Genomic DNA, 48,865 nt, shown 5'->3' on the forward strand with positions numbered 1-48,865 from the left:
TATTCTCCTATACAAATAATTAGTATATAGTTCTTAAATTAACTACTTTGTTGCTTTTTATTTTGATATGTTGGAGTATAGAATTAGGATAAAGAAGTTGTTGTTTAACTATGTATGTAACTGAGCTTCCCGCGTAAACATGCGACTCAAAACAACTTATTTTGTTAACTACAAAAAATCTCACATTTACTAAGTAAATACGAGATTTCTTTGGGTTAAACTTGTTTAGTCGACGGATTTCAAAGCACCAAGCATGTCAACATTTCTTATTTTCCTCGCCATAAACATCATTACAATAATTGAGAAGGCAATAGTCATTGATACTGATAGGGCAAAGTTTGACCAGAACAATGTCATATCTGCCATTGCGGTTTCGGGTGGGAGTGTTTGCATGATGTAGTTATGAAGCTGCGTTCCACCGATATACCCTAGAATGATGCCAATTAACGTTAGAATGAACGTCTCACGATAGATGTACATTACTACTTCCATTGGATAGAATCCTAGGACTTTAATTGTAGATAATTCACGAATTCTTTCGGATACATTGATATTAGTTAGTGTGAATAAAACAACGAAGGCAAGTAATGAAGCGGCGATAATGATAATTAACACCAAATTATTAAGTCCATTTAAAATATTATTGATGGTTTGTTTGGCATCGTCAGATTGTATAACAGTAGTTGAAGCATGTTGTTTGGTTAGTTGTCTTGAGACAGCGTCAATATTTGACGCTGAACGATTCTTTAACCTAATCATAATTGAATTGTATACAACAGATTTACCAAAAACTTTTGAATAATAGTTAGAGTTCATATATATATCATGTCCAGCGTACATTTCCGTAATAGCAGATACTTTTATACGATATTTGTTTCCAACTGAATCTTTAATGGTCATCTTGTCACCAACTGAGACGTTCATTATTTTGGCAAGCTTTTGAGTGATGACAGAGCCGTTGTTTGATAATACTATCTTCTTATGAGTATTTGGCTTTTTCAAAGTTACATATTTTGAAAAAGTATTCTCTGATTTTGGTACAATCATGGATATCTGTTGGTTATTGATCATTGTTGTATTTCTAGAAGTAACATTTTCATAATGGATTGTGGTTTTACCCTCTAGTCCGTTTATACTTTTAGCTTTGTTCTTGTATTTCTTAATATTATTGGAATTATCAGAAGTGTTGTACATTCCAATAATGTCGTAATGAACAATGTCTTTGTACTGTGTCGATACGATTCCACTCAGTGAATCTTTAATACCAAATCCAGTAATAAGTAAGGCCGTACAACCTAATACACCAACGATAGTCATTAGTGATTTGAATTTATATCTGAACAAATTACGCAATGTAACTTTATAGTTAAATGATAGCTTCTTCCAAATAAATGGAATATTCTCTAAGATTATTTTAGAGCCTTTTTTTGGTGGCTTAGGTAACATCAAGGTTGCTGGGACTTCTTTAAGCGATATTCCAGCAATATATACAGCAGGTAATACGGTACAAGCTATGGTGATTACAAAAGAAATCCCGATCCATGACCATGAAGGTGATGTTTGGAAGTTTGGAATAACAAAGTTTGCGGCGTATGCTTCAAAGATTCGCTTAGGTAAAAATGTTGTCCCAAGCCATGCACCAATTGAGGTACCAATGATGCTTGAAGTGATGCCATATAGTAAGAATACTTTCATGGCATCGAATTTTGTATATCCCAGAGCTCTAAGTGTGCCGAGTTCAAGACGTTTTTCTTCACCCATCCTAGACATAGTAATCAACACAACGAGAATTGCTACAGCAAAGAAAATCAATGGGAATGTGTTAGATAGAATGTCGATTCTTTTGGCATCTTCTCCGAATTGATTATATCCGGAGTTGTAATCATTTCTTGATTTAATTGTGTAGGTTAGGCCGTTGGCCATATTTGATACTGAATTCTTTTCTTTTGAAATGATGGATGCAGCTTGATTACCATATAAGGCGGTGAGGGGAGCAGCCTTGGCGTCTATCTTTTTATAAGAAGACTGTATGATTCTTTTTTTCGATCCTGAACCATTCTTTTAATAGTGGGTTCTGATTGAGAAATATTTTTTTCGACCTGCTTTTCGTAACTATCAGAATAACTTGAGCCTTTTAGGTTGTTATAACTAATTAATGCAACTGTTGGATTGTTTGACTTAAAGGCAGATTTTGAGACGACACCGTATGTATCTATTTGACCGGTTCCAACGGTAGTTGTTCCTAAGTTTTGCTTTAGCAAATAGTCAGATGATGTGATGAAACCGACTACTTTATATTTATTATTTTTTAATTCAGATGTGGCGTCTCCAGACTTATTTTTCAAAGTGATATATGAACCAATTTCATATTTGCCTTTATCACGGTTATTTAAGGTGATCTCATGATTATTTTTTGGTAAATGTCCAGATATGAGTTGATTCGTAGATAACTTAGTTGTTTCAGCTTGAATTCTAATGCTGGTGTTTGACCCCGAAATAAGACCATCAGTACTGTTGGTAAACTCGATTGCTTTTAAGTGATCGAGTTTTTTTAGTTTTTTCTGATCAACTTCAGATATATTGGCATTACTTCTTATTTCAGCATCGGCCATATTATGTATTGAATAGTAATCATTAGCGGTTTGTCGCATGTCGTTACCAGTAACCTTGAGTCCAATCAAGATGAATACACCTAAGGCTAGTAATATCGAAATGGATATGAATCGTGCAATTGAGAATTTAAACTCTCTTAAAATATTTTTGTTTAGTATTTTCATATTATTCACCTACCACTCGATCTTTTCTACGGGAGTAGGGGAGACGTTCAATGTGTCGAGCTTTACCTTGCCATCACTTAATTCAATTACATGATCAGCCATTGGTTTGATCATTCCATTATGAGTAACGATGATGACATTCTTTTGTGAATTATGACAAAAGTCTTGAAGCATTTTTAAAATATTTTTGCCTGTCTTGTAGTCTAAGGCACCTGTAGGTTCGTCACACAACAGTAAGTCGGGATTCTTGGCAATAGCTCGTGCAATTGAGACTCTCTGTTGTTCACCTCCAGATAATTCAGCTGGGAAACTGTCGACACGGTCGCTTAATCCAACATCGTTCATAACTTTGATTGGATCCAGTGCATCGGGAACGATTTGAGAAGCTAACTCAACATTTTCCAATGAAGTCAGATTAGGGATAAGGTTATAAAATTGAAAAACAAAACCGACTGATTTACGACGATAGGTTGTCATTTGTCTGGTTGAGTAATCAGATATATCTGTATTGTCGATTATTAGTTGGCCACTAGTACTAGAGTCCATTCCACCTAAGATATTGAGTAGGGTAGATTTACCGGCACCAGATTCACCGACGATAATGGTAAGCTCTCCCTTATCTAAGTTAAAGTTAATATCGTTGTTCGCATAAAAGTCGTGACCATTAATTTTATATATTTTAGAACTATGTTTTACTTCGATGTATGACATGTTATAATCTCCTTATATAAACAATGTGTTGCTTTAATAAAAGACTAAACTATAGATTGTTTCACAGCAACCATCAATAAATGACAATGTGTTGGATTAAGGAGGCAAAATGTTGGAAAGACAAACAAAAACTGGTGATAAAATAAAAAAAGCCTTCATCAATTTGATGAAGACTAAAGGATTTGAACATTTGACTATCAGTGATATTACTTCACAAGCTCAGATCAATCGCAGTACATTTTATGCTCACTATGAGGATAAGTATGCATTAGAGAAACATTTTGAAGACAGCATTTTGAATGAATTAAGTGAGACGCTCAATAAGAATTTGAGTTCTACAATGAAGTATCAAAATGTTAATGATGGCGTTGAAGCATATCCGGTGATCAATACGATAATGGACTACGTTAATTCTGAGTTCGATTTGGTAAAGGCTCTGATGCTAAGTACCGGAACTACTTTTGAAATGCGCGTAAAAAACGTTCTACGACAGGTCATTGATCAAGGATTGTATTTGAAAAAAGGAAATGACAAGATGGTTAATCAAATTCCAAATGATTATGCATATGAAATAATTGTTTCTGGATTGCTTGATACTATCAAATATTGGCTATCTAAGGACGAGCCGGAAGATGTTGATACAATCGTAGATATCATTATGAAAACACGTTACCTAAGCCCGTATGACTTATTAGGCGTTGATAATCAATTTGGTAACGCCATTAAGGTTTGATCTTTAACTCATTTATATTGTGGGACTCCATTACCTGTTTAACTTTGTCCAGTAGAGGCTGATTATTATTGTATTCAGCAAAGGCAATGGCAGTTGTTAACGAATGACTCAGCTTATTGTAGTCTATAGGATCAATGTTGAGAGTGTTAATGGCGCTTAAGTAGAATAAGGTGTCCGTGAATTCAGCAGTAAAGTATTTGGGAAATTTATGCAATCCAGCATTAATTAGAATGTTGCTGCGACCGTATTGCTTATTTTTCGTGTACCAGTCGGATATCTCGACTATGATTCGGCGATAGTAATAATATTCACTACTTGAATTGATCACCAAGTTATCGATACTTGAATATGCCAAATCAAAATAATAGTCGGTTTTAACGGATTGATTATTACTGTGATAGATTATGCCTAGTTCAGCGTAAAGAATCGTACCCCAAAATGTTTTCCGATTACTGAGCAATTCTAGTGAATAGCTTAATTGAAATATAGCTTCTTCTGAGTCATTATTTGATTCAGAAATTAAAGCTAATAAGAAATGTAAATGTGCCTTTTCCGAAGAGGGGAGGGCACTTTCTTTTATTTCAGGGATTGTATCGTGAATGAATTCAGTTCTGTGATCCTGGAACGCTTCGTCCATGTCCTTGAATTTATCTAAGTAAAGATTGCTTGAGGGCAGTGAAGAAAATTCTGAGAAGACTTCATTTAATGTTAATTGTAACTTTTGGCAGATCGATATTAGGACACTGATCGATGGCGAAATATTCTGGTTTTCTATCTTGCTTATTATAGCTTGTGTGCAGATTCCGTCAGCTAGTTCTGTTTGATTTAGATTCAATGATTTACGTTTATCTTGAATAACTTGTCCTAAAAGCATGTTTGAACCTCCGTAATATTACTAATAGTAATAAATATAACTTTTATAAAATCGATATATTACATATAGTAATATTAATTCACTAGTAATTCCAGAATTAAGCGTTATGAATCTTTATACTAATTTTCTCAACGAATATAACGGTGTGGTAATGATATTTACTAAAACTGTTTAAAACTAGTTTTGTGCCACAATCTGACTATGCAATATTTGTAATGTTGTAACTCTATAAATCTCAAGAGATATGAATTTAAGGACAAAAAAATAGTGAGTCCAAAGACTCACTATGATCAAAATCAGTTGTAATTTTATTGATGCAATTTGATGTATTCCAAGATAATTTTCTTCTCATCAGCAGTTGGTTCGTAATCACCTGATTTTAGGTTATGAATTCTCTCAACTGAAAGGTGACTTTCAAATGCAAATTGAGTATCATTCATATTCTTATCACGTTCAAATTGAATAATTGTTTCAGCTATACTTGGTTTCTCCATAAATAATAACCTCCGATAAGTCCATCATATCATTTAAGACTTAATTAATTGAGTATTTTTTAAAAAGTTGACCATCTTGTAAGTGGCCAGTAACGCCATTTAACTTCACCAACAATTGCTTTCTTACTAATGAAGCCAATAATACGACTATCCTTTGAAACTGTTCTGTGATCTCCCATAACGAAGTAGGAACCAGCAGGAACTTTGTTTGTGTCTTGAATCTTGTTCAAAGTTGAACTGCTGTATCGCTGCTGCCATTCAGGTGCGGTTTTGGCAAGTTGGCTTAGCGTGAAGTCATATGTATAACTGTAAGCTTTGCCAGCATAGATGCTTGTGTCAGGTTCCTTTTTCTTAGAACCAGCATCCAAGAAGCTCTCATCAAATTTCTTGCCATTTACGTACATTTTGTTGTTCTTTGAAACAACAGTATCGCCAGGTAATCCGATGATTCTCTTAATATAAAAGGAACCAGGTTCATCAGGTGCTTTTAGAACAACGACATCACCACGTGTTAAGTTGGTATGTCGGACGGCAATTAACTTCTCACCGTTTTCAAACGTGGGCTGCATGGACGGTCCTGAAACCTTATCGTTTGAAAATACAAACTGCATAAGCAGAAAGAACACGGCATAGATTGCTGCCGTTAAAGCAATGGTTTGCAGCCAAAACTTCCAGCCGCTTTCTTCTTTTTCCGGCGGTCGTCTTGTATTATTTCTATTCATATTTCACCTCATACATGTACTACTTAGAATATTACACTTTTTCGGAATTATTGGAAATAAATGTGTAGTTTTCAATTAAATTTTTGCCAAAACGTAAACAAAATTTATTGTATAATGAAAAAAAGTTATACATTAGGGGGGATGAGGGTGCGAAGTAGGGTAGTATACTGGGATTTAATTAGAATCGTAGCGATGCTCGGTGTCATAATGAACCATGCAACCGCCAATGCACTGGCCAAAATGTCATATATTGAAAACTGGAATTTTGCTAGTGTCATGATTTGCATCGTGACTCCTGCGGTCCCATTATTTTTTATGATCAGTGGCGCTGCAATACTTAATAGTCCGCGAACTTACAACATTGGGCGTATTTTTAGAAGAAGATTATTTAGGATCATTGTTCCATATGTAATGTGGTCATTTATTTCATTGGTCACATTTGAATTTATGGATCACCAACATTTTTCATGGACACCAATTTGGAACACAATGATGATGATTTTTCATAAGCCCACATTTGAGGCATTTTGGTTTTTATATCCATTAATAGGCTTCTATTTATTATCACCGCTGCTTAAAGCGATGGTTGACCACGCTGATACAAAACTATTGGATTATGCAATTATTATTTGGTTTGTTACCAATTTCTTGCTACCGGTGTTATCGCAATCACTTCCCAAACCATGGCCTAAGATATTAGATGTCTATAGTATGGGTAGTTTGATGTTCTTAGCCAAGTCGTTAGGATACTTTATTCTGGGTTATCGTTTGACTTTGGTCAAGAAGATCAGATTGAAACCAATAGTTAATATTTTATTGAGCTTCATAGTCCTGGTAGTGATGATATTTGTAAATTATCTTAACTATAAATACAAAAATATCAATATTCCTATTATTGGATATGCTCCAGCAATTTTGACGCCACTTTTAGCAAGTTTAAACTTTTTATTCTTTAAGCAGATTGGTAGTACACTATCCGCAAAAGAAGCCAGAATTGTAGAATATATTGCACCACTAACGTATGGCGTCTATTTGATACATGGCATCGGAATTAGAATTGCACAAAACTTTACTAAGGATTTGAATTTCACGTTAATATTTTTGATTGCAGCAGGATTTTCTTTAGCTGTGATCTGGATAGTTTATCGGATTCCATTTATAAATAAGCTTTTGTCGTAAAATATTGGAGGAATCGTATGACTTACATTGAGAATTTAAGAGCGGATACCAAAAAATTACCTAATGGCAAAGTATTTAATGCTCGAATTAATTTTATGGAACACGCCTGTGAAGCACTCAGTAACAATGAACTTCCCAAGTACCATTTCCCACAGTTCCAATTGTCAGAAAAAGAAATAACTTCTTATTTAGAGAACAATATCAGTTTAGATGAGATTGAATTTCAGGCCATGTCAGCGGATTTGAATACTTTCGATCATGATTTGGGTGAGTTCAGAACTTATCTCCAGACACGTTTTGGATACTGGGCAACTATTACCAAGGATTTTATGAAGGAATGGGCAGATGACTTTGGGGATGCTAAGTATCTTGAAGTTATGGCTGGCAATGGTTATATATCTAAGGAATTACAAGCTCTAGGTAGAAGTTCAATTTGTACTGATAATAAGAGCTGGGCTAAGCAAAGTAAGACTGGTCACGATACTCTGGTTGATATTGAAGGACTCGATGCACTTTCAGCGATAGACAAATACCACGAACAAGTAGATTATGTGATTCTTGCTTGGAGTCCTGATCGAGACGTTGTTGATTATGATATACTTCAAAAGATTCGTGAGTACGGGTTAATGCTGATAGTTATTGGTGAAAAATACGGTGCTACCAACAGCAAGAAGTTTTGGGATAACTCTGAGTTTGTTGATTATGGACCAATTGATAAGTTGAATTCCATTTATTCAAGCTATGATTTGGTTCATGATAAAGTTTATCTGGTTAAATAAAATAATTATTAGTGGTTTGAAACACTCTGTTCGTGATGGACCGAGTGTTTTTGTTGTTAATAGTGTAAAATAAGATATCAGATACAGATCGTTAAATATAGGTGATTATTAAAAATGAAAAAAATTATTTCCAGTGTCATTATATTGATCGTAGTTCTTTTAACGGGAGTTTCTATTTCCAAAAGTGATTCGATCAAATATAACAATACGATGAATCGACTTGGTATGAGTGATAATGCGGTTGTCTTGCATACTAAGTCTAAAAAAAGCTTAACTTCAGCTGTAAAAGAACTAGATAAAAAGAAGTTATCGAGTTATCAAATTATCTTTTTTGAGAAGGATAATAGCGATATGGGGTTCATATACAGTCATAAGAAAGCTAATAAACTACCGGTTACTGCTGGAAGATATTTTTCACAGAGTGATTTTTCGTCGAAAATTCCTTTTGCTGTTCAGGGAAAAGACTCAAATATCGAGAATTATAAGCCCCAGAGTCAGCAGTATATTAAGTTTGGTAAACGTTATATTTCGGTAATTGGTAATATTGGATTCAACGGTGCGGAGACGCTTAATAGCCAAACGTTGATCTCTTTATCACCGAACCAGCCGACAAACAAGCTGAAACTAAATAATGTAATCACGGTTCTTGATGGTAGAGCAGCATCCTCCAAAGAAAGCTATGCAAAAATCAAAAAGGTTCTACATGTAACCAGTTCACATAAGTACAGTCCTCAAAGTGATGACTTTAATAATGTAAGCTCGGACAATAACGGTGAATTGTATATGGTTGGAATTGTATTATTGTTTATTCTCGCAATTGGAATGGAATTCTATATCCTTGTGCCGTTGAAATTTGATTTGACCAGATCACATTTGACGGGTGATTTGAAGAATAATTATCGTAATGGATTGTTATTAAGATATTTAATTTATACATTGGTGCCTTATATTATTGGATTTGCATTTGCAAATTGGAGAATCGTTATTATAAGTCATCAAACATTTAACATGTTTATGGCAAGCTCGATGATTATTGCGGTGTTAATAGGTATTTACCAAATATTCTTTGTTAAAAAGGTGGATTAGTAGTTTTATGAACGTTGATTTAAGTAATGACTTTAAAGAGAAGTATCGTAACTTAATGGGTGATAGGGCAGATAAATTATTCGCTGCTATTGAGACAGATAGTCGAAATGCTTTCCGTATCAATCCGTTAAAACCTAATTATAAAAATGTTAACGTCGATTTAAGCGAACCAATTCCGTATAGTGATGTTGGCTACTTTGGTGATATTGATGGTAATTCAATTGACCATATGGCGGGATATTTGTATAGTCAAGAACCAAGTGCCATGTATGTTGCAGAGGTCCTTGATCCTAAGTCCACAGATAAGGTCTTAGACTTGTGTGCTGCTCCAGGTAGTAAATCAACTTATATTGCTACCAAAATGGGCGGACAAGGCTTACTAGTAACTAATGAGATAAACAACAAACGTGCACGTGTTCTTTCATCGAATGTTGAGCGAATGGGAATTGTTAATGCTGTTGTAACTAATAATTCTCCTAAAGATTTTGAGAAGAAGTTTGAAGGCTATTTTGACCGAATATTAGTTGATGCACCATGTTCTGGTGAAGGGATGTTCCGTAAAGACCCAGAGTCAGTTAAATACTGGTCACTAGAATATGTTGAACAATGTGCCAATCGTCAGCGCCACATACTTGATTCTGCCTTCAAACTTCTCAAACCAGGTGGGACTTTAGTATATTCAACCTGTACCTTTTCTCCGGAAGAAAATGAAGAGAATATTGATTATTTCTTGAACCAATATCCAGATATGCAGATGGATGAGATTAAAAAATATGACGGTATGGAAGATGGTAAGCCAGAATGGGGTCACGGTAATGCAGAGCTCACAAAAGCTCTCAGAATGTTCCCTGATCAGTTTGAGGGTGAAGGTCACTTTATTTGTAAGATGACTAAGTCTGGTGAACCGGATAAGTCACGTGAGAAAGATATCTCAAATGGTATCGGCAAAGATGAATTCAAGTTTGTTGAAAAATTTGCTAAGACTAATTTGAATGGTTTGACACAAAATAACTGGTTCAAGGTCAGTGATTTCTTATATCAAGCTGCTAGCCTAGATAATCGTTTCAAATCACTGCACGTCTTGCGTAATGGCTTGAAACTAGGAGAATTCAAAAAAAATAGGTTCGAGCCTGATATCGCATGGATATTGGCAATCGAACCTACTGTTTTGAAATCTGTATTTGAATTAGATGATGATCAGTTTGAAACATATATGCACGGCGAATCAGTTATCTTGAGTAATGATCCCGGTTTTGATAATAAATGGATCGGTTTAAGCTATCAAGGTAAGCTGTTCAGCTGGGGCAGATATAGTAATAAACAAATCAAGAATGTTTATCCCAAAGGATTAAGAAGGTAATTCAATCTTTCTCTGTTTGGCATAATTTACTAAGTTCTCATCGAAAATGATGGGAGCTTTTTTGATATCTTCGATATTTTTAGCACCGATAACGGCCATAATGATTTGAATTTGTTTGGCAAAACTTTCGAAAAACAAGGTTGCTTCCTCAAACGAATACTTTTGCAGGTGGTGTAAGACAAGTCCTGACATCCCAACGGCACCTGCACCCATTCTAATTGCCTTAACAACATCCATTGGTGTACGAACACCGCCGGAAGCAAAAATCGTTGCTTTGGGTAATTCTGGTTGTGCTTCGATCAATGATTCAACAGTGGAAAGTGAGAATTGATCCAAATATGTCAAGTCAATTTCATGGTTTCTAGCACTTTCTATTTGAGCAAAGTCAGTTCCACCGAATCCGGCAACGTCGATATATTTAACTCCGACATTTATCAGCTTTTCCATAGTATCTTTGGACATCCCGAATCCGACTTCTTTGACTACTACAGGAATTTTAATTTTATCGACGATTTCTTGAATGTTATCTAACCAGAAGAATTCTTTGTCACCTTCAGGCATGGCCATTTCTTGAATCACATTTAGATGGACTTGTAATGCATCTGCATGGATCAAGTCGATGGCTTCTTGTGCCTGGGCGGCATTTGCTTTAGCAGACACATTTGCGATTATGAAGCCCTCAGAGTCGTTTTCTCTAAGTGGGGTAAAAGTATCCGCGGTTTCTGGTAGACGCAAATACACGCCCATTGAGCCACTAGAAACGGGAATGTTCAGCTTGGAGGCTAATGAAGCTAATTCCATATTAAAACGGGCGGATTGTTTAGATCCGCCTGTGATTGCATTGAAATAAAATGGAAGACTTGATTTGAATCCGAGAATATCTGTACTCAAATCAATATCGCGATAATTTAATTCTGGTACTGCATCGTGTAATAAACGAATACTGTCGAAATCTGCAAAAGATTCGTCAGTAAAATATTTTTCAGCTAGAAATAAATGTTCAACTTTACGTTGAATTTGTTCATCCTGTTTAGGCATGTGCGATTATTTCTCCAATTTTTAGGGTCAGGGGAGTGATACCCACCTTTTCCCATTCTTGTTTAAGTTTTTCGACTTGCATATCACGGTCACTGATGACGATTCCACAATCTCCACCACCGGCACCGGAAGTTTTGGCTGCTCCACCGAGTTTTTCAGCTATATCACACAATTGAGCCAACATTTCTGTTTCGATGTGAACATCACTGAAGTCGGCTAGGTCGGCTAGAAGTGTACGATACTTGCTGATCATATCTTTGATCAGTTCGGAATTGTTATTTCTAAATCCCTCGATCAGGTTCTCAACGTTTTGACGACTTGATTTAAGGAAACTTTGGTATTTTTCAACCTTTTGAGCTTTTGATAGAGCAATACGGTCGACTAGAATTGAGGTTGAGGCTGGACTACCCGTCCAACCGACGGTTAATTCTAGGTCTTCTGGTAATTTTAAAGTTTCAATTTTAAGCTCAGGCCAATTAAGTTCAAGAATCTTAGTAAGACTGTGATTCTTGACCATATTAAAGACCCAGTTACGATCGGGTGATTTATAAGCAACGATTCCACCGAAGGCACTGGCAGCAATATCACCCAAACTACCATTTCCTTGAACGGAAAGGTGGGAGATGGCGGATAGTTTGTAAACGTCCATAGCTGTTAAGTTCAAGTGATAGAAATCACCTAGTGTCTTAACAACGGCAACGGTTACAGCCGCAGATGAACCCAAGCCATATTTTTTACCATCTTTAGAATCGAGTTCACTAGTTACTAGTAAGTCATAGTAGTCTAGTTTGACATTCTTTTCTAGAGCGTACTTTTCGACAAAATTAATGGCCGACAGGATGTATTGAAGTTGACTTTCAGTATCGTCAAAAACAAGCTCCGTTCCTTGCCGGTCCCAGTGAATAAGTTCTTTGTTTAGATTTTTGGATTGAATGGTACCACCATTCTTTGATTTGGTTATGTGAGCAGTCACATATTGGTTTACTGATGCGATCACAGCAGGGAAGCCTGTTTCAACAACGGCGTATTCTCCTGCTAAATATAATTTTCCAGGTGCTTTTCCCGTAGACAAAATATCATACCTTTCAATATAAATATCAGATGTATTGTATACCATTACCGATGTTTGCGACAACTGTGGTGACAGTAGGCAGGTTATCTTTAATGTACTTTTGGACAACTGGCGTTGATTCTTTTGTACAAATAACTTTTACATTCGGACCAGCATCAATTGTTACGTAGGCAAAAATGCCCTTTGCACGTAATTCCTTAACTAGTTGTATTACCATTAAGGTCTCAGGCACAAAGTACGTAAATGAGGGGCTGGCTGAAAGTGTCAATGCATGCATACTCATTGCATTGTGTTCCGATAACTCACCAATCTTTTCTACATCTTTTTTAGCAATTGCTTGCTTAATTTCGTTTATCTCTGAAGACACAAGTGTAACCCAATTTTCATAAAAAGGGGAGGTTTTTACACTACTTTCCATTCCGGAAGTCGAAGAAACCTTTTTTGTGTCTTGACTTATGACAACAGATAATAATGATAAATCAATATCGGGGTGTTCATCAATAGGAACTGCAAAAGAAGTATCATTGCTATCACCAGATACCCATTCAACGAAACCACCATAAATGGAGCGTGTGGCTGATCCAGAGCCCTTTCTAGCTAAGATAGATAATTCTTTATTATCAAGATTTAAATTCATAGTTTGATTGATCGATGCTGCCAAAGCGGCGAATCCTGAAGCACTTGATGCAAATCCTGCCGAAGTTGGTACATGATTAACGGAATTTATTGATAAGTGTTCTGAGAAGTTATAATTTTTTCTAACGACATCAAGATAATTCCTGATTCGCATACTTTGTTGGTCGTTCAAAAACTTTCCATTTAAGTGAATCTCGTCTTGATTACTATCAGTTATTTCTGACTTAGTGTCGGTATAGAATCGATCAAGTGTTAATGAAAGACTATTTGTATAGGGAAGTTTAAGCTGTTTATCTTTTTTACCCCAGTATTTTATCAATGCAATATTAGTGTAAGCACGAGCTGTTTTAGTCAACGTCAGATTCCTCCGCATAAATTGAAAGTGGTTGGAGCCACGTTTGTTCTGCACCGGCCTTGACCAGTGCACGTTGGATCATTTCAGCGTTAGTCAAATTTCTAGCCAGACAAATAATGCATCCGCCACGGCCACCGCCGGTGATTTTACTTCCAAGAGCACCAGCACTGTTAGCTGATTCAATCATCTTGTCAGTTTTGGGAATTGCCAGGTTTAATTGTGACAATAAGTCGTTAGCTTGGTTGAATGTTTTACCCAAAGTCTTCAGATGGTTTCCATTTAATGCTAGTTTAGTTTGTTTAGCACACTGACCAAGCTGCTTCAAAATATCTCCAGTTGCATGTGGATCTTGATCGTACATTTTTTTAACATCAGAAACGGTTTCTTTGGTCTTTCCTTTGACACCTGAGTCAGCGATAACTAAGAAGCCATCAGACTCAAAGTTGAAGTAATTAACTGGTTCTTTTTTGCTATAGTTAACAGGAGAATTAGAAATAACTGTTAAAGCGTCTAAGCCACTTGCCTTACCATGTGTAACAGTTTCAGATTTGTTTACGTAATGTAATAATGTGTCGTTATCAAGTGGTATCTTAAAGAAGTCGAAAAATGCTCTAGTTATTGCAGTACCAATTGCGGCTGATGAACCCAATCCACGTTCGATTGGCAAGCTGCTATCTATATTAATAGCGTATTTAACGTGTTCAGTATTGAGTCGATCATCTAAGAGGTTGATCAAATATTTAACACCAGATAGCGAATCTGGGAGTTCAGATATCTTTCCAACAAAATATTTTGACGACAAAGTGTTCTCTGGATGTTCTTTAATACGAACTATCACAGGTATACTGACGAGCGGAAATGCTATGGAAGGGTAGCCGTAAACTACTGCGTGCTCTCCCATAATAATTGTTTTCCCGTGACTCTTTCCGATTCCTTTAAGCATTATATTCCACCTATCTTTCTCTAAACTTATATTTTATACATCTCGCGGTCTGATTTCCACTTTCATTAAATAACTTATGATAGAATTTTTTCATCAGGAGGATAAATCACTTATGACTTTAAATTTTGTACTTGGTAAAAATCAACTTGATCATCAGAAGAAAATGATGGACTTGTTCCAAAAGGACTACCAAAATGATCCGAACGGAAAGTTCTTCTTTCTTGTTCCTAATCATATTAAATTTGAATCTGAAATTAATATTTTGAAATATCTCGGCAATGATTCGGATGAATTGATTGCGACAAGTAATGTCCAGATATTTTCATTCTCTCGTTTGGCCTGGTATTTTTTACGTGGTCAGAGTATTTATAACACTGAATCCTTAACGGAAACTAAATCGGCTATGTTATTGCGCAATATTATTTTACAACATAAGTCCGAATTAAAGATATTCTCAGGTATGGTCGGAAAGCCAGGATTCATAGACCAGTTGTCTAGTCAATTTACTGAGCTGTTAAACGGTAAAGTTGAACCTGATGACTTGGATGCGGTCTTGAGCCAGGATAATCCTGATTTGTTCACTGATAAAATTGCTGAAATGAATATTATCTATAACGACTATTACAAACAGATCGAAGGGTTAGCTACCAATACTTTTGAATTGGACGCATTAAGCCAATTCCTAGATGAAGATCTTCATTCAAAAGACTATCATTTTTACATTTCTGGATTCTCATCATTTACCGCTGAAGAATTGAATCTAGTTAGATCAATGATTTTGAATGGCAGTACAGTTGATATTTCATTTGCGATGGATATTCAGGCTTCAAATGAAGGCAATGAATCGGACTTTTATCTACGACCACTGCGTACGTATAATCAATTGAATGAAATTGCTAAGTCCAATCAGATTGCTCGACACGACAAACTAGCTGATTCATTAAGAGTTTCGCAAGACATTGCTAACTTAGAAGATTATTGGATTCAATCTAGCGGATATGGCAATCAGGTTGCTGCCAAACTGGACAATAAGAATTCAATCCAAATTTGGAAATGCACTAATAAGCAGACTGAGATTTCTTCAGCCAGTACTTATATTAGGAATCTAGTTGCGACACAGGGCTATAGATACAAGGACTTTTTGATACTAACTAGAGACTTGAGTCAGTATGGTTCATTTATTGAATCATTTATGGAGAACAGTGAAGTACCATACTTTATTGACCTTCAAAACAAAATGACTGATCATCCCTTCAAGAAGACAGTAGATTTGTTATTTGACGTACTCAATCATGGCTTGCAGAGTTCAGATGTTATTGCTTTATTAAGGACAGAATTGCTGATACCAGAAGAATTCAAGGATAGTGACATTAATGCATTCCGTACAGCGGTTGATTTAACTGAGAATTACACTTTGGCACAAGGAACGACTAAGCGTAATTGGCTGGGGGATGATTTCAAGCCAAACGCTGAACTAGATGAAGAGGTAGATAAAGAAAAGCTCAAAGGATTTGCAATGATGAATGTGATCAAAGCCTATATTGCGCGAATCTTTAACGAGCTAGATAATTTCTTCAAAAAGGAACATACAACAGTTGAAGGTGTGACGTTCTTGTATTCATTTCTAGATAAGTATGGCGTCTTTGCACGTTTAGTTGATTGGCAGAAACAAGCTATTGAGCAAAACGACTTATCATCCGCAGATCAACCTGATCAAGTTGTCAGTAAATTTAATGAAATTCTTGATGAATACGTTTCAGTCTTCAAAGATGACAAATTCGAACCTGATTCATTTATTCAAATCATGGATGCAGCCTTCGAGAGCGCCAATTATTCTCAAGTCCCATCGACATTAGATGCTGTAAGTATTTCTGAAATAGGGATGATTCAACCAGATGATAGAAAAGTTGTTATTATCATTGGTGCAACTGTCAATAATATGCCGGGAACATCTGTATCGAATGACATTATCACTGATGATGAACGTCAAGCTATTTCTAATGGTTTGGGTGATGATAAATACTTGAAAGATTCAGATGAGGTGACGAATAACGCCGAGCCATTCTTGCACGATGTGATTTTTACCACGCCTAAGCAGCGTTTGATATTCACTTATCCTAACTTTACTGATGACAACAAACAACAAGAGTTATCCAGTTATGTAACACGAATCATGAAGTATTTTGATTTAACGGCACAAAACGTGCTATTGAATCCTGATTCAAGTGATACTCAGGAGAATCAAATCCTACAATATATTGGTTCAAAGACTTCTAGTCTTAACTATTTGATACGTGTGTCTAGGTCGGCCCAAGATAATAAGTCTGATTTGTCCGCACCATGGAAGTATGTTCGTGCTACTTTGACCAACGAGAATCCGCAACAGACTAACTTTGCATTGAGTTCATTAGACTATAAGAATATTCCAACGGATCTTCGTGCCGACACGGTTGAACAATTATATGGCGACAATATGAATGTTTCTATTTCACGTTTGGAAACATTCTATAAGAATGAATACGAATATTTCTTAAAGTACGGCTTGCGTTTACAACCAAGGCAGATGTTTGAGATTTCACCTGCACAAACAGGTTCGTTATTCCATGCTGTACTTGATGGATTGGTTAAATATACTAATGAAAAACAAGTAAGAATACAGGACATGACTGAGGAGCAACTTGATAAAGTGGTCAGGGATATTTTTAAAGAGAAAATCAGTTACCCTGAAAACAAAATTTTCTTGTCGTCTGCCAGAATGGAATTTATTGCGCGCCAGGTCGAAAAGACTTTACGTCAATTAGTTATGGCGATAAAACGACAACTTTCCCGTAATGAATTCGTTCCTAGAGCTAGTGAGGTTACTTTTGGTCGTATTAACGGCAAAGGGAATTTACCAGGAATTGCTTTAAAGGTTCTCGATAAGCATTGGATCAATGTTCGTGGGAAAATCGATCGAATTGATGAATTAAAACTAGGTAACACTGATTATTTGGCAGTGGTTGATTACAAATCAAGTGACCGTGACTTTGTCTTTTCAGACTTTTTGGAAGGTATCACTATGCAGATGCCAACATATCTTCAAAGTTTGGTCGAAAATAAAGATCTGCTGACTACTGACGATAATGCCAAGATTGCTGGAGCGTTCTATTCACATATCCAAAATCCTAAGTTGATTCTAACCAAAAAAGGTCTGAGAGACGAAGACTTATTAGGCAAATTTAAGCTCAAGGGTTTGGTACTGGACGATGAATTGTTGCTCAAGAATCTTGATACGAAGTTAGTTAATGGTAGTTCTCCAATCGTACCTATCAAAATTACTAAAGCACATGGATTAGAAGCTGCACCGGAGAGCGTTGTAAGTGAAAATGATTTGTTTAGGATTCTTAACTACAATCGCCACCTTATTACTAAGGCTGGAGAGAAAATCTATTCCGGACAAATAAGCCTTAATCCATTCCGTGATCATCAATTGAAGACGGGACTAGAATTCAGTGATTATCGATCAATTTTTGAATTTGATGCGATGCTACCGGAAAATGACTATCATGAAATAATTAATTACAAAAAAATTGATGTATTAAAACAAATTGAAAATGTTTTGGAAGGAGATCAAGAAAATGCCTGAGTGGACAGATGATCAAAAAAAAGCTATTTTCCATCATGGACATGACATATTGGTATCTGCGGCAGCTGGTTCTGGTAAGACGACAATTCTGATTGAACGAATTATTGAAATGCTGAAGCAGGGCGAAAATGTCGATAATCTGCTTGTTGCAACATTTACTGATGCTGCAGCGATGGAAATGAAGGATCGACTTGTTGCTAGAATTAAGGAACTGACAAGTGACAAGACAATTGATCATGATTTAAAACGCCACCTTCAAGAACAGATATTCAAAGTACCAGCTGCTAATATCAGTACGCTGCATGCCTTTTGTCTGAGTATTATTAAGAAATTCTATTATGTGATCGATCTTGATCCTAATTTCAGATTGTTAAGCGATGATACTGAAAGATCAATGATTCAAGAACAGGCATTTGATAATGTTAGAAATTATTACTATGAGAAAGACGATGAAGACTTCTTAGATTTAACTGAGAACTTTTCCAATGATCGTAGTGACGATGGATTAGTGGACGCAATTTTTAGACTTTATAATTTTGCCATTACCAATGCCAAGACGGATGAATGGTTGGACGGATTAAGCAAGGATTATCAAGTTTCTGAACCACTGAATCAATCTGAATTCTATCAAAAACTATTCATTCCCCAATTCACCAAGACACTTGAACAAGTCATTGATACTGCACAAGCTACCATTAATTTAGCAGCCGATGATCAATTGGCCGCTAGTTTTGTACCGATATTTGAAGACTTAATTGCTCAATTGAAATCAATTCAAGAGGATATCAGTGAATTATCGTATGATGAGCTTCGTCAAAGAGTATTAAATGTCAAAATGAAGCGCGCCAAGGCCATTAAAGCCACAGATAAAGAGGGTATGGATACTAGTGTTCTAGAGTCTATTCAAGCCACAAAGACGGCCTTATCCAAGCAATTATCAACGGATATCATCAATAACTTCTTCTTGCAGACTGAGGAAGATACGATTACGACAATGAAGAATGCTTCCAAGTTGATTACTAAACTTGTTGAAGTTGAGCATCGTTTTATGAAGGAATTCTCCAAAATAAAACTTGATAATCACGCTCTTGATTTCAATGATTTGGAACATAAAGCTGTTCAGATCCTATCTTCTAGTGTTGATGACCGTATGGTTGCCCTTAATTATTATCAGAACAAATTTCACGAAATCATGATCGATGAATATCAGGATGTTAATGCCATGCAAGAAAATATCATTCAACTATTATCCAATGATGATAATCATATCTTCATGGTAGGTGACATTAAGCAATCTATTTACGGATTCAGACAGGCTGCACCGTATATCTTTGCCCATAAGTATGAAGAGTTCCAAAAAGATGATAATCCTGATGAACTGATCAATTTATCGATGAACTTCAGGTCGTCGGGGTCTGTTGATGATTTTGTCAATGCAATTTTTACAAAGATATTTGATAAAAGCATCGGTGATATTGACTATGATGAGAATTCTAAATTGATTGAGGGAACTAACTTTTCTAGTGATGTTGATACAAGTAACGAAATGTATGTCTTGAGTCGCGATGAAAATGTGAATGCCGTGACTAAGCGTCAGAGTCAAATTGAGTTTGCGGCAAAGCGTATCAAGGACTTAATTGAATCCAAGTTTCAAATATTTGATAATAAGCGTCAAATTACCAGAGATATAAAATATTCTGATATTGCTATTCTTTCTCGGACTAAAAATAACAATACTGACTTGATCTCGTACTTTGCCAAAGCTGAAATTCCATTGATGGTCACTGACGCCCAGAATTATTTCCAAACAACGGAATTACAGATTATGATGGCGATGCTTCAAATCGTTGATAATCCACGTCAAGATATTCCATTGGTTGCTGTTTTACGTTCGCCAATCGTTGGATTAAACGAAGAAGATTTAGCACAGATTCGTCTCGCCGATAAGTCAGATGATTATTTGACTGCGATGGAGGCTTATCTTGCTCAAGAGTCATCTGATGTATCGCTTGTCAATAAGATCAAGACGTTCTTCATTCAGTTAGAGACGTATCGTGACTTTTCTAATAAAAATAGTATTGCCAGATTGATTTGGAAGATTTATCAAGAGACTGGATTGTTGGAGTATGTATCAGGGATGCCTGGTGGTAAGCAACGTGCAGCTAATCTACATGCTTTGTATCAGCGAGCTAGCTCATATGAAGAGACAAATTTAAAGGGTCTACATCAATTTATTGATTTTATCCAGCGAATGGAAAAAATGGATAAAGACCTTTCTCAGCCTAATAGTGTTGAAGCCGTTGATGATACTGTTAAAGTTATGACGGTCCATGCTAGTAAAGGTTTGGAATTTCCAATTGTGTTGTTCCTAGATATTAGTCATGGCTTCAATGATATGGATTATACGGGTGATACTTTATTTGATGTTGATCTAGGGTTAGGAATAACCGTTTTGAATACTGAAACAAGAGTTGCAGTTCATTCAATTCAACGTGCGTTGATTGCGGACAAGAAAAAAGTAGCCACAGTTTCCGAAGAAATGCGACTACTATACGTTGCCTTGACTCGTGCTAAACAGAAATTGATCATGATTGGGTTTGAAAAAGATACTGATAAGTTGCTCAATAAGTGGGATCAAATCTCTGTTCAAGATAATGGTGTAATAGATGAAGCCTCTAGATTAGGCGCAAAGAGTTATCAGAATTTAATTGGAATGAGTACTTTGAATATTAATGATAGAGTGCAAAATGCTGATGACTACACAAATGATGCAGCACATGTTACTTTACGAATTGTCAATGAAACTGATAATCCGACAATTACTTCTGATAACGATACTAAAGAAGTTGAGTCACAAGAGGTATCAAAACGATTCAAAGACGCCGTTGACCATATTCTTAACTTTAAATATCAGCATCAAGAAGCTGTCGAAACAACCGCTTATCAATCTGTGTCAGATATCAAAGGACTATTCTCAGATCCCGATGATGATAATATGGGAACTGATCTGTTGTCAGATAAAGGAAAGTACATCAAAGAAAGTTTTGCTAAACCGAAATTCTTAAATGAAACAAAAAATGTCTCTTCAGCTGAAGTAGGTAGTGCCACGCACTTGTTGCTGCAAAAAATTGATATCAGTAGTGTTCCTACGAAAGAGTCTTTTGAAAAGCTATTGGATGTTGCTGTCAATGAAGGAACGATAACTGATCAAGTAGCTAAAAGAATCGATTTAAAGAGTTTGGCCAACTTCTATCAAAGTGAATTGGGTGCGACAATTGTTGATCATTATGATAATGTTTCTCGTGAATTTCCATTTTCTGTTTTGATGCCAGCAAAAAGGTTATTTAAAAATTCAAGAAATAGTGATTATGATGATGATAAGATTTTGGTTCATGGTATCATTGATGGAGTGATTGAATTAGAGGACAGTATAATTCTCTTTGACTACAAAACTGATGATGTTAATTCAGAGAATATTAACCAAAAGATTGATAATTATTCTGGTCAGTTGAATTTATATGCTCAGGCGATTTCTGTTATTCGTCATAAGCCTGTTAAAGAAAAATATCTATACTTTTTGAAAATTAATCAAGCAGTAAATTTAAGTAAAAATAATAACTAGATTAGTGGTGAACTATATTGAAAAATTCCTACGCTGTTGTCGATCTCGAGACAACCAATGCTAACTGGCATGACAACGGGCGTATTATTCAATTTGGCTGTGCACTTATTGAAGACGGTAAAATCGTTAAGATCTACAATCAAAAAATCAATCCAGAGGTGCCAATTCCAAGTAGAATTACAGCTCTAACAGGATTGAGCGATGAAGATGTTAAGGATTCGCCAACTTTTGAAGAAATGGCACCAAAGATTTTTAAATTACTCAAAAACAAAGTGTTTATTGCTCACAATGTAAATTTTGACTTGACCTTTCTTAATCGAGAATTTAGTCGAATCGGTATGAATGAACTAAATATCAAAGCAATTGATACAGTTGAGTTGTCACAAATTTTATTTCCAACTATCAGTAGTTACAAACTGCAGGATCTGACAGGATATTTGAGTATCCAGCATGATAATCCACACAGTGCCGATAGTGATGCCTTGGTAACGGCTAAATTATTTTTGATAATCATTAAACGACTTCAACAGTTGCCTATTCAAACGTTGAAGTTATTAGCTGATTTCGGAAAAGATACTCTTCGTGAAACAAACTTGGTATTTAAGATCGTCAGAGATGAAATTGAGAGTAAAAATAATATTCTTCCTGATTATCTGTACGAGAAAAATGGACTGATTTTGCGTAAAAAAGACTTCCATATTGCTGAAAAGATCGATAATAGTTCGAAATATCCAGAGACAAAAAAAGAGAAACAGGACAAGTTGAAGGGTATTCTTGATTATCGTAAAAATCAGGCAAAGTTGATGGACGATATCTACCAAACTAGTCAACATCGAAATAAACATAAAAAATGGAATCTGATTGAAGCTCCAACTGGTTCCGGTAAGACATTAGGTTATTTGTTACCACTGTCATATGTTGTAAATAATAATCAAAAATTAGTGATTGCGACCACAACTAAGGTTTTGCAGCAACAAATTATCGAGCAATCGATACCGTTATTGAATCAGGTTACTGGTAACAGTTATCATGCTGAAGTTGTCAAAAGCAGTTATAACTTCATTGACTTAGACAGATTTTATGAGGCTTTGGACAATTATAAGATGCATAGCCATACAGCAATTTTAAAAATGAAGATTATTGTTTGGTTAACGATGACTACGACTGGTGATTTGAGTGAATTACATTTGACCAATTACAACAGTCCCTTGTTTACAATTATCAGACATCGAGGTGAACAGAAGAGTAATACTTTGTTTAGTCAAGATGATTTCTGGGCATATCAACAGAATCGTTATCAGGAGTCGCTTATTTTGGTGACTAATCAGTCATATTTGGCGAGAAACCTTGATAGTAGTATTTGGGGTGGAAATTCATACTTAGTTGTTGACGAGGCTAATCACTTCGCAAATGGCTTGAGGGATGTTGCCTCACCAAATGTCGATTTTCTGAGGTTGAATGAATATGTCAGAAAGATCAGTGATATTCTTTATCAAAACAGAGTTACTCTACGGTATGCATTCACTGAAGTAACTACACAATTGTGGAACTACCAGGATCTTCAAGATATGGAAAACCACTTTCAAGCAGTCGATGAATTGATGCAGCGACTTGAATTCAATATTTTTGAGAATTATGTTCAAGATAATGTTTCTTTCAAAGACAGAGAACAGTTTGTCTCAATTATCGATAGTCAACAGAATTTCGGACAAGATAACTCTGAACTGGTTGATTTATTATCAGACTTGATAGTTGAGTTGTCGTTGATAGTTAATCGAATAGATACTTTATTTGATCAATATAATTTCCAGAAGAATTTCATATCAGTCGAATTATCCAAGGTCATTTCTAATTTGATTATTGAAAATAGTAAATTACGTGGGACATTGGGTAATTTGGATGAGCTTTTGCAATCGCTGCAAGGTGCAAAGAGTGAATTTGGACTTCAAATTGAAATGCGTGATTATTATGAACCGAATACAATGAAGATCAGTTGGCGGCAATTTAATATTAAGAGTTTGATTGATCAGGTTACTGACAGATTCAGTCAAATTGTTGCTATCGGTGCCGCAATTACCATTCAGAAGGATTTTTCACACTTCATAATGGATCTTCAATTAGATGAAGAACAAATCAATCAGATGAAGATTTTGCCTGACTCAAATAACATGGCAAAAAATGCCAAGATTTATTTGCCTGATGATATTCCTGATATCGCTACATTAGATAATGATGAATACTTTGACATGATCACTCGTTATATTGTTGAAGTTTTGGACAATATGGATCGTCAGACAATGATCTTATTTAATTCATTGAATACTTTAAGCAAAGTATATGAACGATTAATGGATACTGATGTTAAAGAAAAGTGGGAGATCCTAGCTCAAGGGGTCACTGGCACGAATGAGAAAATCAAGAAACGCTTTGCCATTGGCAAGAGATCTGTTCTTCTTGGCGCCAATTCTTTCTGGGAAGGGGTCGATTTCCCTAACAAGATGCTAGAGATCCTAATCGTAACCAGAATCCCATTTGAATCACCAGAACAACCTGACGTAAAAATTAGACAAGATATTCTGCGTGAGCGTGGTTTGAATATTTTTAAGGCTGATGCATTGCCTAAAGCGATATTGCAATTACGTCAGGGCCTGGGCCGATTGGTTAGAAGTCCAGAGGATAAAGGTGTAATTTTATTGTTGGACAATCGTATTTTGACAAAGAATTATGGAAAAGAAATTCTTAATTCGTTGCCAAAAGGATTACCGCTTATCAATGAAAACATCGATTTGATTAAGAAAGATATAAATGAATTTTTGAATTAGATGAAAAGTTGATATACTATTGTTGCTGTATTATTTCAGTTAACTAAGGTAAAGGAAAAATTATGAATAGAAGCACAAAAATTTTATTGGCTATATCCATTGTTGCGTTGGTGATCGTTTCAGCGTTGACGTTCGTGAGTCTTTCTGCATCTCCCAATTCGAGTGCGAAGTCACAGGCAAATGATATTGCAAAAGAAAAAGCGGGTATTGTTCAAGATGATTATTTTGGCAATTTCACTCGCAAAAAGCAGTATTATTCAGTTGGTGGTCTGACTAAGAACAATAAATATCGCTACGTTATCATTGATGCTAAAAGTGGTAAAACCAAAACTGTTGATTTAAATGATGCACCTGTTCGTAAGAATGTAGTCCAAGGAGTTGCCGATCGATATAGTGCTACTAAGATATTGCACATTAATCTTGGTATGTATAAAGGTAAACCTACTTGGGAAGTAGCCTTCAAGAATAAGAAGGGTATGATTGGCTATAACTTAGTTGATTTTCGTTCGGGCAAGAGCATTCAAATTATTAACAATATTTAGAAATTAAATCAGTACGTTATTTACTTGGCAAATAGCGTTCTTTTTTATTAGTTGTTTTGTTGCCTCCGATTGAAAGTAATCGAACCTGCTGTGCGGACCGATTTCAGCCGAGGTCTGAAATCTCACTTTTGAACTCCGCGTAACCCGCAGATTTCAAAAGATGTCCTGTGCTGTAAGAACGGAAAAACACCGTTCAACACCACTGCCACTGCTGGTTCAATCACTCTCAATCTCCGGATTAGTAGTATTGGCTTGAAGCTGTACTTGAAGGATAGGTAAATTGTTATTCTATTTTTAAGTAAATATTAATCTGTTTGAGAATACATACTGACTTGTATTTAATGAATTTGCGCTGGAGATTATAAAATATTTTATCAGCTGTGAAGGTGGCGTTAGGACGGTGATTTTCCGTTCTTACGGCACGGGACGACTTTGGAGATTTGCGAAGCAAAGCTTCAAAGCGAGACTTCAGACCGTCTTTCAGGCTGAAGCCGTTCCCCGCAGCAGGTAAAATATTTTATAATCGGAAGCAACAATAATAACAACCACAAACATTTAATAAGATTTTTGAAAGAAGTGAAATTAATGGACGAAACTACATTTGAACAATTTTTGTCTAGTGGAAGTACCAGTTTAAGTAATTTAGTTTTGCAGAACTATAGTAAATTAGGCATGACAGAAAAAGATTTGATAATCTATTTAGAATTATCAATGTATGCTCAAAAAGGAATTCAATTTCCAATGGCTTCTAATCTTGCTGAAGACACTGGTATGGACGAAGCAACTATCTATACTATTATTCAAGGCTTGATTAAATTAGGGATAATTGAACTGAAAACGGTTATCGAGCATCACCAACAACGTGACATATATGAACTAACACCGATTTTTAAACGTCTCCAAGTTCTATTGAAGCAAGAGACAGAATCAAATCAAAAATCTAAATTGATGTCTGATACTGAGGAATTATTCAAAAAAATTGAGGTGGAATTTGGTCGTCCAATTTCTCCAATTGAACAAGATCAAGTACATCAATGGATCGACGATGATCACTATTCAATTGAATTGATTGAATTGGCTCTTAGAGAAGCTATTTTGAATCAAGCATATTCGATGAAATACATGGATAGGATCCTTATAAGTTGGGAAAAGAGTAATATTAAGTCAGCGGAACAACTCCAAGAAAGAAGAAGAAAGCTGGGTTACTAATGTTAAAAGATGATCAGATTGTATGGGCAATCAAACAAATGGAAGAAGATATCGGTCCGGTTGGACCGTCATTGGATTCTAGGACACCTTTTCAATACCTTGTGTCAGTCATTTTGAGCGCACAAGCTACAGACGTATCTGTCAATAAAGTCACACCTATTTTATTTGCGAAATATCCTGATCCTAAGGATTTGATGAATGCGAATGTTGAAGATGTTGAACAGATAATTAAGAGTGTTGGATTATTTCATAACAAAGCTCGTAATATTATCAAGACAGCTAAAATAGTTCATGAGGAATTGAATGATGTTGTGCCAACCGATAGAGCAGGGATCATGGCATTACCTGGTGCAGGTAGAAAAACGGCAAATGTTGTTTTGAGTGATGTATTCAATGAGCCAACATTTGCGGTTGATACTCACGTATCCGCAATTTCTAAGAGATTACACTTTGTAGATCAGAAGGCTACACCATTACAAGTCGAGAACAAAATTGTAGGTGTTATGAAGTCAGAAGAGCTCCATAGAGCTCATCATACGATGATTGAGTATGGACGTAAGTATTCAATGAAATTGGCTCCTGACAAAGAAATATGTCAATTGATTATTGACTGTGACAAATTGAATGAAGAGAACGAAGCAGAATTTGAGTAAAAAAAGATCGAAACCAGTTTTTAAAATTGGTTTCGATCTTTTTTAGTTGGAACTATTTGTTGAACTACCTTGTGTAGAACCACCTTGGGTCGTTCCGTTTTGAGAACCGGAGTTATCACCAGTAGTGCCACCGTTGCTGTCATTTCCGCCAGTATTAGTATTATTTCCAGTGTTTCCGGTGTTTCCGGTGTTGTTTCCTGTATTAGTATTATTTCCAGTGTTTCCAGTATTACCGTTATTACCAGCATTACTGTTATTGTTGTTATTTGATGTTGTACCACCATTACTATTGTTATCGGTCGTGGTATTACTGTCGTTTCCAGTTGTACCAGTGCCTGTAGTAGAATCATCCGAGCTCGTATCGTTATCATCATCAGTTGATTCAGATGTGCTACTTGATGGTCTAGTAGTTGTAGCGTCATTACTGCTTGATTCAGAAGTGCTATTTGAACTCGATGAAGCACTTTCAGTTCCCTTGTAAGGATTATTTGGTGCATATCCCTTAACGAATAACTCACTTGTAGCTCCACTTGATGAAGGTGCTACTGTTGGTGAGGTTGCTCCGTTATTCAAGATATTCAATCTTACTACAGAACTTGGTTTCTTCCAGTTTGGATTAGTACTGTCTGATCTGTCTTGCATGTATTCCAACATGGCTTTATAGATTTTTCCGGGTACACTCTGGTAAGTCATTGCGATACCGCTTGAGTTAGGGGAGTCGTATCCAGTCCAAACACTCATTGAGTAATTCTTTGTAAATCCGTTATACCAAGCATCTTTAGCAGTTCCACTAAGGGCAGAATTTGAGGCAATTGCTTCAGAAGTGTAATTAGTAGTACCTGTTTTACCAGCTTGATGTAATCCAGAAATATCAGCGTAAGTAGCGTATTCAGAAGGTACTCCCTTAAGCATATCCGTAATCATATATGCGGTTGAAGATTTCATTACACGTTTACCATCTGAATTATATCTGTGGGTGATGCCATCGGCTGTTTCAATTTTTGAAACATAGGTTGGTTTGTAATATGTACCACCATTTGAAAAGGCTGCATAGGCAGATGCTCCTTGTAAAGTTGAAGCCTCAGCGCCGATACCAGTACTCAATGGATCACTATCTTTAAGATTCATGCCCAGTTTATTTGCGAATACTTTTGCCTTAGAAAGTCCAACGTCATCTAATGTGCGAATGGCTGGAATATTTCTTGAATTGACTAGGGCTTCACGCATACTCATTTGGCCTTCGTATTGTTCGTCCCAATCTTTTAACTCAATATCGGTACCGGCATATGTATAAGCGGTATCTTCAACTTGATGATATGTTGACCAATTGAGATATTCGATTGCTGGTCCATAATCAAGTATTGGTTTCATAGTTGATCCATTACTACGAGAGGTTTGAACGGCACGATTTAATCCAAATTGGATATTGGATAGGTTTCTACCACCAATCATGGCGATAACCTTACCATTGTTAGGATCAACGATGGTTGCACCGACTTGCTCTTTGGAGTCTTGGAAGGCTACCGTACCTGAATTAACAATGTTGTAAAGTTTCTTTTGAGCACTGTAATCCATGTTTACGGTAATCTTTAGATTATCACGATAAGGATCGAAACCTTTTTTCTTAACTTCAGTAATTGCTTCTTTAATGTAAGGATCAGAAACAATACGTTTTGTATCATTACTATTGCTTACTTTTTTGTAAGGTTGCAAGCCGTCGTCGATAGGTGTGTCTAGTGCTTCAGTTTCTTGTGCCTTAGTTATTTTGTTATTATCATACATAGCTTGTATAACTAGGTTACGACGATTTCTGGCTGCATCTGGGTGAACATATGGATCATAATTACTTGGTGCGTTTGGAATACCAGCAAGAAGGGCGGTCTGAGCAATTGTCAATTGACCAAGTGATTTGCCATAATAGTATTTAGATGCGGTTTTGATACCACCAATACCGTTATTAAAGTATTCCTTGTTCAAATAAAATTCTAGAATTTGTTGTTTAGAGAATTTTTGACTAACTCTCATGGCAAGATAAGCTTCTTGCATTTTACGTTTAAAAGTTTGATCCTTTGCATCAGTTGAGAAAACAGTCAATTTTATCAATTGTTGAGTCAAGGTACTTGCACCTTGCAAAGTGCCTTGAGTCACATTAGTTACGGCCGATTTGACGATTCTGACAGGATCGATACCAAGTGGTTCATTGTAGAAGTTTTTATCTTCAATAGAAATAACAGCATCTTGAACTCTTTGGGGAACTTTATCGATTGTTACGTAATTTCTTTCGTTAGCCCCTAAAGATGCAATTGTTTTCCCATTTGTATCAACGATGGTCGATGAACCACCGCTTTGTAAGTTTTCTTGGCTAACAGCTGGTGCACTCATAGCGTAGTATGCGAAAACACCGATGAAAAGTGCTGCTAGTACTCCGATTATTGCTAGTATCCATTTAAAAATTGACTTAGCAATGGTTCTGGATGTTGAAGGAGTCTTCTTTTTGTTTTTACTCATTTTTTCTCCCTCCCACTTTCTATAAGCTGTTTAACAGCGTTAATATAGGGTAAAGTAGGGTTATAGTCAGGGCTGACTTCAATGGAACAGTCAACAATTTGCTTAAGCTGGATTGACTTTGGACCATCATTTCTTTGTCCGTCCCAATATTCAAACAGATTGTCTGCCGGCATAATAAAATACCTTTTCAGAGCAACATATTTGATGATGACAAAGCAGATCCCACCTTGTTTCTCACATGCTTTCAGGTGATCAATTTGGTGTTGGTGAAAGTTTTTTAATGGAAAAGTATTTTTGTGCTTTGTTTCCTTGGCTTCAAAATCAACGTAATATCCATTGTAGATACCGTTATAGTCGGTCGTGGATGCTTTACTAAAATAAGCTTCTTTTATTACTGCGCGGCTTCTTTTAGGATAATCTACTTTGACTATTTGAATAGGCGTTGGTTTTTTGTAAATGACAGCAACATCGTGACTGCGGTAATATTTGTTACTTTCATTTATTTCTTCCTCTAATGTCATACCACGATCGCCAAAGATCATCTTTTTCTTGGCGGAAGTGTCAACAGAGAGTTTCTTTGATGAAGGATTATTAAAAGTCCGTCCATCAGGGTAATTAATTTTCAAAATATCAGCTCCTACTTGTGCATTATACCATGGTGGTGTGAATTATAGAGTTAGTAAGTAATCCGTTAATTGCAGACATTGTTTCCAAGTATTATAGAACAAAGGTTTGCTAGTTTGAACTTTTTTAAGGAGATTTTTTTATGATCAAAAATTTATGGGTAACTGGGTACAGGTCATATGAAATTGGTCTTTTTAAGCCGGATGACCCAAAGGCAAAGGTAATTCAGAAGTTTTTTGCTGAGAGATTGACCAATTATGCTGAAGACGGTATGGAATGGGTCCTAACTGGAGCACAATTAGGAACTGAGCAAATCGTCGGTAAAGCTGTACAGGATGTCAAGGACAAAGGATACGATATAAAACATGCGGTAATGTTGCCATTTGCTGAATTTGGGGGTAAATGGAATGAGAAAAACCAGCAATTACTAAATATTTTTTTAAGAAACGCTGACTATGTTAATAAATTGACGAATATGGGGTATCATTCAGGTGAACAGTTAAGAACATGGCAGAGTTTTATGTTAAAACACACTGATGGTGCTATCGTGTTTTATGATCCTGACAGTGGCGGAAAACCAAAATTTGATTACGAAGCCATAGAGAATTATCGAAATGCAGGCAATGATTATGAATTAGAGCTTGTAGATTTTGATACTATGCAGGATTTTGCTAATATAATGTTTGATAACTAGATTAAAAGCGATTTATTTTGTTATAATTAACTAACACAAATTGGGGTGTTCAATATGAATAATATGAATCAGATGAATGGATTTAATCCACAACCAAATAATGATAATAAATTTGTTTTAAATTTCCAGCCAAATGATATTTTGCAAAAAGAATTTAAGACAAAGATGCGAGGATACGATCCTACAGAAGTTGATCAATTCTTAGATGGAATTATCAAGGATTACGAAGCTTACTCAAATGAGTTGAATCGTCTTCAATCAGAAAACGAAAACCTTAGAAGTCAATTAGGTGCAAAAGGTCAACGTCCACAACAAAAACAACCTGGACAACCTATGAAGAATCGTACGATGGGTGTTAGACCACAAGTAAAGTCACAACATCCATCAACTAGTGCTACTGCAGAATCTTCAACTAATTATGATATTTTGAGAAGATTGTCCAATTTGGAGAATCGTGTCTTTGGTCACGACTTTTCTAATGGTCTGCCTGCTGAAGACAATAATGATGGAAATATTAAACAATTTGCATCAGCTGCGGTTCCAAATAATATGGGTAGTGTTGAGAGTGGTCATAATGAGATCAATCCTCGTATGAACCAACAAAACGCTCAACAACAGCCTCAAATGAACAATCAGCAACAAGGATTCAATGATCCAAATCATTTCCAATCTAACCGTCAAGCACAAAATATGAATGGTTTTAACGGAAATATAAATAATAATGGTAATTTTAATCAATATTAGTGTATAATAGATTCATCGGTAAATTTTGAGTAATCGCGGCCTAGTTATCTAGGCTGAGGAAAGTCCACGCCCGCACGAGCTGAGATGCTTGTAGTGTCCGTGCTTGGCCCAATAAGCCAAGGTACCTTTTTGGTAACGGCAGCGAACGCACTAAAGTTTCGACCATGTGTTACTAGCTTGAAAGTGCCACAGAGACGTAGTATTACGGGAAACCGTAATAGTGGAACGAGGTAAACCCCGCGAGCGGGCAACCCAAACTTTGGTAGGGGCGCTTCATAACGAGAAATGAATCTACTGTGAAGGCGTAATTGTAGATAGATGATTACTAACTGTATCGGAGTGCCTAGCCGGTACATGAACAGAACGTGGCTTATAGAAATTTACTAAGGTAAGGGACGACTTGTTCGTCCTTTTTTTGTATGAAAATTTAAACTCATGAAGAGGTAGAAATGAAATTAATTGCGACAATGTCAAGCGGTTTTGAAGCTATAACCGCACGTGAACTAAAAGATTTAGGTTATGAGACCCAAACTGATAACGGGAAAGTTTACTTTGAAGGAGAAAATGAAGATGTAGCTAAAGCCAATCTTTGGCTACGTAGTGCCGATCGTGTAAAAATCGTTATCGGTACATTTAAAGCAACTTCTTTCGAAGAGTTATTTGATAAAGTTTACGCAATTGATTGGGATAAGTGGTTACCATTAAACGCTGCTTTTCCAATTAAGGCTAGAACTGTTAAATCAGAGCTTCATTCAGAGCGTGATATTCAAGCAATTACAAAAAAAGCCATCGTTAATAAGATGGCTGATGTATATATGCGTCGTGGACGTTTGCCTGAAACTGGAGCTACTTATCAAATTGAGACTCGTATTCATAAAGATCTAGTCGAAGTAACTCTTGATACAACTGGCGCATCCCTATACAAACGTGGTTATCGTGTTGAACACGGTGCTGCACCGTTGAAGGAGAACTTTGCGGCCTCAATGATTCTTCTAACTGTATGGCATCCAGATATGCCATTCATCGATCCCACAACTGGTTCAGGTACAATTGCCATTGAAGCTGCACGTCTGGCTAAGAACATTGCACCTGGTATTCAACGCCACTTTGCATTTGAGGATTTCGATTGGTTTGATCCTGAAATCTTAGCCAACTTGAAAGAAGAAGCTCGTGCAGGTGAAAAAGACGTTGATCTTAATATTTTCGCTAGTGATATCGATGGTTCTATGATCGACGTTGCTAAGCTTAATGCACATGATGCTGGCGTTCTTCATGATATTCAATTCAAACAAGTCGCTATCAAAGACTTGAAAATTGAAGGTGACGATGGTGTCATCATTGCTAACCCTCCATATGGTCAACGTATGAGTGACTTGGAAAATGTTAGAAAATTGTATAAAGAAATGGGAGAGGTCTTCAGGACCGCTCCCACATGGAGTAAATATATTATCACTAGTGATTTGGAATTTGAAAAATTCTATGGTGAACGTGCTACTAAGAAACGTAAATTATACAATGGTTCAATTAGAGCTGATTACTATCAATACTGGGCAACTCGCCGTCACTAATTAGATAACACTTAGAGGCTATCACGACGATGCAGGTCCCAAAGAATTAGAAGAATCAAAATTGCTGTAACGAGTAGTGAGAAGAACCATGACCACCACTTGTCAGCAACAGGCAATTTCATATTCATACCATAAAAACCGGATACGATCGTGGGAATACTTAAGACAATTGTGTAAACTGTCAGTATTTTCATGGTCGTATTTGTTTGGTTATTTAAGATATTATTGTATGTGTTGGCTACTCGATCAATAATGTCAGAAGTCAAACCTGCTTGATCTCTTATCTGTTCAATTTCGATAATAGAATCATGAAGATGTTCTTTGGACTTCTTATTCAAGTTAATATTTTGAATTTTACCAGTTGAAATAATTTCAATTTGTTTAACAACATTGAAGTTACCATTGATAGCCGTGCTAATATATGTAATCAAGTCTTCGAGTTCTGCTAATTCCAAGATTTGATCTTTAGAAGAGCGGCTTCTTTTCAAATGATTTTGAATCTTGTTCCGATCTTGATTGATCTCGCTCATGCGGTCATTGTAGTCACTTGTGACTTGATCAAAGGTATTGAAGATGATTTCCCAGATACGATCCTCTACTGTGCTCTCAAAGTGATTATGAGCGTTTATAACGTAATCTTTGATATAGTGTGTTGAATTATTAGTAAATAGGAATAATTGATTATCCTTGATGGCAAAAGAAATTGGTAAAGTACTCCCCGAAAGGGCATCACCATCAACTCTCTCGTTTTGAACGTTGAATACGATCAGAAAAGTATTTGTATGTTCATCGTATTCAAGTCGTGCACGTTCATTTGTATCATCAGCGTAATCAAGAATTTCGTTAGTTATATCGAATTGTTCAATTAATGTTGTGCGGTCTGTGTCGCTTAGATTTTTTTTGGAATTAATATCGATCAAGGTTAAGTCTTGACCTAATGGTTGTGAATTTATCATTATCGTTCTCCCTCGAAAACAATAATAGCATAAAAAAACATGCTGACTATTCGTAAAATGAATGGTCAGCATGTTTTAATTTATAATCAAATTGATTTTATGGAGTAAATAGTTTAGCTAATTCATCCTGTGGGATGCCCTTGAAATAGTCATCTAGATTGAATCCTTTGAGAACTTCGAGAATCTCATCACGGTCAAACTTAACATTAAGAAGTTTTTCCTTAATGTCGTTAACATCCTTCATACCGAAGTAGTCACCGTAAATTTCGACTGATTCGATTTTTCCATCTTCAACATTGTAACGAACATCAACTGTACCCATGTCGAAGTGTTTTCTTTGTTTAGCGGTGAATTTAGGTGATTTGCCATAGACCCAATCCCAGTTGTAGTAATATTGTTCCTTCAACTTATCGATTTCTTTTTGGTCTTCTGGAGTAATAGTATATTCGTGATCTTTAATCTCATCTAATGAGTTAGCGTGGAATAATTCCAATAATAGTTTGTCACGGAATTGCTCAGTGGTTAGATTTTGATATTCTTTAGCAAGGTAAGGACGTACATTTGTAACACGACTTCTAATTGATTTGATACCTTTAGAAGCAATCTTATCCTTTTGTACATGAAGAGCCTTTGTTAGAACATCGAGGTCAACATCTAGTGACAATGTACCATGAGAGAATGTCTTGCCATTTCTTGAGTACATTGCGTTACCAGAGAACTTTTTGCCATCTACCAACAAGTCGTTTCTACCTGAGACTTCGGCAGTTGTTGCGCCCATTTGGTGTAAGGCATCAATAATAGGTTGAGTGAATGACTTGAAATCACCAAAGTTCTTGTCATCTGAATCAACCATGAAACTGAAACAAAGGTTGCCTAGATCTTGATATACTGCTCCACCACCAGATAGACGACGGGTAACAGTAATATTATTATCTTTAATATAGTCAGGGTTGATTTCTTCCATAGTATTTTGATTTCTACCAACGATGATACATGGTCCTTCAATATAGAATAGAACAAGTGGCTCGTCGAATTCGACATTATTCATCAAATATTGCTCGGTTGCCAGGTTATCACGAATGTCGCGATCCTTCATTACAACATAGTACATAAAAGTGCCCCCTTGATATAATTTGTAAGCGATTTAATAGTATCACAATTTTCACAAATGGAACATTAATAACCACTCACTTGCGGAGCTTAATAAGTTCTTGATGAACCAGACTATGTGCAGCACCGTTATCTTTATCAGAAATATGCTTAACAAAGTACATGGGAAAAGCTTTGAGTTGTTCTAAAATCGGATCCAAAATATCTTGATAGTGTTTAGAATACTTTTTCTCTACGCTATCTGTTAAAATCTTGCTATCGGAATGAATGAACAAGATATCGTTGATATTCATTTTGGAAATTTGTTCAAGAGCAAGTTTTAAGGCTAAGAATTCCAAGTAGTGATTGTCAGCCGGTTTTTGTGGATCGACATGTTTGATTATTTGATCGTTATACTTGATAACGTAGGCGGTGGCGGCTAGATTTAAATTAGTATTTAAACCGGCGTCGGTGTACAATTTAATCATCTTATTAAAAACCTTTCAGGAGTAGATATGTCTAAGAAATATTTTGTTCAGCCCACAGGATCATGGGGAATTATTATGTGGTCTCTCGCACTGAGTATTTTGTGTCTCGGTGTAATTTTACAACTTGAAATATTTAGTTTCAGTTTTGTTCCATTCATAGTGTGGATCCTGGGAATTGTTTACGTAATTTATATTATAACTAATTCTTGGGTAAAGTTTGACGCTGATAAGATTATTATCAAAGAGCCTAATTATTACAAAGCTCGAGTATTCAAACAAACTGATGTTAGAATAAAAACTGATGATAAGTTGACGATGGAATTTTTATTTGATAATCATGATTATTTTCCATTGAAGATTACCTCGACTAAGAAAATTTTACAGGGAATTAAGAAAGAAGTGGGTGAGAATAATGTCATTTCCAAGTGATATTGAAATAGCTCAAATAAATGAGCATGAGAATATGAAGAATATTGAACAAATTGCTCAAAAGGTCGGATTGAATTCTGACGATATTGAGCCATACGGCCACTATAAAGCTAAGATCTCTGGTAGCGGTATACGAAAGGCTATGAAGAAGGATGACGGTAAATTAATATTAGTTACTTCGATCAATCCAACTCCAGCTGGAGAAGGTAAATCAACGGTCGCTATTGGTTTAGCGGACTCACTGCAAGCAATTGGCAAAAAAGCTGTTTTGGCTCTGCGTGAGCCTTCATTAGGTCCAGTCATGGGGATGAAAGGTGGTGCCACTGGTGGTGGTTATGCGCAAGTAGTTCCAATGGAAGACATAAATCTGCATTTCACAGGTGACATGCACGCTTTGACTAGTGCTACTAATACTTTAGCTGCACTGATCGATAATCATTTGCATCAAGGTAATCAATTACATATTGACCCAAGAAGAATCGTCTGGAAACGTGCTTTGGATATCAATGATCGTGCTCTACGTAATATTACTATCGGTCTTGGTGGTCCAGCTAATTCAATTCCTCGTGAGGACCATTTTGATATAACAGTTGCCAGTGAATTAATGGCAGTTTTATGTTTAGCTCAGGATATCGATGATTTGAAGGAACGTATTTCAAATATTTTGATTGCTTTTACATACGACAAGAAGCCTATTTTCGTTCGTGACCTTCGTGTTGAGGGTGCAATCACGATGTTGCTAAAGGATGCGTTGAAACCTAATTTGGTTCAAACACTCGAAAACACACCGGCAATCGTTCACGGTGGACCATTCGCAAATATTGCTCATGGATGCAACAGTATCTTAGCTACTAAATTAGCTATGAAATTAGGAGACTACACGATTACTGAGGCTGGTTTTGGTGCCGATCTTGGTGGCGAAAAGTTCATGGATATTGTGGTTCCAAAACTCGATCATGCACCCAACTTAAGTGTAGTAGTCGCTACGATTCGTGCTCTTAAGTACAATGGTGGTCAAAAGTTGGCTGATTTGCAAAATGAAGACTTGAATGCTTTGAATCTCGGCTTCAAGAACTTAAAACGTCACGTGCAAAACATGCGTTATTATCACATTCCGGTCATCGTAGCAATCAACAAGTTTGCGACTGATACTGATAATGAAATCAAGTTATTACAATCGCTTTGTGATGAATTAGGCGTTGAAGTATCAGTTGCTGATATACATCATAAGGGTTCTAAAGGTGGAATCGACTTTGCCAAAATGGTAGTTAGAGCTGCCGATAAAGAATCTATTTATACTCGTTTGTATGAAGATGCTCAACCTACAGTTGAGAAAATCGATACCATTGCATCTGAGGTCTATGGTGCTAATAATGTTGAGTACAGTCCTAAGGCTATGCGTCAGTTACAAAATCTGAAGAACAACGCTTGGGATGATATGCCTGTATGTATTGCCAAGACACAGTATTCGTTAAGTGATGATCCAAAGAAGCTTGGTAGTCCACGTGACTTCACGCTCCACGTCAAGGAAATAATTCCCAAGCTTGGTGCCGGATTTATCGTTGTATTAACTGGTAGTATTTTGACCATGCCAGGATTACCAAAAGAACCAGCCGCATTGAATATGGATGTTGATAATGACGGCAGAATTAGCGGTCTGTTCTAGTGCCAATTGTCTATATAGTATTATTCATTGGTTTAATCGCTGGCGATCAAGCGCTGAAGTATTATGTTGCTACCAACATCCCCACATTAACGTTCCATGAATTCATTCCAGGTATTTTGTCTTTGACACATATTACGAATACCGGAGCAGCTTGGAGTATGTTAGAAGGAAAGATGATTTTCTTTTACATCGTTACCATTGTGGCGGTAATCATTTTACTTTATTTGTTTGTTAAGTCCGATAAAAAAGATTATATTTACCGATTCTCATTGTTATTCTTATTAGCAGGAACAATCGGTAATGCAATCGATAGATTTGCCCATCACTATGTGATAGATATGTTCAGTTTTGATTTTGTTAATTTTCCGATTTTCAATTTAGCGGACACTTATATTACAATAGGAGTTATATTGATAATCATTTCATTAATATTTATGACGGAAGGTGACAAAAATAACTGATAGCCCAATAGAATTAGTATTCGAAGATACTAAGAAAACTAGATTAGATAATTTTGTGAACGAGAATGTCGAGGATTTAACACGTTCACAAATTCAAAAGTTCATCAAGGACGGAAATATTTTGGTCAACGGTAAAGTTGCTGCCAAAACTGGTACAAAACTGACATCTGGAGATAAAATTTCTGTAACTATTCCTGAAGAAGAACCAATTGAGGCAATTCCACAAGATATTTCAATCGATGTTGTTTACGAAGATGAAGATGTTTTAGTCGTGAACAAGCCACAAGGGATGGTAGTTCATCCTGCTGCTGGACATCGTGATGGAACATTAGTCAACGCAATCTTGTATCACAGTAAGATCAACGATGACGACATGATTCGTCCTGGAATTGTTCATCGTATTGATAAAGATACTTCAGGTTTGTTGATGATAGCCAAGAATAATTTGGCTAAACAATCATTAATGAAACAACTTAAAGAAAAAACCAACTTGCGTGAATATGTCGCAATCGTTCATGGCAACTTTGAAGAATCAAAGGGTAAAATCAATGCCCCATTGGGTCGTTCAAAGTATGATCGTAAGAAACAAGCAGTTGTTGACGATGGCCGTAAGGCGGTTACTCACTTTGAAGTTTTGGAACAATTTGAGAATTACTCACTACTTAAATTAAAATTAGAGACAGGCCGTACTCATCAAATTAGAGTACACATGCAATATATTGGTCATCCTGTAGCAGGAGACCCATTGTATGGACCTAAAAACACATTGCAAGGACATGGACAATTCCTTCACGCTAAGACTTTGGGATTTGAACATCCAAGGACACATGAATGGATGCAGTTCTCTGTTGAACCCCCTAAGATTTTTCAAGAAACACTTGAGAAATTACGCGGTTGACACGCTCTTAGATGTGCTATAATCTGAATTTAGTTATGTGAGAAATATAATTAAAGCACTCACGCTGATTAGTCAGACAGTGAGTGCTTTTTTAAAGAATAGGAGACCAATTTATGGCTAAAGAAATAATTGACGGACAAACGATGACGCGAGCTTTGACTCGTATTACTTATGAAATTATTGAACGAAATAAGGGAATTGATGATTTAGTGTTAGTAGGTATTAAGACTCGTGGTGTATACGTTGCACACAGGATCGAATCTCGTTTAAAGCAATTAGAAAATATCAGTATTCCAGTTGCTGAATTGGATATCACACCTTACCGTGACGATGTGACCCATGAAGAGAAGAATCCAGCTGACGTTACCCCTCAACCACTTGATGTTGATATTAATGATAAGCACGTGATTTTGACTGATGATGTTCTTTATACTGGTAGAACAATTCGTGCTGCCATGGATGCGTTAATGACTGTTGGTCGTCCTAAAAAGATTTCTTTGGCTGTATTGGTTGATCGTGGACATCGTGAACTTCCAATTCGTGCTGACTTTGTTGGTAAGAATATCCCTACTTCTCAAAAAGAAAAAATCAAGGTTTCTATGAAAGAAATTGATGGAGAAGACAAAATCGAAATCGAGTAATCAAACTTAGGGGAGTTGCTTTTTAATGAAGCGTTATTTAATTTTAGAAGATGGAACGGTCTTCCCCGGTGTGGGATTCGGATCTTCCATTATCACTACAGGTCAATTGGTAATATCAAATAATCGTACCGGAATTGAACAATCAGTAACTGATCCAGATGCTGAAGGCCAGATTCTGGCTTTTACGATACCCTCAATTGGTAGTTCTGGTATTAATCGTGATTTTTATGAATCTATCAATTCTCAATGCAAGGGTGTTGTGATCGGTTCCTCAAGTCATACCACCATCGATGGCTCGGTGTCATTTGGCGATTGGATAACAGGTTTGGGAATTCCCGGGATTAAGAATGTCGACGTGCGTGCTTTAGCAAAACACATTTCTGAACATGGTGAAATGAAGGCTAGCATTATGGATACACATGATGAACACGCTATTGATCAAATTAAAGCTCTCGTGTTGCCACCTGATCTTGTCAAACGTGTTTCAACTAGACAATCGTATCCAAATCCTAATATGGGAATAAAAATTGTAGTTGTTGATCTGGGGCTGAAATATTCAATTCTTCGTCAGTTGTCATATCGTGATTGCAACTCGGTCATCGTAAATTACAATTCAACGCCTGAAGAAATTGAGAATCTGCACCCAGATGGAATTATTTTTTCTAATGGACCAGGTGCACCTAGCGATATTCCGCAGACTATTGAAACAATTAAAGTACTACAAAAGAAATATCCAATTTTAGGTATTGGTCTGGGTAATCTATTGATTGCATTGGCCAATGATTGCAAAATAATTAAGCTTGATCAGCCGCATCATGAATCATCATTAGCGGTTAAAGAAGTTGCCAGTGGCAAGATTGATTTTGTTAACCACAACCATTCATATACGATCGATCAAAAATACATTAGTTCGTCTGATTTTATCGTGACGAATATTTGTGTTGCGGACGGAAGCATTGAGGGCATTCGTCATGAATACCTGCCAATAATGTGTGTTTTGTTCGAACCTGAAGCTGCTCCAGGACCTAATGACGGCTATTATGTTTTTGATGAATTTATTGATTTGATAGATTCTGTTAAATTTCAAGACGATGGAGGTAGAGATCAATGGTAGAAGTTCGTCCACATAGTATATTGATCATTGGCCCAACGACTAGTGACAAGAATGTTGACCTATCGACCGCAGTCTATGATACCGTCGATATTCTGCATCAATTGGGATATAAACTGTCAGTTATTGTCGAGGATCCAACGTCGCTACTTTCATCAGGCAAATTCTTTGATCGAATAATTGTCGAACGTGTTACTGGTGAACACGTCTTGAACTTTGTCCATGAGTACCATCCAGATGCAATTTTGCCAACGGTTGGTGATCGCAATGCGTTAGGTATTGTATCGAGTTTGAATGGCAAGATAGATAATGTGAAGATCTTAGGTTCGAATTATATGGCTTCACTTGCTACTTTTAAGCGTGAATTATTCATTAAGAAGTTGACTGACAACAAATTACCAGTGATCAATTTCATTTCTTCAGACGATGAAAAAGAAATTTATAGTTTTATCCGTTCAATTGGTTTTCCAATCATTGCCAGACGCAGATATTCCAATCGTCATTCAAGTGGCTGGACTAACATCAATAACCTATTTGAGTTAGATAATTTCATGGCACTAGAAGATATTGACGATAGCCGTATTGAGATTGAACGCAGTATTCGTGGTTTCAGTGAATATTCATTCACCGTTGTGCGTGACCGATTCGATAATTCAGCGTTGATCGGTACGATTGAGGATATTGAGCCTATTGGTATTCACCATTTGGATTCGAATTTGATATCTCCAGCCATTTCATTGAATGATTCAAAACTGCAACGTATGCGGACAGCATCATTGAAATTGGCTCAGGCATTCGACATTGTTGGTATTTGTACGGTTCATTTTGCCTATAATCATAAGACTAATGAGTATTTCATAACTGAATTCATTCCACGACTAAGTGAAGAATCCAAGTTTCTTGAGTATGCTACAAGTTATCCTATTGCTACAGCAACCGCAGAATTAGCACTCGGGTATCATCTTGATAAGTTGAAGCTTGATGGCGGTCGTGGCTTCAATGGTGCTTCAGAGCCATTTGTGGACCATATAACGTCACGTTTCCCACAATGGGGTACGTCGGCTCAGAAGTACTTAGGACCTAGTAAGACCTCCAATTCTAGTATTGTTGTAAATGGATTCAGTGTTGAAGAAGTCTTCAACAAAGGCGCTTTAAATGACAAACTCAACAGCAACACTGATAGACGTAAGGCTCTAGAAGAATTGGATGATGATCAATTGTTTGAAAAGATTATTCACCCGACCAATTGGATGCTGGATGTTTTGTTAGAGGCTTTGAGACGAAAGTTTGAAATGCCTGTATTATCAGAAATAACTGGAATTACTATGCCTTATCTGACGGTATTAAGTAATATACTGAAGACCAATACAGCAATTGAGAATAATGAAATTGGCCAAGATAATATTGAACGTTTAGTCGAAATGGGCTTCAAAGGTATCGGAGAGAGCAAATTATTGCTTGATACTGATGACATTGTTACTAAGACAGTAGTGAAGAGCAAGCGTTCTATTTCCGTCTCCAATAAGAATTACAATAATCAGAACTTTTTCGTTACTTCAGGTATCAGCAGTGACCTGGTGCTAAATGATAAGAATAAGATCATTGTAAGATCACCGATCATAACTTCTAAACGTGATGTTATGGTTAGACAATTCGTTTTGACACAACTGATCAAATCAATCGACCAAAATGGACTTGAAGCGGTAGTTATTGGACGTGAACCATGGACTGCTCCTTTAGGGATGCGTGAAAAGGTTATTGAAATTGATGATCCATACATGGAAATGCAGAGTCTTAATTTGATTCCAAAAGATAGCATTTTTAAGACGATTGATTTTTCTAGACATTTAATTGACACAGATGATAATTCAAATGTATTCCAGATAAGTTCTAAGCTGATGAAAGACATCACCATTCCAAGTGAGATCTCATTAAGAGCAATGGTAGTTACTGATGGAAACAATTATTTAGTACCTTCGGTAATTTATCGCAAGGAACGTGATGGTCATTCATTTGAGATCAGTTCATACAATAATTTCTTACCAATTGAAGACCGTAGTGCTCTTTCAAAGCTGATTGAACAAGAATTAGAGAATTATACTGACGTTAATGTCTTTAACTTTGAATTTGCTAAGAGCAATGGTCATTGGATCATTACTAAGGTGTATCAAGGGATGACAAATGACATTATTCGCCATGAATTAGCCAGTTCTGTCCATGTTATCGATACATTAGTTAAATTGATACTTGGTAACAAGATCGAAGATAATAAAACACTTGAAGAGATTTATCAAAACGTTGATGATCGTTATTTATTAACGATTGACGATAAGAGATACAACCTATTGCGATATGATGCAATTAAAGAACAGATTGATAAGATACAAAAAGAAGATTAGCCAGTGGCTAATCTTCTTTTAATTTGTTGACTAAGTCTCTATCTGGATCTACTAAGATAGTCTTTTGACCTTCAAAGATAACAAATCCAGGTTTGGAACCATTAGGCTTGCGAATATTTCTAATTTGTACGTAGTCGACTGGAACCTTCGATGAATCACGTGCTTTAGAGTAATATGCAGCAATCGTAGCAGCTTCAGTTATTGACTGTTCATCAGGATCGCTAGTTTTTAAAATGACATGTGAACCAGGGGTGTCTTTAACGTGGAACCAGTAATGATTCTTTTGTGACAGTTTCATTGTAAGTTGATCGTTTTCCAAATTGTTTTTACCGACAGTAACTTCGATACCGTTAGAAGTCTGGAATGGTTCACCAATCTTCTTCTTACGTTTCTTACGAGCATTGCGCTTACGTTTCTTGATATATCCGGAGTCAATTAATTCTTCGATGATTCCATCAACATCTTCAATATCGACATATTCTAGGGATGCCAGAACTGATTCTAGGTAGTTTACCTCACCAGTAGTTATCTCTAGTTGTTCGTTGATGTGTGGAATTGAGTTTTGCAGTTTACGATATTTCTTGTAGTAGCGTTGTGCGTTATCTGATGGAGAGAGTTCTGGATTAAGCGCAATCGTCACTTCTTCATTATTGTAGTAGTTAGTCAAGGTGATTGATTTAGAACCACGTTTTACCTGTGACATGTAGGTAGTAAGCAATTCACCATATAGATTGTATTCACTCATGATCTTAGTTTGATCTAATTGCTTATTGAGTTTTTTGATCTTAGATTTATCCTTTTTCAGGATAATATCTAAACGACTAGTTATTGACTTAGTCTGTTGCTCAATACGATCAATTCTTGCTCGATCAATATAGTAGCTATCTAATAGTTCACTTAATGAATCATAGGTATTTACTACTTCTGATGTGTTAGGGAAGGGGATAGGTAAGAAGTTTAGCTTCTTGTTAGAATTCATATTGGCAGTGTTTGGTTTAACTTCTTCATACTGTTTGATGAATTCAGGGATGTTATCAGTTTGTGCCATTTCGTTAGAAGTATCTATACCGATACCTTCAAACTTTTGACGAATATCTTTGGCATCAGTTAATGAAGAGAACTCCTCTGGAGATGCTAAAAAAGGATTAACTTTGTTTTGTGCAGGTGGCAACTTGTAATCATCACCAGGCAATAGTCCACGGAAACTATTGTTTTCTGGAGAAACACGCTTGATCAAATCAACGATTTTGCCTGTTTCTTTGTTGATTAAGAAAATATTACTGTGACGAGCCATGATTTCAATCGTCATAGTGAATTCGTGGATATCACCGAGTTCGTTCTTAGCACTCAAGTCGATCATTACAATACGATCATTATTCAATTGTCTGATATCTTGAACAATTGCGCTGGTGATATACTTGCGTAATGACATTACAAATGTTGATGGCTTGGCCGGATTAGCAAATGGTTGCTTGGTAATTTGAATCCTGGCATAGCTTGGGTGTGCTGAGAGAAGCAATTGCTGATTCTTGCGGTTACTTCTTACAGTTAGTATTAATTCGTTAGCGAACGGCTGTTGTATCTTTGCAATACGTCCGCCTTGAAGGTTATCTTTTAATTCGTTTACCATTGAATGGGTAAACATTCCGTCAAATGACATATATATACTGGGTCCTTTCTGTAATTCTTAAAATAGAATTATTAAAAATAATTCTTTAAAATCAATGGTGTAACAAGCATTGATTTCTGAAACAAATATCGGTTTTTTCAGTGTAAATAAAAAATCCTGAACGAATATGATATAATCTAATGGTTATACAATCATTATACGTAAGCAAACAAGGAATTGATAAATTTATGAAAATAGCCATTGTAACAGATAGTACATCTTACTTACCAAAAAACATCGTCGATAAATATCATATAACAGTAGTGCCAATAGAAGTAGTATTTGATACTAAAACTTATCGTGAAGACATTGATATTACAACATCAGAGTTCTATGACTTACTTCAAAAGTCTCCTGAACTTCCCTCAACAGCACAACCATCAATTGGTGAAATGATGGATCTGTACGAAAACTTGGCTAAAGAAGGCTATGATACCGTAATTTCCATTCATTTAGCAAGTACAATCTCTGGATTCGTTAATAATTTGAAGACTGCTGCTAAAACTATTGATGATATGAACGTCGTGGTATACGATTCATGGATAACTGTACGCCTAATGGGCTATATGGTTCAAGAAGCAGCACGTATGGCAAATGATAACAAGCCGCTTGAAGATATCATGAAAAGATTGGATACTTTGCGTGATTCTATGGGAGAATCATTTGTTGTTAACGATTTGAAGAATCTTGTTAAAGGCGGCCGTCTGTCCAATACGTCTGCAGTAATCGGAACTATGCTTAACATTAAGCCGTTGTTGGAGTTTGATGACGAGTCACACAAGATTGTTGCTTATGATAAAGTAAGATCATTAAAGAAGGCCAAATCTAAGGCTGAAGATAAATTAAATACTGCTATTGAAAATTCTGATTATCCTTTGAGATTATTGGTTATTGATGCAGATGATCCTGAATCTGGGGATGAGTGGGCAGAACAACTCAAAAGTGAACATCCAGACTTAACAGTTGATCGTTCATATTTCGGACCAGTTATAGGTGCTCACCTTGGAAAAGACGCTTTAGCGATTGCGTGGATACGTGATTTTGACAAATCTTAAGAATAAAAGCCTATAAGGCTTTTTTATTTTACCTCAATAGTTTAAAATAATTGTATTAATCAAGTCTTTATTTAATTTATATTTAATGTAAAATTGGTTTAGCTATACATTAAGAAAAGGGGATTATTATGTTTTCTAACACGAAAAAGGTAGCCTTATTATTGGCAGCAGGTGTGTTAATGAGCACTAGCTTTGGTGGAACAGTTGCTTTGGCTGACACTACTTCAACTACGCCTACAACTGATACTGATACTGCGGTTGCCACAGCCACCAATTCACAAAATGATAGTGATAATCAAGTTGTTTCGAATTCTAATGATACTGCAACAGCTGCAGCAACTAATAGTGCTACAACTGCTAAATTCCAATCTGCTCAAGATATTAACATCCAAGCAGTCAAGAATGCGATGCTATCAGAATTAAACAGCTTGCGTGCTCAAAATGGCTTAAATGCTTTGACTTCAGTTAATGTTTTGAATAATTATGCTCAGTCTAGAACAGATGGCTTCATTTCCTCAGGTGTAGATGACCACGCTGGCTGGAATTCAGCAAATATGTATCCTTATTATTTGGATGCTGAAGAAAATATCGCTCAAATGCCATATACAATGCTTGGTACAACCGATCCAACTGTAATTGCACAAAAAATAACTGCTGAATTCTATAGTGAAAATTATGATCCACAACCAAACTATGGTCACAGAAAGAACATGCTTAATCCATACATTAATTTTGTGGGTATTGGTGTAAGTGTTGGTTCAAATGGTATGGTCTACTTCTCACAAGAAATGGGAAATGACCAAGCAGCACACAGCAAGTACAGTGCAAGTGATTTGTATAGTTATTATTTAACTAATGAAAATGATTATGCTAATGCTTCTAAGTACAACTTAGTTGATTCTAAGAAGAAGAGTGCTGATTATAAAGATAGAGATAATTACACAGTCCTAGATATGCGTGGGGGCGTAACTAATAATAATTCATTAACACCTATCTATGACAGATATGGAAATAAGACGAATGTTGAATTATCTCCTAATACTTCATGGGCAACTGATATGATTGCTGTAATGAATAATACCTTCTACTATCACGTAAGTAACAATGGTTTTGTGGTTGCTGATGATGTTACACCATGGGCAAGTTTCTTAGCTGGTACTGTGGTTACAACTACAAAAGCTACTGCAATTTATGACGATCAAGGTAATGCAACAAGTAGAACCGTTGCTGCAGGTTCAAAATGGATCGTTGATAGACGTTCAACAAATGCTGTCACAGGAGTTAAAATGTATCGTATAGGTACCAATGCATGGTTGATTAAAACTGACCTTACAGGCGCTTAGATTTTAACGAAAATATGAATATTGTTGAAGAGATGTCTTGTAATAGACGTCTCTTTTTTTAGGAAAATTTTGGGGAAATATAATGAACGAGAATAATAATGATAAAGAATTTTATACTTTTATAAAAACAACTGTTAGATTAGCTAGGGCAATTCAGTCCGAAATTTATCAAGGAGCCAAAAATAAGCACATTACGAAGTTAGAAATAGATATTTTGATGGTTATCTGGGTCTCAGATAATCACCAGTGTCGACCATCCAAACTGATTGATTTCTTGAAAATAACTAAGTCACAGCTCAGTAGGTCGTTGACTGCTTTATATGAGAAGGGGCTAATCGAAAAGAACAAGGATCAAAGCAATAAAAAGTACCTTATTGTTTCACTGACTAAGTATGGTCAAGATTTGGTTGTTAGAAATGCGTCGAACATAAAATTTGCTATGGAACAAGAAGTAGAAAAATTATCAAATGATGAAAGGAAAATTTTGAACGAAACAATAACTTTTTAATTTTAGTTATAATATATGTTTTACGAAAACACAAGCAAAAAAACAACAAACCAAAAATAAATACTCCACCCGCACAGGCAAGTCAATAAAAACAGGCTTCCTTAAAAAGGAGCAAAAATAAGGCATGAAGACAGATCAAATCAAAAAAAGCAACTGCCGAGAAACGCCCTCAGGCGACGAGTTCGTTTAAATGTACAAGAACTTGTCTGTCAAAGTTCAGCAAATCACTCGCTGAATCCTATAACTAGAATCGACAGTGAATTATAGAATGTAAATATTTCTAATTCGACAATAAAGCATTTGGAAACGTACTCGGTCTAGAATGTATATTAGTAATCTAATTCTGAGGTGAATCGTAGTTACTCATCATACAAACAAAACACGGTAAGCCTTGAAGATTATTATGTATTTGCTGATTCTTTTGGAAAAAGGCTTTAGATCAATCGCTAAAAAACTATTAAACATAATGAGCAAATATCTATATTTATTAGCAAAATTGATTATCAGTTATCTCCGAACACTTCATCGATTCAATTCAAATTCATAAGATCATTCAACAAGAACAAAAAAAGAACTCAAACCTCATAGAAGATATATTTGATAAAAACATCAAAAAATTTCAAGAGGAGAGTCCTTTTTTCTGATTTCTTTGAATAAACAAGTTTAAGGTTACATAATATATATTATACGAAGTGGTAATTTAAAGCTACATGTCAAGCCCAAATGCAACATCTTAAACAAATCTTAATAACTTTTCTCCAACTCATGATAAAATTTAGTGT

General features: G+C 36.1%; 39 protein-coding genes, 1 other RNA gene and 1 pseudogene. 25 read left to right on the plus strand and 16 right to left on the minus strand.

The window, feature by feature from the left end; translation table 11 throughout:
• Nucleotides 1-225: 225 nt before the first annotated feature.
• The 3 genes from EKM66_RS09145 to EKM66_RS09150 all read right to left on the minus strand — a co-directional run bounded on the left by EKM66_RS09145 (nt 226) and on the right by EKM66_RS09150 (nt 3,488).
• Complete coding sequence (locus EKM66_RS09145; RefSeq protein ID WP_225426587.1) at nt 226-1,923, minus strand: ABC transporter permease; 1,698 nt, start codon at nt 1,921-1,923, stop codon at nt 226-228.
• Nucleotides 1,924-2,006: 83 nt separating this feature from the next.
• Nucleotides 2,007-2,777 carry a hypothetical protein gene (locus EKM66_RS12755; RefSeq protein WP_225426588.1) on the minus strand — a complete coding sequence of 257 codons (771 nt, stop codon included), beginning with the start codon at nt 2,775-2,777 and terminating at the stop codon, nt 2,007-2,009.
• A 9-nt stretch (nt 2,778-2,786) separates the two neighbouring features.
• A complete protein-coding gene (locus EKM66_RS09150) occupies nt 2,787-3,488 on the minus strand; it encodes an ABC transporter ATP-binding protein (RefSeq protein ID WP_125763848.1) in 702 nt (233 codons plus the stop codon).
• Nucleotides 3,489-3,597: 109 nt separating this feature from the next.
• Between EKM66_RS09150 and EKM66_RS09155 the strand changes: the two genes are divergently transcribed.
• Nucleotides 3,598-4,221, plus strand: coding sequence for a TetR/AcrR family transcriptional regulator (locus EKM66_RS09155; RefSeq protein ID WP_125763850.1), 624 nt, complete (start codon nt 3,598-3,600; stop codon nt 4,219-4,221).
• Here EKM66_RS09155 and EKM66_RS09160 read toward each other — a convergent pair.
• From EKM66_RS09160 to lepB, 3 genes are all read right to left on the minus strand, one after another.
• Nucleotides 4,211-5,095, minus strand: coding sequence for a helix-turn-helix domain-containing protein (locus EKM66_RS09160; RefSeq protein WP_125763852.1), 885 nt, complete (start codon nt 5,093-5,095; stop codon nt 4,211-4,213). The two genes, EKM66_RS09155 and EKM66_RS09160, sit on opposite strands and share 11 nt — an antisense overlap.
• Nucleotides 5,096-5,403: 308 nt before the next feature.
• A complete protein-coding gene (locus tag EKM66_RS09165) occupies nt 5,404-5,589 on the minus strand; it encodes an LBP_cg2779 family protein (RefSeq protein ID WP_125763854.1) in 186 nt (61 codons plus the stop codon).
• 59 nt (nt 5,590-5,648) lie between these two features.
• On the minus strand, nt 5,649-6,311 hold the full coding sequence (lepB, locus tag EKM66_RS09170; protein ID WP_125763856.1) for a signal peptidase I: 663 nt from the start codon (nt 6,309-6,311) through the stop codon (nt 5,649-5,651).
• Nucleotides 6,312-6,458: 147 nt separating this feature from the next.
• Here lepB and EKM66_RS09175 point away from each other — a divergent pair, with 147 nt between their 5' ends.
• The 4 genes from EKM66_RS09175 (at nt 6,459) to EKM66_RS09190 (ending at nt 10,715) form a co-directional block, all read left to right on the plus strand.
• Nucleotides 6,459-7,490, plus strand: a complete 1,032-nt coding sequence (locus EKM66_RS09175; protein WP_164505105.1) for an acyltransferase — start codon at nt 6,459-6,461, stop codon at nt 7,488-7,490.
• Between the two features lie 17 nt (nt 7,491-7,507).
• Nucleotides 7,508-8,269 carry a hypothetical protein gene (locus tag EKM66_RS09180; protein WP_125763860.1) on the plus strand — a complete coding sequence of 254 codons (762 nt, stop codon included), beginning with the start codon at nt 7,508-7,510 and terminating at the stop codon, nt 8,267-8,269.
• 114 nt (nt 8,270-8,383) lie between these two features.
• A complete protein-coding gene (locus EKM66_RS09185) occupies nt 8,384-9,355 on the plus strand; it encodes a hypothetical protein (RefSeq protein WP_125763862.1) in 972 nt (323 codons plus the stop codon).
• Nucleotides 9,356-9,362: 7 nt separating this feature from the next.
• Nucleotides 9,363-10,715 (plus strand): RsmF rRNA methyltransferase first C-terminal domain-containing protein, encoded by a 1,353-nt coding sequence (locus EKM66_RS09190; protein WP_125763864.1) that lies wholly within the window; start codon nt 9,363-9,365, stop codon nt 10,713-10,715.
• Here EKM66_RS09190 and fni read toward each other — a convergent pair.
• The 4 genes from fni to mvk are packed head-to-tail and all read right to left on the minus strand — an operon-like array spanning nt 10,704 to nt 14,759.
• Nucleotides 10,704-11,753 (minus strand): type 2 isopentenyl-diphosphate Delta-isomerase, encoded by a 1,050-nt coding sequence (fni, locus tag EKM66_RS09195; protein WP_125763865.1) that lies wholly within the window; start codon nt 11,751-11,753, stop codon nt 10,704-10,706. The genes EKM66_RS09190 and fni overlap by 12 nt on opposite strands.
• Nucleotides 11,746-12,825, minus strand: a complete 1,080-nt coding sequence (locus tag EKM66_RS09200) for a phosphomevalonate kinase (protein WP_225426589.1) — start codon at nt 12,823-12,825, stop codon at nt 11,746-11,748. Before EKM66_RS09200 ends, fni begins: the two co-directional genes overlap by 8 nt.
• 25 nt (nt 12,826-12,850) lie before the next feature.
• Entirely contained in the window at nt 12,851-13,816 is a 966-nt protein-coding gene (gene mvaD, locus EKM66_RS09205) for a diphosphomevalonate decarboxylase (RefSeq protein WP_125763869.1), read from the minus strand.
• The gene (gene mvk, locus EKM66_RS09210; protein ID WP_125763871.1) at nt 13,809-14,759 is read right to left on the minus strand and encodes a mevalonate kinase; all 951 of its coding nucleotides are present in this window, start codon (nt 14,757-14,759) and stop codon (nt 13,809-13,811) included. Before mvk ends, mvaD begins: the two co-directional genes overlap by 8 nt.
• Before the next feature lie 112 nt (nt 14,760-14,871).
• Between mvk and EKM66_RS09215 the strand changes: the two genes are divergently transcribed.
• The 6 genes from EKM66_RS09215 to EKM66_RS09240 all read left to right on the plus strand — a co-directional run bounded on the left by EKM66_RS09215 (nt 14,872) and on the right by EKM66_RS09240 (nt 27,232).
• Nucleotides 14,872-18,384 carry a PD-(D/E)XK nuclease family protein gene (locus tag EKM66_RS09215; RefSeq protein ID WP_164505107.1) on the plus strand — a complete coding sequence of 1,171 codons (3,513 nt, stop codon included), beginning with the start codon at nt 14,872-14,874 and terminating at the stop codon, nt 18,382-18,384.
• Nucleotides 18,377-22,006, plus strand: a complete 3,630-nt coding sequence (addA, locus tag EKM66_RS09220; protein ID WP_125763875.1) for a helicase-exonuclease AddAB subunit AddA — start codon at nt 18,377-18,379, stop codon at nt 22,004-22,006. Before EKM66_RS09215 ends, addA begins: the two co-directional genes overlap by 8 nt.
• A 17-nt stretch (nt 22,007-22,023) precedes the next feature.
• Nucleotides 22,024-24,828 carry a helicase C-terminal domain-containing protein gene (locus EKM66_RS09225; protein ID WP_125763877.1) on the plus strand — a complete coding sequence of 935 codons (2,805 nt, stop codon included), beginning with the start codon at nt 22,024-22,026 and terminating at the stop codon, nt 24,826-24,828.
• Nucleotides 24,829-24,890: 62 nt separating this feature from the next.
• Nucleotides 24,891-25,370 (plus strand): cell wall elongation regulator TseB-like domain-containing protein, encoded by a 480-nt coding sequence (locus EKM66_RS09230; protein ID WP_125763879.1) that lies wholly within the window; start codon nt 24,891-24,893, stop codon nt 25,368-25,370.
• A gap of 585 nt (nt 25,371-25,955) precedes the next feature.
• On the plus strand, nt 25,956-26,579 hold the full coding sequence (locus tag EKM66_RS09235) for a DnaD domain protein (protein ID WP_125763881.1): 624 nt from the start codon (nt 25,956-25,958) through the stop codon (nt 26,577-26,579).
• Nucleotides 26,579-27,232, plus strand: a complete 654-nt coding sequence (locus EKM66_RS09240) for an endonuclease III domain-containing protein (RefSeq protein ID WP_125763883.1) — start codon at nt 26,579-26,581, stop codon at nt 27,230-27,232. The genes EKM66_RS09235 and EKM66_RS09240 overlap by 1 nt, the downstream gene beginning before the upstream one ends.
• Before the next feature lie 42 nt (nt 27,233-27,274).
• On the opposite strand, the gene EKM66_RS09245 is transcribed toward EKM66_RS09240, so the two are convergent.
• The gene (locus tag EKM66_RS09245; protein ID WP_125763885.1) at nt 27,275-29,740 is read right to left on the minus strand and encodes a transglycosylase domain-containing protein; all 2,466 of its coding nucleotides are present in this window, start codon (nt 29,738-29,740) and stop codon (nt 27,275-27,277) included.
• Nucleotides 29,737-30,366 (minus strand): Holliday junction resolvase RecU, encoded by a 630-nt coding sequence (gene recU, locus EKM66_RS09250; RefSeq protein WP_125763886.1) that lies wholly within the window; start codon nt 30,364-30,366, stop codon nt 29,737-29,739. Before recU ends, EKM66_RS09245 begins: the two co-directional genes overlap by 4 nt.
• Before the next feature lie 140 nt (nt 30,367-30,506).
• Here recU and EKM66_RS09255 point away from each other — a divergent pair, with 140 nt between their 5' ends.
• The 4 genes and pseudogenes from EKM66_RS09255 (at nt 30,507) to EKM66_RS09270 (ending at nt 33,370) form a co-directional block, all read left to right on the plus strand.
• Entirely contained in the window at nt 30,507-31,058 is a 552-nt protein-coding gene (locus tag EKM66_RS09255; protein WP_125763888.1) for an SLOG family protein, read from the plus strand.
• Between the two features lie 72 nt (nt 31,059-31,130).
• A pseudogene (gene gpsB, locus EKM66_RS12930) lies at nt 31,131-31,538 on the plus strand (cell division regulator GpsB); the annotation flags it as partial.
• Between the two features lie 285 nt (nt 31,539-31,823).
• Nucleotides 31,824-32,180, plus strand: an RNA gene (gene rnpB / locus EKM66_RS09265) — RNase P RNA component class B.
• Nucleotides 32,181-32,251: 71 nt separating this feature from the next.
• A complete protein-coding gene (locus tag EKM66_RS09270) occupies nt 32,252-33,370 on the plus strand; it encodes a THUMP domain-containing class I SAM-dependent RNA methyltransferase (protein ID WP_125763890.1) in 1,119 nt (372 codons plus the stop codon).
• Nucleotides 33,371-33,381: 11 nt separating this feature from the next.
• On the opposite strand, the gene EKM66_RS09275 is transcribed toward EKM66_RS09270, so the two are convergent.
• From EKM66_RS09275 to EKM66_RS09285, 3 genes are all read right to left on the minus strand, one after another.
• A complete protein-coding gene (locus EKM66_RS09275) occupies nt 33,382-34,326 on the minus strand; it encodes a magnesium transporter CorA family protein (protein WP_125763892.1) in 945 nt (314 codons plus the stop codon).
• Nucleotides 34,327-34,423: 97 nt separating this feature from the next.
• Nucleotides 34,424-35,437, minus strand: a complete 1,014-nt coding sequence (locus tag EKM66_RS09280; protein ID WP_125763894.1) for a lipoate--protein ligase — start codon at nt 35,435-35,437, stop codon at nt 34,424-34,426.
• Between the two features lie 76 nt (nt 35,438-35,513).
• Complete coding sequence (locus tag EKM66_RS09285) at nt 35,514-35,903, minus strand: reverse transcriptase-like protein (RefSeq protein WP_125763896.1); 390 nt, start codon at nt 35,901-35,903, stop codon at nt 35,514-35,516.
• Between the two features lie 27 nt (nt 35,904-35,930).
• Between EKM66_RS09285 and EKM66_RS09290 the strand changes: the two genes are divergently transcribed.
• From EKM66_RS09290 to EKM66_RS09320, 7 genes are all read left to right on the plus strand, one after another.
• Nucleotides 35,931-36,332 carry an EbsA family protein gene (locus EKM66_RS09290; RefSeq protein ID WP_125763898.1) on the plus strand — a complete coding sequence of 134 codons (402 nt, stop codon included), beginning with the start codon at nt 35,931-35,933 and terminating at the stop codon, nt 36,330-36,332.
• Nucleotides 36,316-37,998: a formate--tetrahydrofolate ligase gene (locus tag EKM66_RS09295; protein WP_125763900.1), complete on the plus strand. Its 1,683-nt coding sequence runs from the start codon at nt 36,316-36,318 to the stop codon at nt 37,996-37,998. The genes EKM66_RS09290 and EKM66_RS09295 overlap by 17 nt, the downstream gene beginning before the upstream one ends.
• Nucleotides 37,998-38,459, plus strand: coding sequence for a signal peptidase II (lspA, locus tag EKM66_RS09300; protein ID WP_125763902.1), 462 nt, complete (start codon nt 37,998-38,000; stop codon nt 38,457-38,459). Before EKM66_RS09295 ends, lspA begins: the two co-directional genes overlap by 1 nt.
• Nucleotides 38,452-39,357, plus strand: coding sequence for an RluA family pseudouridine synthase (locus EKM66_RS09305; protein ID WP_404811468.1), 906 nt, complete (start codon nt 38,452-38,454; stop codon nt 39,355-39,357). The genes lspA and EKM66_RS09305 overlap by 8 nt, the downstream gene beginning before the upstream one ends.
• 113 nt (nt 39,358-39,470) lie before the next feature.
• Nucleotides 39,471-39,998 carry a bifunctional pyr operon transcriptional regulator/uracil phosphoribosyltransferase PyrR gene (gene pyrR, locus EKM66_RS09310; RefSeq protein ID WP_125763904.1) on the plus strand — a complete coding sequence of 176 codons (528 nt, stop codon included), beginning with the start codon at nt 39,471-39,473 and terminating at the stop codon, nt 39,996-39,998.
• Between the two features lie 25 nt (nt 39,999-40,023).
• On the plus strand, nt 40,024-41,112 hold the full coding sequence (locus tag EKM66_RS09315) for a carbamoyl phosphate synthase small subunit (protein WP_125763906.1): 1,089 nt from the start codon (nt 40,024-40,026) through the stop codon (nt 41,110-41,112).
• Entirely contained in the window at nt 41,106-43,508 is a 2,403-nt protein-coding gene (locus EKM66_RS09320; protein WP_125763908.1) for an ATP-binding protein, read from the plus strand. The genes EKM66_RS09315 and EKM66_RS09320 overlap by 7 nt, the downstream gene beginning before the upstream one ends.
• Before the next feature lie 7 nt (nt 43,509-43,515).
• On the opposite strand, the gene EKM66_RS09325 is transcribed toward EKM66_RS09320, so the two are convergent.
• On the minus strand, nt 43,516-45,168 hold the full coding sequence (locus EKM66_RS09325) for an Rqc2 family fibronectin-binding protein (RefSeq protein ID WP_125763910.1): 1,653 nt from the start codon (nt 45,166-45,168) through the stop codon (nt 43,516-43,518).
• A gap of 197 nt (nt 45,169-45,365) precedes the next feature.
• Between EKM66_RS09325 and EKM66_RS09330 the strand changes: the two genes are divergently transcribed.
• From EKM66_RS09330 to EKM66_RS09340, 3 genes are all read left to right on the plus strand, one after another.
• The gene (locus EKM66_RS09330) at nt 45,366-46,232 is read left to right on the plus strand and encodes a DegV family protein (protein WP_125763912.1); all 867 of its coding nucleotides are present in this window, start codon (nt 45,366-45,368) and stop codon (nt 46,230-46,232) included.
• 128 nt (nt 46,233-46,360) lie between these two features.
• Nucleotides 46,361-47,575, plus strand: a complete 1,215-nt coding sequence (locus EKM66_RS09335) for a CAP domain-containing protein (RefSeq protein ID WP_125763914.1) — start codon at nt 46,361-46,363, stop codon at nt 47,573-47,575.
• A gap of 82 nt (nt 47,576-47,657) precedes the next feature.
• Nucleotides 47,658-48,083 carry a MarR family winged helix-turn-helix transcriptional regulator gene (locus EKM66_RS09340; RefSeq protein WP_125763916.1) on the plus strand — a complete coding sequence of 142 codons (426 nt, stop codon included), beginning with the start codon at nt 47,658-47,660 and terminating at the stop codon, nt 48,081-48,083.
• Nucleotides 48,084-48,865 lie beyond the last annotated feature (782 nt).

The organism is Companilactobacillus hulinensis, assembly GCF_003946555.1.
GTDB lineage: Bacteria > Bacillota > Bacilli > Lactobacillales > Lactobacillaceae > Companilactobacillus > Companilactobacillus hulinensis.

Excerpts from the sequence above, each read along its gene's own strand:
- EKM66_RS09325 (WP_125763910.1), bottom strand. The coding sequence starts at position 45,168 with ATGTCATTTGACGGAATGTTTACCCATTCAATGGTAAACGAATTAAAA.
- EKM66_RS09155 (WP_125763850.1), top strand. The coding sequence starts at position 3,598 with ATGTTGGAAAGACAAACAAAAACTGGTGATAAAATAAAAAAAGCCTTC.
- EKM66_RS09245 (WP_125763885.1), bottom strand. The coding sequence starts at position 29,740 with ATGAGTAAAAACAAAAAGAAGACTCCTTCAACATCCAGAACCATTGCT.
- pyrR (WP_125763904.1), top strand. The coding sequence starts at position 39,471 with ATGGCTAAAGAAATAATTGACGGACAAACGATGACGCGAGCTTTGACT.
- EKM66_RS09145 (WP_225426587.1), bottom strand. The coding sequence starts at position 1,923 with ATGGCCAACGGCCTAACCTACACAATTAAATCAAGAAATGATTACAAC.
- EKM66_RS09285 (WP_125763896.1), bottom strand. The coding sequence starts at position 35,903 with ATGATTAAATTGTACACCGACGCCGGTTTAAATACTAATTTAAATCTA.
- EKM66_RS09255 (WP_125763888.1), top strand. The coding sequence starts at position 30,507 with ATGATCAAAAATTTATGGGTAACTGGGTACAGGTCATATGAAATTGGT.
- EKM66_RS09215 (WP_164505107.1), top strand. The coding sequence starts at position 14,872 with ATGACTTTAAATTTTGTACTTGGTAAAAATCAACTTGATCATCAGAAG.
- EKM66_RS09230 (WP_125763879.1), top strand. The coding sequence starts at position 24,891 with ATGAATAGAAGCACAAAAATTTTATTGGCTATATCCATTGTTGCGTTG.
- EKM66_RS09240 (WP_125763883.1), top strand. The coding sequence starts at position 26,579 with ATGTTAAAAGATGATCAGATTGTATGGGCAATCAAACAAATGGAAGAA.
- EKM66_RS09165 (WP_125763854.1), bottom strand. The coding sequence starts at position 5,589 with ATGGAGAAACCAAGTATAGCTGAAACAATTATTCAATTTGAACGTGAT.
- EKM66_RS09190 (WP_125763864.1), top strand. The coding sequence starts at position 9,363 with ATGAACGTTGATTTAAGTAATGACTTTAAAGAGAAGTATCGTAACTTA.
- EKM66_RS09235 (WP_125763881.1), top strand. The coding sequence starts at position 25,956 with ATGGACGAAACTACATTTGAACAATTTTTGTCTAGTGGAAGTACCAGT.
- EKM66_RS09275 (WP_125763892.1), bottom strand. The coding sequence starts at position 34,326 with ATGATAAATTCACAACCATTAGGTCAAGACTTAACCTTGATCGATATT.
- EKM66_RS09270 (WP_125763890.1), top strand. The coding sequence starts at position 32,252 with ATGAAATTAATTGCGACAATGTCAAGCGGTTTTGAAGCTATAACCGCA.
- EKM66_RS09180 (WP_125763860.1), top strand. The coding sequence starts at position 7,508 with ATGACTTACATTGAGAATTTAAGAGCGGATACCAAAAAATTACCTAAT.
- EKM66_RS09295 (WP_125763900.1), top strand. The coding sequence starts at position 36,316 with ATGTCATTTCCAAGTGATATTGAAATAGCTCAAATAAATGAGCATGAG.
- EKM66_RS09335 (WP_125763914.1), top strand. The coding sequence starts at position 46,361 with ATGTTTTCTAACACGAAAAAGGTAGCCTTATTATTGGCAGCAGGTGTG.
- mvk (WP_125763871.1), bottom strand. The coding sequence starts at position 14,759 with ATGCTTAAAGGAATCGGAAAGAGTCACGGGAAAACAATTATTATGGGA.
- lepB (WP_125763856.1), bottom strand. The coding sequence starts at position 6,311 with ATGAATAGAAATAATACAAGACGACCGCCGGAAAAAGAAGAAAGCGGC.
- EKM66_RS09330 (WP_125763912.1), top strand. The coding sequence starts at position 45,366 with ATGAAAATAGCCATTGTAACAGATAGTACATCTTACTTACCAAAAAAC.
- addA (WP_125763875.1), top strand. The coding sequence starts at position 18,377 with ATGCCTGAGTGGACAGATGATCAAAAAAAAGCTATTTTCCATCATGGA.
- EKM66_RS09160 (WP_125763852.1), bottom strand. The coding sequence starts at position 5,095 with ATGCTTTTAGGACAAGTTATTCAAGATAAACGTAAATCATTGAATCTA.
- EKM66_RS09150 (WP_125763848.1), bottom strand. The coding sequence starts at position 3,488 with ATGTCATACATCGAAGTAAAACATAGTTCTAAAATATATAAAATTAAT.
- EKM66_RS12755 (WP_225426588.1), bottom strand. The coding sequence starts at position 2,777 with ATGAAAATACTAAACAAAAATATTTTAAGAGAGTTTAAATTCTCAATT.
- EKM66_RS09280 (WP_125763894.1), bottom strand. The coding sequence starts at position 35,437 with ATGTACTATGTTGTAATGAAGGATCGCGACATTCGTGATAACCTGGCA.
- EKM66_RS09185 (WP_125763862.1), top strand. The coding sequence starts at position 8,384 with ATGAAAAAAATTATTTCCAGTGTCATTATATTGATCGTAGTTCTTTTA.
- EKM66_RS09320 (WP_125763908.1), top strand. The coding sequence starts at position 41,106 with ATGGTAGAAGTTCGTCCACATAGTATATTGATCATTGGCCCAACGACT.
- EKM66_RS09290 (WP_125763898.1), top strand. The coding sequence starts at position 35,931 with ATGTCTAAGAAATATTTTGTTCAGCCCACAGGATCATGGGGAATTATT.
- EKM66_RS09315 (WP_125763906.1), top strand. The coding sequence starts at position 40,024 with ATGAAGCGTTATTTAATTTTAGAAGATGGAACGGTCTTCCCCGGTGTG.
- fni (WP_125763865.1), bottom strand. The coding sequence starts at position 11,753 with ATGCCTAAACAGGATGAACAAATTCAACGTAAAGTTGAACATTTATTT.
- EKM66_RS09340 (WP_125763916.1), top strand. The coding sequence starts at position 47,658 with ATGAACGAGAATAATAATGATAAAGAATTTTATACTTTTATAAAAACA.